The 56,328-nt window shown below is 61.9% G+C and carries 57 protein-coding genes (2 of these 57 cut by a window edge); 44 read left to right on the forward strand and 13 right to left on the reverse strand.

The features are described from left to right. The 3 genes from BLU35_RS05665 to BLU35_RS05675 all read left to right on the forward strand — a co-directional run. Positions 1–395: the 3' portion of a DUF1697 domain-containing protein gene (locus BLU35_RS05665; protein WP_057255625.1), read on the forward strand. The gene continues 145 nt to the left of window position 1, outside the view; the window shows 395 of its 540 coding nt (coding positions 146–540); its start codon lies off the left edge, out of view; the stop codon is at positions 393–395. A gap of 223 nt (positions 396–618) precedes the next feature. Further along, positions 619–2,601 carry a threonine--tRNA ligase gene (gene thrS / locus BLU35_RS05670; RefSeq protein WP_057255626.1) on the forward strand — a complete coding sequence of 661 codons (1,983 nt, stop codon included), beginning with the start codon at positions 619–621 and terminating at the stop codon, positions 2,599–2,601. 79 nt (positions 2,602–2,680) lie between these two features. Further along, positions 2,681–3,520, forward strand: coding sequence for a lysophospholipid acyltransferase family protein (locus BLU35_RS05675; protein ID WP_058328570.1), 840 nt, complete (start codon positions 2,681–2,683; stop codon positions 3,518–3,520). 34 nt (positions 3,521–3,554) lie between these two features. Here the strand turns inward: BLU35_RS05675 and BLU35_RS05680 are convergent, their stop codons facing one another. Beyond that, the gene (locus BLU35_RS05680) at positions 3,555–4,565 is read right to left on the reverse strand and encodes an RgsD C-terminal domain-containing protein (protein WP_093232361.1); all 1,011 of its coding nucleotides are present in this window, start codon (positions 4,563–4,565) and stop codon (positions 3,555–3,557) included. Between the two features lie 100 nt (positions 4,566–4,665). On the opposite strand from BLU35_RS05680, the gene BLU35_RS05685 reads away from it, so the two are divergent. Together BLU35_RS05685 and BLU35_RS05690 are read left to right on the forward strand one after the other, a co-directional pair. Next, positions 4,666–5,250: a nitroreductase family protein gene (locus BLU35_RS05685; RefSeq protein ID WP_093232362.1), complete on the forward strand. Its 585-nt coding sequence runs from the start codon at positions 4,666–4,668 to the stop codon at positions 5,248–5,250. Beyond that, positions 5,250–5,852, forward strand: a complete 603-nt coding sequence (locus tag BLU35_RS05690) for a flavin reductase family protein (protein WP_093232363.1) — start codon at positions 5,250–5,252, stop codon at positions 5,850–5,852. Before BLU35_RS05685 ends, BLU35_RS05690 begins: the two co-directional genes overlap by 1 nt. A gap of 27 nt (positions 5,853–5,879) precedes the next feature. On the opposite strand, the gene BLU35_RS05695 is transcribed toward BLU35_RS05690, so the two are convergent. Further along, positions 5,880–6,581: an aldolase/citrate lyase/malate synthase family protein gene (locus tag BLU35_RS05695; protein ID WP_093232364.1), complete on the reverse strand. Its 702-nt coding sequence runs from the start codon at positions 6,579–6,581 to the stop codon at positions 5,880–5,882. Between the two features lie 74 nt (positions 6,582–6,655). Here BLU35_RS05695 and BLU35_RS05700 point away from each other — a divergent pair, with 74 nt between their 5' ends. Continuing rightward, positions 6,656–7,789: a DUF2336 domain-containing protein gene (locus tag BLU35_RS05700; RefSeq protein ID WP_093232365.1), complete on the forward strand. Its 1,134-nt coding sequence runs from the start codon at positions 6,656–6,658 to the stop codon at positions 7,787–7,789. Between the two features lie 93 nt (positions 7,790–7,882). Further along, complete coding sequence (locus BLU35_RS05705) at positions 7,883–8,218, forward strand: NAD-dependent epimerase/dehydratase family protein (RefSeq protein ID WP_093232366.1); 336 nt, start codon at positions 7,883–7,885, stop codon at positions 8,216–8,218. A 28-nt stretch (positions 8,219–8,246) separates the two neighbouring features. Here BLU35_RS05705 and BLU35_RS05710 read toward each other — a convergent pair whose 3' ends face one another. Beyond that, positions 8,247–8,660 carry a hypothetical protein gene (locus BLU35_RS05710; RefSeq protein ID WP_093232367.1) on the reverse strand — a complete coding sequence of 138 codons (414 nt, stop codon included), beginning with the start codon at positions 8,658–8,660 and terminating at the stop codon, positions 8,247–8,249. Between the two features lie 222 nt (positions 8,661–8,882). Here BLU35_RS05710 and BLU35_RS05715 point away from each other — a divergent pair, with 222 nt between their 5' ends. Next, positions 8,883–9,353 carry a GNAT family N-acetyltransferase gene (locus BLU35_RS05715; RefSeq protein ID WP_093232368.1) on the forward strand — a complete coding sequence of 157 codons (471 nt, stop codon included), beginning with the start codon at positions 8,883–8,885 and terminating at the stop codon, positions 9,351–9,353. Positions 9,354–9,482: 129 nt separating this feature from the next. On the opposite strand, the gene parE is transcribed toward BLU35_RS05715, so the two are convergent. Beyond that, complete coding sequence (parE, locus tag BLU35_RS05720; protein WP_093232369.1) at positions 9,483–11,543, reverse strand: DNA topoisomerase IV subunit B; 2,061 nt, start codon at positions 11,541–11,543, stop codon at positions 9,483–9,485. Between the two features lie 241 nt (positions 11,544–11,784). Between parE and BLU35_RS05725 the strand changes: the two genes are divergently transcribed. The 6 genes from BLU35_RS05725 to BLU35_RS05750 all read left to right on the forward strand — a co-directional run bounded on the left by BLU35_RS05725 (position 11,785) and on the right by BLU35_RS05750 (position 18,562). After that, on the forward strand, positions 11,785–12,669 hold the full coding sequence (locus BLU35_RS05725) for an alpha/beta hydrolase (protein ID WP_093232370.1): 885 nt from the start codon (positions 11,785–11,787) through the stop codon (positions 12,667–12,669). A 127-nt stretch (positions 12,670–12,796) separates the two neighbouring features. Continuing rightward, positions 12,797–14,239 (forward strand): UbiA family prenyltransferase, encoded by a 1,443-nt coding sequence (locus BLU35_RS05730; protein ID WP_093232478.1) that lies wholly within the window; start codon positions 12,797–12,799, stop codon positions 14,237–14,239. Further along, positions 14,236–15,558: an FAD-binding oxidoreductase gene (locus BLU35_RS05735; RefSeq protein ID WP_176907135.1), complete on the forward strand. Its 1,323-nt coding sequence runs from the start codon at positions 14,236–14,238 to the stop codon at positions 15,556–15,558. Before BLU35_RS05730 ends, BLU35_RS05735 begins: the two co-directional genes overlap by 4 nt. 93 nt (positions 15,559–15,651) lie before the next feature. After that, complete coding sequence (locus BLU35_RS05740; RefSeq protein WP_058320563.1) at positions 15,652–16,092, forward strand: EamA family transporter; 441 nt, start codon at positions 15,652–15,654, stop codon at positions 16,090–16,092. Then, positions 16,089–17,099 (forward strand): NAD-dependent epimerase/dehydratase family protein, encoded by a 1,011-nt coding sequence (locus BLU35_RS05745; RefSeq protein WP_093232371.1) that lies wholly within the window; start codon positions 16,089–16,091, stop codon positions 17,097–17,099. The genes BLU35_RS05740 and BLU35_RS05745 overlap by 4 nt, the downstream gene beginning before the upstream one ends. 11 nt (positions 17,100–17,110) lie before the next feature. After that, on the forward strand, positions 17,111–18,562 hold the full coding sequence (locus BLU35_RS05750; protein WP_176907137.1) for an aspartate aminotransferase family protein: 1,452 nt from the start codon (positions 17,111–17,113) through the stop codon (positions 18,560–18,562). Positions 18,563–18,597: 35 nt separating this feature from the next. On the opposite strand, the gene BLU35_RS05755 is transcribed toward BLU35_RS05750, so the two are convergent. Beyond that, positions 18,598–19,197 (reverse strand): YceI family protein, encoded by a 600-nt coding sequence (locus BLU35_RS05755; RefSeq protein ID WP_058328562.1) that lies wholly within the window; start codon positions 19,195–19,197, stop codon positions 18,598–18,600. After that, positions 19,194–19,814, reverse strand: a complete 621-nt coding sequence (locus tag BLU35_RS05760; protein ID WP_093232373.1) for a cytochrome b — start codon at positions 19,812–19,814, stop codon at positions 19,194–19,196. Before BLU35_RS05760 ends, BLU35_RS05755 begins: the two co-directional genes overlap by 4 nt. A gap of 234 nt (positions 19,815–20,048) precedes the next feature. Here BLU35_RS05760 and BLU35_RS05765 point away from each other — a divergent pair, with 234 nt between their 5' ends. The 7 genes from BLU35_RS05765 (at position 20,049) to pyrG (ending at position 25,869) form a co-directional block, all read left to right on the forward strand. Beyond that, complete coding sequence (locus BLU35_RS05765; protein WP_058328564.1) at positions 20,049–20,504, forward strand: hypothetical protein; 456 nt, start codon at positions 20,049–20,051, stop codon at positions 20,502–20,504. A 207-nt stretch (positions 20,505–20,711) separates the two neighbouring features. Further along, entirely contained in the window at positions 20,712–21,182 is a 471-nt protein-coding gene (locus BLU35_RS05770; RefSeq protein WP_058328565.1) for a GNAT family N-acetyltransferase, read from the forward strand. A gap of 59 nt (positions 21,183–21,241) precedes the next feature. Continuing rightward, on the forward strand, positions 21,242–21,760 hold the full coding sequence (locus tag BLU35_RS35900; RefSeq protein WP_210185115.1) for a class I SAM-dependent methyltransferase: 519 nt from the start codon (positions 21,242–21,244) through the stop codon (positions 21,758–21,760). 99 nt (positions 21,761–21,859) lie between these two features. Next, positions 21,860–22,576, forward strand: coding sequence for a GNAT family N-acetyltransferase (locus tag BLU35_RS36610; protein ID WP_353615017.1), 717 nt, complete (start codon positions 21,860–21,862; stop codon positions 22,574–22,576). Between the two features lie 121 nt (positions 22,577–22,697). After that, complete coding sequence (gene tpiA / locus BLU35_RS05780) at positions 22,698–23,468, forward strand: triose-phosphate isomerase (protein ID WP_093232374.1); 771 nt, start codon at positions 22,698–22,700, stop codon at positions 23,466–23,468. 130 nt (positions 23,469–23,598) lie between these two features. After that, the gene (gene secG / locus BLU35_RS05785) at positions 23,599–24,093 is read left to right on the forward strand and encodes a preprotein translocase subunit SecG (RefSeq protein ID WP_093232375.1); all 495 of its coding nucleotides are present in this window, start codon (positions 23,599–23,601) and stop codon (positions 24,091–24,093) included. 138 nt (positions 24,094–24,231) lie between these two features. Further along, entirely contained in the window at positions 24,232–25,869 is a 1,638-nt protein-coding gene (pyrG, locus tag BLU35_RS05790) for a CTP synthase (protein ID WP_082616291.1), read from the forward strand. Between the two features lie 99 nt (positions 25,870–25,968). Here the strand turns inward: pyrG and BLU35_RS05795 are convergent, their stop codons facing one another. The 5 genes from BLU35_RS05795 to BLU35_RS05815 form a co-directional block, all read right to left on the reverse strand. Then, on the reverse strand, positions 25,969–27,156 hold the full coding sequence (locus BLU35_RS05795; RefSeq protein WP_093232376.1) for a DUF418 domain-containing protein: 1,188 nt from the start codon (positions 27,154–27,156) through the stop codon (positions 25,969–25,971). Between the two features lie 236 nt (positions 27,157–27,392). Then, complete coding sequence (locus tag BLU35_RS05800) at positions 27,393–28,043, reverse strand: CDP-alcohol phosphatidyltransferase family protein (protein ID WP_058320571.1); 651 nt, start codon at positions 28,041–28,043, stop codon at positions 27,393–27,395. Beyond that, positions 28,033–28,431 carry a hypothetical protein gene (locus BLU35_RS05805; RefSeq protein WP_057255650.1) on the reverse strand — a complete coding sequence of 133 codons (399 nt, stop codon included), beginning with the start codon at positions 28,429–28,431 and terminating at the stop codon, positions 28,033–28,035. Before BLU35_RS05805 ends, BLU35_RS05800 begins: the two co-directional genes overlap by 11 nt. Next, complete coding sequence (locus tag BLU35_RS05810; RefSeq protein ID WP_093232377.1) at positions 28,428–29,378, reverse strand: phosphatidate cytidylyltransferase; 951 nt, start codon at positions 29,376–29,378, stop codon at positions 28,428–28,430. Before BLU35_RS05810 ends, BLU35_RS05805 begins: the two co-directional genes overlap by 4 nt. Beyond that, positions 29,375–30,022 carry a lysophospholipid acyltransferase family protein gene (locus tag BLU35_RS05815; protein ID WP_502688135.1) on the reverse strand — a complete coding sequence of 216 codons (648 nt, stop codon included), beginning with the start codon at positions 30,020–30,022 and terminating at the stop codon, positions 29,375–29,377. The genes BLU35_RS05810 and BLU35_RS05815 overlap by 4 nt, the downstream gene beginning before the upstream one ends. A gap of 543 nt (positions 30,023–30,565) precedes the next feature. Here BLU35_RS05815 and BLU35_RS35905 point away from each other — a divergent pair. From BLU35_RS35905 to BLU35_RS05890, 16 genes are all read left to right on the forward strand, one after another. Beyond that, positions 30,566–30,742, forward strand: a complete 177-nt coding sequence (locus BLU35_RS35905; RefSeq protein ID WP_199536396.1) for a hypothetical protein — start codon at positions 30,566–30,568, stop codon at positions 30,740–30,742. Beyond that, positions 30,694–31,371: a class I SAM-dependent methyltransferase gene (locus tag BLU35_RS05820; protein ID WP_210185116.1), complete on the forward strand. Its 678-nt coding sequence runs from the start codon at positions 30,694–30,696 to the stop codon at positions 31,369–31,371. Before BLU35_RS35905 ends, BLU35_RS05820 begins: the two co-directional genes overlap by 49 nt. 546 nt (positions 31,372–31,917) lie before the next feature. Continuing rightward, entirely contained in the window at positions 31,918–32,808 is an 891-nt protein-coding gene (locus tag BLU35_RS05825) for a VOC family protein (protein WP_093232378.1), read from the forward strand. Next, the gene (kdsA, locus tag BLU35_RS05830) at positions 32,808–33,650 is read left to right on the forward strand and encodes a 3-deoxy-8-phosphooctulonate synthase (RefSeq protein ID WP_176907138.1); all 843 of its coding nucleotides are present in this window, start codon (positions 32,808–32,810) and stop codon (positions 33,648–33,650) included. Before BLU35_RS05825 ends, kdsA begins: the two co-directional genes overlap by 1 nt. 139 nt (positions 33,651–33,789) lie before the next feature. Continuing rightward, positions 33,790–35,064 (forward strand): phosphopyruvate hydratase, encoded by a 1,275-nt coding sequence (eno, locus tag BLU35_RS05835; protein ID WP_093232380.1) that lies wholly within the window; start codon positions 33,790–33,792, stop codon positions 35,062–35,064. Between the two features lie 173 nt (positions 35,065–35,237). Beyond that, positions 35,238–35,558 carry an FtsB family cell division protein gene (locus BLU35_RS05840; protein ID WP_057255656.1) on the forward strand — a complete coding sequence of 107 codons (321 nt, stop codon included), beginning with the start codon at positions 35,238–35,240 and terminating at the stop codon, positions 35,556–35,558. A 136-nt stretch (positions 35,559–35,694) separates the two neighbouring features. Next, the gene (gene pdhA / locus BLU35_RS05845) at positions 35,695–36,741 is read left to right on the forward strand and encodes a pyruvate dehydrogenase (acetyl-transferring) E1 component subunit alpha (protein ID WP_057255657.1); all 1,047 of its coding nucleotides are present in this window, start codon (positions 35,695–35,697) and stop codon (positions 36,739–36,741) included. A gap of 17 nt (positions 36,742–36,758) precedes the next feature. Continuing rightward, positions 36,759–38,129 carry a pyruvate dehydrogenase complex E1 component subunit beta gene (locus BLU35_RS05850; RefSeq protein ID WP_093232381.1) on the forward strand — a complete coding sequence of 457 codons (1,371 nt, stop codon included), beginning with the start codon at positions 36,759–36,761 and terminating at the stop codon, positions 38,127–38,129. Positions 38,130–38,144: 15 nt separating this feature from the next. Then, the gene (locus tag BLU35_RS05855) at positions 38,145–39,485 is read left to right on the forward strand and encodes a pyruvate dehydrogenase complex dihydrolipoamide acetyltransferase (protein ID WP_093232382.1); all 1,341 of its coding nucleotides are present in this window, start codon (positions 38,145–38,147) and stop codon (positions 39,483–39,485) included. Positions 39,486–39,551: 66 nt separating this feature from the next. Then, positions 39,552–40,193, forward strand: coding sequence for an SGNH/GDSL hydrolase family protein (locus BLU35_RS05860; protein WP_058320577.1), 642 nt, complete (start codon positions 39,552–39,554; stop codon positions 40,191–40,193). A gap of 2 nt (positions 40,194–40,195) precedes the next feature. Further along, positions 40,196–40,777, forward strand: coding sequence for a GNAT family N-acetyltransferase (locus BLU35_RS05865; RefSeq protein ID WP_093232383.1), 582 nt, complete (start codon positions 40,196–40,198; stop codon positions 40,775–40,777). A gap of 18 nt (positions 40,778–40,795) precedes the next feature. After that, a complete protein-coding gene (lpdA, locus tag BLU35_RS05870; protein WP_093232384.1) occupies positions 40,796–42,241 on the forward strand; it encodes a dihydrolipoyl dehydrogenase in 1,446 nt (481 codons plus the stop codon). Between the two features lie 174 nt (positions 42,242–42,415). Beyond that, positions 42,416–42,667 carry a GlsB/YeaQ/YmgE family stress response membrane protein gene (locus BLU35_RS05875; RefSeq protein WP_058320579.1) on the forward strand — a complete coding sequence of 84 codons (252 nt, stop codon included), beginning with the start codon at positions 42,416–42,418 and terminating at the stop codon, positions 42,665–42,667. 122 nt (positions 42,668–42,789) lie between these two features. After that, on the forward strand, positions 42,790–43,758 hold the full coding sequence (gene lipA, locus BLU35_RS05880; protein WP_057256065.1) for a lipoyl synthase: 969 nt from the start codon (positions 42,790–42,792) through the stop codon (positions 43,756–43,758). Between the two features lie 161 nt (positions 43,759–43,919). Next, on the forward strand, positions 43,920–44,381 hold the full coding sequence (locus BLU35_RS05885; protein WP_353615018.1) for a hypothetical protein: 462 nt from the start codon (positions 43,920–43,922) through the stop codon (positions 44,379–44,381). A 99-nt stretch (positions 44,382–44,480) separates the two neighbouring features. Beyond that, positions 44,481–44,930 (forward strand): type II toxin-antitoxin system RatA family toxin, encoded by a 450-nt coding sequence (locus tag BLU35_RS05890; protein ID WP_093232385.1) that lies wholly within the window; start codon positions 44,481–44,483, stop codon positions 44,928–44,930. On the opposite strand, the gene BLU35_RS05895 is transcribed toward BLU35_RS05890, so the two are convergent. Together BLU35_RS05895 and BLU35_RS05900 are read right to left on the reverse strand one after the other, a co-directional pair. Beyond that, positions 44,918–45,415, reverse strand: coding sequence for a CinA family protein (locus BLU35_RS05895; protein ID WP_093232386.1), 498 nt, complete (start codon positions 45,413–45,415; stop codon positions 44,918–44,920). The genes BLU35_RS05890 and BLU35_RS05895 overlap by 13 nt on opposite strands. Further along, the gene (locus BLU35_RS05900; RefSeq protein ID WP_353615019.1) at positions 45,415–46,620 is read right to left on the reverse strand and encodes a bifunctional 2-C-methyl-D-erythritol 4-phosphate cytidylyltransferase/2-C-methyl-D-erythritol 2,4-cyclodiphosphate synthase; all 1,206 of its coding nucleotides are present in this window, start codon (positions 46,618–46,620) and stop codon (positions 45,415–45,417) included. Before BLU35_RS05900 ends, BLU35_RS05895 begins: the two co-directional genes overlap by 1 nt. A gap of 201 nt (positions 46,621–46,821) precedes the next feature. On the opposite strand from BLU35_RS05900, the gene dusB reads away from it, so the two are divergent. From dusB to BLU35_RS05935, 7 genes are all read left to right on the forward strand, one after another. After that, positions 46,822–47,865, forward strand: a complete 1,044-nt coding sequence (dusB, locus tag BLU35_RS05905; protein WP_093232388.1) for a tRNA dihydrouridine synthase DusB — start codon at positions 46,822–46,824, stop codon at positions 47,863–47,865. Further along, positions 47,862–49,013 carry a two-component system sensor histidine kinase NtrB gene (locus BLU35_RS05910; RefSeq protein WP_093232389.1) on the forward strand — a complete coding sequence of 384 codons (1,152 nt, stop codon included), beginning with the start codon at positions 47,862–47,864 and terminating at the stop codon, positions 49,011–49,013. Before dusB ends, BLU35_RS05910 begins: the two co-directional genes overlap by 4 nt. Next, positions 49,010–50,464, forward strand: a complete 1,455-nt coding sequence (ntrC, locus tag BLU35_RS05915; protein ID WP_057255678.1) for a nitrogen regulation protein NR(I) — start codon at positions 49,010–49,012, stop codon at positions 50,462–50,464. The genes BLU35_RS05910 and ntrC overlap by 4 nt, the downstream gene beginning before the upstream one ends. Before the next feature lie 221 nt (positions 50,465–50,685). Then, positions 50,686–52,956 (forward strand): sensor histidine kinase NtrY-like, encoded by a 2,271-nt coding sequence (locus tag BLU35_RS05920; RefSeq protein ID WP_058320586.1) that lies wholly within the window; start codon positions 50,686–50,688, stop codon positions 52,954–52,956. Continuing rightward, positions 52,946–54,310 (forward strand): two-component system response regulator NtrX, encoded by a 1,365-nt coding sequence (gene ntrX / locus BLU35_RS05925; RefSeq protein WP_057255682.1) that lies wholly within the window; start codon positions 52,946–52,948, stop codon positions 54,308–54,310. Before BLU35_RS05920 ends, ntrX begins: the two co-directional genes overlap by 11 nt. A 47-nt stretch (positions 54,311–54,357) precedes the next feature. Further along, complete coding sequence (gene trkA, locus BLU35_RS05930) at positions 54,358–55,734, forward strand: Trk system potassium transporter TrkA (protein ID WP_093232390.1); 1,377 nt, start codon at positions 54,358–54,360, stop codon at positions 55,732–55,734. Between the two features lie 11 nt (positions 55,735–55,745). Next, on the forward strand, positions 55,746–56,328 hold the 5' portion of the coding sequence (locus tag BLU35_RS05935; protein ID WP_093232391.1) for a D-amino-acid transaminase. It continues 281 nt past the right edge of the window; 583 of the gene's 864 nt are visible here — the first part of the coding sequence; its start codon is at positions 55,746–55,748; its stop codon lies off the right edge, out of view.

Here is a 56,328-nt window from a genome sequence, read left to right on the forward strand (position 1 = left end):
CCGGACAAACGTCCATCGGCGACTTAGAATCGCCGCTTGAGAAGGCCTTCTCCGAGACATTCGGTCGGCATGTCGACATCATTGTTCGTTCCGGTGCCGGTTGGCTGAAGCTCGCGGCATCCAATCCATTTCACGACGAAGGCGAAGAGGATGCCACGCGCGTGCATGTCCGCGTGATGCGCGACCCGCTCACCGAACCCGCGCTCGAAGGACTTCAGCGTTACTGCGTCGCTGGGGAACGTCTGGCAATCGTTGACGGCGATCTCTGGGTGCATTTTCCCGGCAAGGCCAGCAAATCGAAACTGCTGGGTGCAATGACGACCAAGCGTTTGGGCATCGGGACGTTTCGCAACTGGAACACCGTCAAGGGGCTCGCCGAGATGCTGCGCGGCTAGGCTCTGTCGCAGCCTTCGCCTTTACTCACTTTCGAAAACCCTTTATCAGGCTACGGCGTGTTTTCCTGGGTCGTCTCGGCCTAGGGCAAAACATGCGGCAATCCAAAGCACTACAGCGACCTTTGCGCGTCTGACGGATGCGACGCTGTATCGTCAATTCACCGGTCGTTTCCGGTCAACCATACCACCCGCATTCGTTGGCGGGACTGGATAGGAGATCATCATGTCGAATCCTGTTTCCCTTACATTTCCAGATGGCTCGGTGCGCGAATATCCTTTCGGCACGACCGGCCGCGACGTGGCAGAATCGATTTCGAAATCGCTCGCCAAGAAGGCGGTCGCGATTGCGCTCGACGACGAGCTGCGCGACCTGTCCGATCCGGTGACCAATGGCCGGCTCGAGATCGTCGTGCGCGACGACAAGCGTTCGCTTGAGCTTATCCGTCACGATGCCGCACACGTGATGGCCGAGGCCGTGCAGGAACTGTGGCCGGGAACGCAGGTGACTATCGGTCCGGTCATCGACAATGGCTTCTACTACGACTTCGCCCGCAACGAGCCCTTCACGCCGGATGATCTGCCGCTCATCGAAAAGCGGATGAAGGAGATCATCGCCCGCAACAAGCCTTTCACCAAGGAAGTCTGGTCGCGCGAAAAGGCACGGCAGGTCTTTGCCGACAAGGGCGAGGCCTACAAGGTCGAGCTCGTCGATGCGATCCCCGAGGGACAGGATCTCAAGATCTATTACCAGGGCGACTGGTTCGATCTTTGCCGCGGTCCGCACATGGCCTCGACCGGTCAAATCGGCACCGCCTTCAAGCTGATGAAGGTGGCCGGCGCCTATTGGCGTGGCGACAGCAACAACGCGATGCTGACCCGCATCTACGGCACCGCCTGGCACACCCAGGAAGAGCTGGACCAGTATCTCCACGTGCTCGCCGAGGCCGAGAAGCGCGATCACCGCCGCCTTGGCCGCGAAATGGACCTGTTCCATTTCCAGGAAGAGGGTCCGGGCGTCGTCTTCTGGCACGGCAAGGGCTGGCGCATGTTCCAGACGCTGACGGCCTATATGCGCCGTCGGCTTGCGAACACCTACCAGGAAGTCAATGCGCCGCAGGTGCTCGACAAGTCGCTGTGGGAAACCTCGGGTCACTGGGGTTGGTACCGCGACAACATGTTCAAGGTGACGGTTGCCGGCGATGAAACCGACGACGATCGCGTCTTCGCGCTGAAGCCGATGAACTGCCCGGGCCATATCCAGATCTTCAAGCATGGCCTGAAGTCCTACCGCGAGCTTCCGGTTCGCCTGGCCGAATTCGGCAACGTTCACCGCTACGAGCCCTCCGGTGCTCTACACGGCCTGATGCGCGTGCGCGGCTTTACCCAGGACGATGCCCACGTCTTCTGCACCGACGAGCAGATGGCGGCTGAATGCCTGCGCATCAACGACCTCATCCTCTCGGTCTACGAGGACTTCGGCTTCAAGGAAGTGGTGGTCAAACTCTCCACCCGTCCGGACAAGCGCGTCGGCTCCGACGAGCTGTGGGATCGCGCCGAAAGCGTGATGATGGACGTGTTGAAGACGATCGAGGCGCAGTCGGAAGGCCGCATCAAGACTGGCATCCTGCCGGGCGAGGGCGCTTTCTACGGTCCGAAGTTCGAATACACGCTGAAGGACGCGATCGGCCGCGAATGGCAGTGCGGCACGACCCAGGTCGACTTCAACCTGCCAGAGCGGTTCGGTGCCTTCTATATCGACAAGGAATCGGAAAAGCGCCAGCCGGTGATGATCCACCGCGCTATCTGCGGTTCGATGGAGCGCTTCCTCGGGATCTTGATCGAGAACTTCGCCGGCCACATGCCGCTTTGGGTTTCGCCGCTGCAAGTGGTGGTCGCAACGATCACCTCGGAAGCCGACGACTATGGTCGCGAGGTTGCCGAGCTCCTGCGTGACGCCGGCCTCACCGTCGAGACCGACTTCCGCAACGAGAAGATCAACTACAAGGTCCGCGAACATTCGGTGACCAAGGTTCCGGTCATCGTCGTTTGCGGCAAGCGCGAAGCCGAAGAGCGTTCGGTCAACATCCGCCGTCTCGGCTCCCAGGCCCAGACCGCGATGTCGCTCGACGAGGCAATTTCCTCGCTCGCCTTCGAGGCGATGGCGCCGGATCTCAAGCGCAAGGCGGAAAAGAAAGCCCGGGGTTGAACCCCCGGGCACTTGCTTTGTCAGCAAACTGTCATATTAGCGGAATATCCGGATAAGATTATATCCATCGGAGATGTCCGTGCAGTTCAAAGAGCTGTCCTACGCCAATGAAAACGACCGGCGCCTGAAGCGCTGGTTCATTCGCTCCATCGAAGGTCTGTCGGGTCGCAATCGCTACGCAAAGCTTTACACGCGCTGGCGGTCCGACATCGTCGGCAAGAGCGATCGGGTCTTCGGCGAGATGCTGCAGCTCATCGATGTGAAGCTGCGAACCCAGGGTGAGTGGCCGCCGCGGCACTTGCCCGACACGCCGATCGTCATCATCGCCAATCATCCCTTCGGCATCGGCGACGGCATCGCTGTGCTGGCGCTTGCCGAACAGCTCGGCCGCCCGTTCCGTGTGCTCATCAACAACGAACTGCTGAAGGTGCCAGAAATGGCGCCCTATTCCTTGCCGGTGTCGTTCGAGGAGACGAAGGAGGCGCTCGCGGTCAACATGGCGACACGCCATGAGGCGCTGCGCCTGCTGAAGGAAGGTGTGACGATCGTGATCTTTCCCGCCGGCGGTGTGGCGACCGCGCCGAAGGGTTTCGGCCGCGCCGAGGACCTGCCCTGGAAGATCTTTCCGGCGAAGCTGATCCAGGCTGCGCGGGCGAGCGTCATCCCGATCTACTTCGAGGGACAGAACGGTCCCTTTTTCCACCTGGCGAGCAAGATTTCACTGACGTTGAGGCTGTCGCTGCTGATCCGCGAGTTCCGCCGTCTGTCCGGCACGACGATCGCAGCGCGCATCGGCCGTGTGCTGACGCCGGAGGACCTCGGTGCCTGTGGCGATCGCAAGGATTTGCTGGCCCGCATCTATGAAGCGGTCTTCTCCATGGCGCCGCCGCGCCGGCGGTTCATGAGACGGGTAGGCTGACGTAGCGTCAGTTGGTTGATGCTGGAAGAAGATCCTAGTCGGCCGCGTCGGAGATTGCGCCCGGATTGGTACTCGCGTCGTTGCCGCCGCTGCTGAGCAGCACTTCCACATCCGTGTTGACGCCGGCCTTCACGGTGAAGTCGCGTTCGTAGATCTTGTCCTTGTAGCGTGCGACGGCGGAGTAGCTGCCTTCGAGCAGAACCAGCGTCGGGAAGGCGCCGTTTTCTTCGTCCACCGTGTCGCCCGCGGACGTCAGGATCGTCCATGCGGTGTTGGCAATCGCTTCGCCGCCGGGCTCAGAGACGAGCTTGAGCGTCAGCTTGGCGGCGCGATGCTGGATGGTCGCTTCCGTCAGCTTGCCGGCTTCAACCTGGATGTCGGCGGCCGTCGAGGCGTTGGTGGCACCGTAACTCGAGGTCACATGATAGGTTCCGGCACCGAGTCGGATCACCGTATTCGGCTTCACATCCGACATGATGAGCGCCCGTTCGCCGTCGCTCTTGGTATCGGCAGAATAGACGGAGAAGCTGAGTTCGGCCGGTGGTATGCGCACATCGCTGCCGGAGACGGCGTTCAGCTTGATGCCGCCCGCATCCAGGACCAGAACCTGCTTTTCGAGCGTGCCTTCCTGGGGAACGCGGATCTTGCGTGTCGCGGACGCACGTCCGAAGGAAACGTTGACGAAATAATCGCCCGGCACGACGTTGAACGCCGTCGATCCACCTTCCGACGTTGCAAGAAGCGGCAGCTTGCCGTCGCTTCCGGGGATCGGGCTGAACACGCGCCAGGTCAGGCCGGCCTCGACGGGGGCGCCTTTCTCAGTGAGCAGCGCTTCGAGCTTGACATCCCTCAAGGTACCGTCGGCGATCGGATCCGTCGTCATTGGGCTGAAGCCCGTAAGCTTCGGCATCTTGCGCGGGCCGGCGATCGAAGGAAAGCTCTCGAAGGCCTGCGTTGCATCCTCAGCAAGCACGCTTCCTGCAGCAGCGCCGGCGACAAGGATCGCGAGTCCGGTTCTGAGGAAAATACGAGAGCATGCACGCATGAGAGCAGTTGACTTCCTGACTGAGTGACTCCACTTGGGACGCCGATATGGCATTTTCGTGGCTGCCGATGCTGCGGCAAATTAGTGGAATTCATCCGACATGAAAACCGAAATTAAGCTTGTTGATTATCTCGCGTCCCGTCGCTCGATCCCCGCATTCCAGATGGGCGAACCCGGCCCCAGCAAGACCGAGGTCGAGGAGATGTTGAAGCTCGCCTCCCGCGTCCCGGACCACGGCAAGCTCGCACCCTGGCGCTTTATCGTCTACCGCGGTGAGGAGCGGGCGCGCATCAGCGCCGAGCTGAAGGCGATGGCGCTCGCAGTGAAGCCCGATCTCTCGGAAGAAATGATCAAGGTCGAGGAAACGCGGCTGACGCGGGCGCCGGTCGTGGTCGCCGTAGTCAGCACGGCTGCGCCGCACTTCAAGATTCCGGAATGGGAGCAACAGATGTCTGCCGGTGCCGTGTGCCTCAACCTGCTGATGGCCGCAAACGCACTTGGCTACGCCTCCAACTGGCTGACCGAATGGTTTGCCTTCGACGAGCGCGCCTATCCCTTGCTGGGCGTCAAGCCGGGTGAGAAGCCAGCCGGCTTCATTCACATCGGCACTGCGATGGTGCCGCCGACGGAGCGGCCGAGGCCCGAGCTTGAAGAGATCGTCACCTGGGTTGGCGAGGGCGCCTGATGTTCTACGATACGGCCTCGAATCGTCACGGCTTGCCGCATGACCCCTTCAAGGCCATCGTCTCGCCGCGGCCGATCGGTTGGATCGGCACGCGTGGGCGCGACGGTTCGCATAACCTCGCGCCCTATTCTTTCTTCAATGCCATCAGTGATCGGCCGAAGCTCGTGATGTTCTCATCGAGCGGCTACAAGGATTCGGTCCGCAACATCGAAGCAACCAGTGAGTTCACGGCGAGCTTCGCCAGCCGCAGTCTTGCCGAGGCTGTGAACAAGACGTCAATTCCCGCGCCGCACGGTGAGAGTGAATTCGAGATCGCCGGGCTCACGCCAGTCAACGGCACTCTGGTGAAGGCGCCGTTCGTCGGTGAGGCCTTTGCTGCGCTCGAGTGCCGGATGACGGAGATGTTTCAACCGAAGGGCTTGGATGGCGAAGTGTCCGACAACTATGTCGTCATCGGCCAGGTCGTCGGCATTCATATCCGCGAGGAAGCAATCCGCGATGGCCGCTTCGACATGGCGACGGTCAGGCCGCTCGCCCGTCTCGGCTACATGGACTATTGCGACGGCGGCGACGTCTTCCAGATGACACGCCCGACCCTCTGAGATCAGCGACTTTGCGCGCCTGATAGGTCACGTGTTGCTTACGATCGTTGCCTGTTCGATCGAGTTGCAAACGACCGAGGCAAAGCCGTTGTCCCGGCTCAGTGAATGCGCCCACCGTGTCGCGGCTTCGTCGGGGGTGGCAGCAGGTAGCACCTCATAGGCGGGCACACCAGCTTCGCACGCCCTCAGGACCACATATGCTCGTCCGGCAAGGATCGGCGCTTCGACGCGCTGATGGGGAGCGCTGGTCGGCTCCAGACAGCCAAGGGACTTGGCCAACGCTGCACCGTTGAAGATCAGCGCTTCCAGGCGGGACGACGAACCTGTCAGCGGATTGGGCGATAACAGGCCTCCCGGCGAGCCGCCGTATTCCGCATAGATCCGAATACGGTTGGGCGCGGTACCGTTGGCGGCTTCCGCAACCCGCAACATCACGTCGAGCCGTTGTATGTCGGCGCGCCCGCGGCATCCGGAAAGCACGATACCGTCGACACCGCTGTCGAGTAGCCGGTTCAATGCCTCTTCGTCCAGCCGCTCCAGCGGTTCGACGCGCGCAAGAAGGGCGAAGCTGCGGCCTGCCAAACGCGCCATGCTGCGCACTATTTCTGTGTCGCAACCGATATCCATGATGACACCGGCGAGCGCATTGAGCACAGCGACTTCCATCGCCGGAGCCGTACCCTTAACGATCAGCAGCGGCTTCATGGTTTGGGAGCGGTTAACAGACATGGTGAACCAATCTTAAACCTTTGCCGGCTAGGGTTTGAACATCGGTGGCATTGGCGTGGTCTAGTGGGGCGTAGGTGATCATACAAGCATTTCTTCGCTGGGTGGAAACGGCGAGAACGGGTGAACGCACCCGCGCCGCCAGTGCGCTCGGTCGCGCCTATGTCGACGCGCAGATGAATGGCCTCGATCGCCGCGCCGCTGAGATGGCGATGACCTTCCTGCTCGACGATCCGTCGCCGAAGGTTCGGCGTGCACTCGCTGATGCGCTTTGTGGCTGCTCGTCCGTTCCGCGCGGCATCATTCTCGGCCTTGCCGAAGACCAGCCGGAAATTGCCTATGTCGTCATATCCCGCTCGCCTGTCCTGACCGACGAGGACTTGGTCGACCTTGCTGCCAGGGGAACGCTCGAAACGCGCGCTCTGATCGCGGCGCGCAGCTTCGTCTCCCGTGCCGTATCGGCCGCAATCGCCGAAATCGGCGGTGAGGAAGAAATTCTGATCCTCCTGGAAAACGCCGGCGCCAACCTGTCGCGCCGATCGTTGAAACGCATTGCCGAGCGTCTCGGCTGCTTCGCGGCCGTGCGCGACCTGCTGCTTGCCCGGCCGGACCTGCCAAGCGATGCCCGCCACGCGCTGGTGGAAGAGGTGGGAGCGGCGCTGGCAGCCTTCGGTCTCGTGCAGATGGCGATCGGCGAAGCCCGGGTCCAGCGGATCATGCGGGAAGCTTGCGATATTGCTGCCGTCGGCATGGCCGGGACGCTGGCTGTGGACGAGTTGCCTGGCCTCGTGGTGCATCTGCGTGAGACCGGCCGCCTGACCCCAGCCTTCCTGCTGCACGCGCTGGTGACCGGCCGTGCGGAGTTTTTCTCGGCCGCGATCGTCGATCTCTCCGGCGTTTGCGAGAAGCGCGTGCGCTCCATCCTGTCCGGCGGCCGCGTTCATTCGATCCGTGCTCTGTTCGAGAGCGCCGGCCTCGGCCACGATGTCAGCGAAACCTTTGCTGCGGCCGTGCTTTTCTGGCGCCAGGACACTTCAGCTGGAAACGACAGCACGGCTTCCGTCTCCACGGCGCTGCTCGCGCGGCTGCGGAATGAGCGCCCGTCATCGGTCAACACCGCGATGATCGATCTGCTCGAACGCCTGGCATTTGCCGAGGAACGGCAGTCGGCTCGCAATTATGCGGAACTTGCGGCGCGGCAGGCCGCCTGACTTCTATTGCGGCGGATTGTATCCGCGACGTCTCCACCCAATTCTGCTGGCGGTCCGATGATTGCGGGTTCGCGATCAATGAGGAACTGAGGCATGAACGCGAGGGCCGACGCACCCGTTGCTGTAACCGGCATAGGCGGCTTTGTCGGGCGTCACGTCGCGCTCCTCCTGTTGCGGCGGGGCTACAACGTACGCGGCACCGTTCGGGACCTGGCGCGCGTAGAGGAGATCGAACGATCAATCCGCGCCGCCGGCGGCACGGAGGCGGCCAAACTGAGTTTTGCCGAAGCGGACCCGCTGGGCGAAAAAGGCTGGGCCGATGCCTTCGCTGGCGTTTCCTATGTCATGCACACCGCATCGCCGTTTCCGGCGCATCTGCCTGCCGACGAACCAAAGAAGAGGCGGTCATGGCCAGCGCCGAAAGCCTGATCGGCACTGTCTGGTGTGAGCGTGCCCGCTAGTTGGTGAAGCGGCGAGCGACCCAGGAATAGCCGTCTTCGATGTAGTGCACCGGTTTTGTGACGATGGTCTTGAGCTTCTCCCGGTCCGGCATGGCGCCGGACAGGAAAGCCAGCGTCCGTTTCGGCAGGTTTTGTTCCGGCTCCGGTTCCGTCACCTGCGAGGGCGGAATCTGGCTCTGTTGCGAGCCGGCCGGTGGTGGGGTGAGGTCGGCAAGGGCGGGGCCGGAGGTTTCGCAAACCGCGACGACGACCGGATAGTTGGCGTTCGAGAACTTCGGTAGTTGCGCCTGCGAGTCCGTGTCGCATTGGGCGATCGACGGCCATGTGCCGTTGACCGTCGAGATGTACTGGCATTGGCTGACATCGTGGTCGCAGCCGAGAATGGTCATGACAATCAGCGCCGCTTGCATGGTGATCCTGTCGGTCCCTGGAGGTTGTGATGCGATCAACCTATGCCTGTGCGATTCTCCCCGAAATAGGGCGGCGTTGCAGGTGATAGGGAACAAATTGTTTCAGCCCGTTAGCCGGATTGATAGGGTAGCGCGCGCCTGCGTCATTTGACGTATTGGCTGGCGGTACGGGTGGCACTAACGTCCGGCCGCAAACAGTTAAAATCGACAAGGACGAAACAATTGCCTGCCGTAGCCATAGCCCTGGAGCAGCCACGCCAAGCGCAGGTCGTGCGTCTGCTGGAACTCTCCGACGCCTATGCCGCTTCGCTCTATCCCGCCGAAAGCAACCACATGGTCGACCTTTCGAGCCTGGAGCAGCCGGGGGTTTCCTTCTTTGTGGCGCGGCGTGACGACAACATCGTCGGTTGCTGCGCCCTGGTAGAGGCCGGCGACGGTACGGCTGAGATCAAGCGTATGTTCGTCGATCCGGAGGCGAGGGGGCTGAGGCTCGGCAAGCTGCTGTTGCAGGCACTGGAAGCGCGCGCAGGTGAACTCGGCTACACGGCAATTCGCCTCGAAACCGGCATCTATCAGCCCGAAGCGATCGGACTTTACAAGGCGGCCGGCTATATCGAGCGTCCGCCCTTTGGTTACTATCAGCCGGATCCGCTCAGCCTGTTCATGGAAAAGCCTGTTCGCCAGGCGGCATGATCTCGCCACGCCGAGTGGTCCCGTGAGCTGAAAATCAAAACGGCGGCGCGAGGGCCGCCGTTCTCAAAATTGATTGCTCAGGGAGTGCGGCGCGCAAGAACGTCATGCGCCTTCGCATCCATCGCCCAATCAGATATCCAGGTTTTCGGCGAACACGGCGCGCTCCTGGATGAAGCGGAAGCGGGCGTCGGCCTTCGTCCCCATCAGATTGTCCACCGCCTCGCGCGTGCCCTCGAAATCAATCTCGTCGATCTCCACCTTGAGCAACGTGCGGAACTTCGGGTCCATCGTCGTTTCCTTGAGCTGCGCGGGCAGCATCTCGCCGAGACCTTTGAACCTGCCGATCTCGACCTTGCCGCGACCGGCGAATTCAGTCCGCATCAGTTCTTCGCGGTGCGCATCGTCGCGGGCGTAGAGCGTCTTCGAGCCTTGGCTGATGCGATAGAGCGGCGGTACGGCGAGATAGAGGTGACCGCCGCGAATGAGCTCTGGCATCTCCTGATAGAAGAAGGTGATGAGCAGCGAGGCGATATGCGCGCCGTCGACGTCGGCGTCGGTCATGACGACGATGCGTTCGTAGCGCAAATCCTCTTCGCGGTACTTGCTACGCGTGCCGCAGCCGAGTGCCTGAATGAGGTCGGTGATCTGCTGGTTGGCGCTGAGCTTTTCGCGGCCTGCGCTCGCGACGTTGAGGATCTTGCCGCGAAGCGGCAGGATCGCCTGGTTGGCGCGGTTGCGCGCCTGCTTTGCCGATCCGCCAGCCGAGTCCCCTTCGACGATGAAGAGTTCAGCGCCTTCGGCCGTGTTCTGCGAGCAGTCCGCAAGCTTGCCCGGCAAGCGCAGCTTGCGCACTGCCGTCTTGCGGTTGACTTCCTTTTCCTTGCGCCGGCGGACGCGCTCTTCGGCGCGCTCGACCACCCAGTCGAGCAGCTTGGCGGCTTCTCCGGGATTGTCGGCAAGGTAGTGATCGAAGGGGTCGCGGAGCGCGTTTTCGACGATGCGCTGTGCCTCGACCGTCGCGAGCTTGTCCTTCGTCTGGCCGACGAATTCCGGTTCGCGGATGAAGACCGACAGCATGCCCGCCGCCGAGATCATCACGTCGTCGGTGGTGACGATCGACGCGCGCTTGTTCTGCGTCAGTTCGGCATAGTTTTTCAGGCCTTTGGTCAGCGCGATGCGGAAGCCCGCTTCGTGCGTGCCGCCCTCGGGCGTCGGGATGGTGTTGCAGTAGGAATGGACCTGCTGGTCGCCGCCGTACCAGGTGACGGCCCATTCGAGCGAGCCGTGGCCGTTGGCCTTCTCCGACTTGCCGGCGAAGATCTCGCGGGTGACGGTGAATTCCTTGCCGAGTGTGGCGGCAAGATAATCCTTCAGGCCGCCCGGGAAGTGGAAGACGGCCCTGTCCGGGATCTCCGAGCCTTCCTGCAGCAGCGACGGATCGCAGGACCAGCGGATTTCGACGCCGCCGAAGAGATAGGCCTTCGAGCGCGCCATGCGGAAAAGCCGTCCGGGCTCGAAATGCGCGTGCGGACCGAAAATATCCGGGTCCGGATGGAAACGAACGCGCGTGCCGCGGCGGTTGTGCACGTCGCCGAGTTCCTCGAGCCCACCCTGTGGAATACCGCGGGAGAAGCGCTGCCGGTAGAGCTTGCGGTTGCGTGCGACCTCGACCTCGAGCGCATTGGAGAGCGCATTGACGACGGAAACGCCCACACCGTGAAGACCGCCCGACGTCTCATAGGCCTTGCCGTCGAACTTGCCGCCGGCATGGAGGATGGTCATGACGACTTCGAGCGTCGACTTGCCCGGGAATTTCGGATGGTTCTCGACCGGGATACCACGGCCGTTGTCCGTGACCGTCAGGAAGCCGTCGGCATCGAGGTGGACTTCGATGAAATTTGCATGACCGGCGACCGCTTCGTCCATCGAGTTGTCGATGACTTCGGCGAAGAGGTGGTGCAGCGCCTTCTCGTCGGTGCCGCCGATATACATGCCCGGACGACGACGAACTGGCTCCAGCCCTTCGAGCACCTCGATCGCCGAAGCATCGTAGTCGCTGCCGTCGCTACCCTTCGGGGCAGGGCGCGGCTCTTCGCGCGCGACTGGTGCCACTGGCACAGCCGGTTTGGCGCTCGGCTGTACGGGCTTCGGTTGCTCGGGCATTGAGAAGAGGTCGCTGTTGTCGTCCATGGGGCCGTTCGGATCGTTCCTGTCACTTGGGGAGAGGCCATAGCAAGACCTCGACTTTGCCGCCATCCCCCGGCGGTCGAATCACCTGAATTCTGCCAGACTCCCGCCGAAAGAGCGAACAAAAGGAGAATGCTGGCATCGCTTGCAGGTGAAATGCCGCCTTTGCGGCCCTGTTACGGAGCAAGTGTTGCTTTGGCGTCCGTGCGATGGCAAGGCTTCCGGCCAAAGAGGGAGCCCGTCATTGGCCGTGTCCACAACTGTTTTTTCGTTTCGCCGGCTTTTTCTGGCTGCGGCCTTCGCCGCAGGCGCTTCCGCGGCTCAAGCGCAGACATTGAAACCCTTCAAGGACGAGCTTTTCTCCTATGCCAAGGTGCTGCAACAAAATGATGGCGGCGACGACCTGACGGTGGAATATCAGGAACTGCGCGACATCAACGAACGGGACGAAATTCCGGAACGCCGGGTGAAGCGCGCCTATGTTTCGCTGGGCGTGAAAAGCGAGCAAGTCAATGAGAAGCTCGACATTGGCGGTCGCTTGCTTGACGTGACCCGTGTCGGTCCGGATCGCGGCGCTGCCTTCACGGTGATCTTCATCCACGGCCGCGGCGGTGATCGCCGGCTCGGCACCAACGATTTTTCCTTCGGCGGTAACTTCAATCGGCTGAAGAACCTCGCCGTCGCCAATGGCGGAGTCTACTACGCGCCGAGCGTCCGCTCCTTCGACACGGCAGGCGCTGCGGATATCGCCGGCCTGGTCAAACAGGTTTCCGAGCACTCAGGCGGTCGCCCCGTGGTGCTGGCCTGCGCCTCGATGGGAAGCTTCATCTGCTGGGGCGTTTCGCGCGATGCCTCCGCGGTCGCGGCTCTCAGCGGCATGATGGTCATGGGTGGCGTAAGCGACCCCGATTTCACCAAGAGCGCTACTTACAAGGCGAAGCTGCCCATGTTCTTCAGCCATGGCAGCCGCGACAGCGTCTATCCGGCCGAGAGCCAGAAAGCGCTCTATCGCACGCTGAAGGGCCAAGGCTACCCGACACGCTTCGTCCTCTTCGAAACCGGCTCGCACGGCACCCCGGTGCGCATGACCGACTGGCGCGATGCATTGAACTGGATCGGTCGCCGCTGACCTTTGTCCGCGCCGCTGACATTTGTTAACCAGCCCGACAGTTTCCGGGCGAGATTGTGGCCCGCGTTTCCACTCTGGAAAGTTGAAGACGTCATCATGCCCGGCAATTATGGCTGGGATGGAATTCATGGACGCGCGCACCGAGACACGGCACATTCCGCTGTGTGTGGATCTGGACGGTACTTTGTTGGCCGCCGATACGCTGTGGGAAGGTGCGGCGATCATTCTCTTGCGCAATCCGCTGATGCTCTTTCCCATGCTGTTCTGGTTGGCGAAGGGCAAGGCGCGGCTGAAGCATGAGGTGGCCTTGCGTTCCGGCCGCAAGGCTCAGGACTGGCCCTACCGGCAGGCCGTCATCGATCGGCTCGCCGAGGAGAGAAAGGCGGGCCGCGAACTGGTGCTCGTCACCGGCGCTGCACCGTCGGTCGCCAGAGACGTTGCCGATCATGTCGGACTTTTTTCCTCGGTCATGCATTCGACCGATGCGCTCAATCTGACGAGCAGCCGCAAGCGCCAGGCGTTGGTCGATCGTTTCGGCGACGGTGCCTTCGACTATATGGGCAACAGCCGTGACGATATCGCCGTTTTCGAGGTAGCGCGGCGTGCGATCGTGGTCGCCCCGGATGCTGCGGCGGAGAAGTGGCGCCGCAATCATGACGCGGAACGGCTGGAGACCGGCAAGGTGAGCGCGCTTGCGCCGTTGAAGTCCATCCGCGTGCATCAATGGGCGAAAAACGTACTCATCGGCGTGCCGATGATCCTCAATCATGAGGTGCTGCATTTCGACGCGATCATGAGCGTCATCGTCGCCTTCTTCGCCTTCAGCTTCCTCGCCTCGGCGGTCTATGTCATCAACGATCTTTCGGACCTCGCCAATGATCGCCGCCATGCAAAGAAGCGTCACAGGCCGCTCGCCAGCGGCCAGATGTCGGTGCCGACAGCGCTCATACTTGCCGGCTGCCTCGTCCTGGCATCGCTGTCGCTGACGCTGTTGCTGCCATGGAAATTTGCCGGTGTGCTGGCGTTCTATGCCTGCGCGACGACTGCCTATACCTTCGTGCTGAAGCGCAAGCTGTTGGTCGACGTCTTCACGCTCGCCGGCCTCTACACCACGCGCATTGTTGCCGGTGCCGCGGCCACGGGCACGGAACTCTCCTTCTGGCTGGTCTCCTTCGCCATCTTCTTCTTCCTCAGCCTGGCGCTGGTGAAGCGCTATGTCGAGTTGCACGAATTCGACGACAAGGATGGCGGCAACGTTCCGGGGCGCGGCTATCTCGCTGTCGATTTCGAGATGGTGGGGCAGGCTGGCGTTGCTTCCGCTTTCACCTCGGCTCTGGTCCTTGCGCTCTACGTGCACAGCAAGGAACTCCAGGAAATGTACACCACGCCGTGGGCGCTGTGGCCGCTTTGCCCGCTGGTGCTCTATATGTTGTTGCGCATCTGGATGCTCGCGCGTCGCGGTATGCTGCATGAGGACCCTGTTGTCTTCATCATGCGTGACTGGCGCAGCCAATTGACCATGCTGATCGGCGCGCTGTTGATACTGTTTGGAGCCATCGGGCCGCAATGAGTTTGCAAGACCATGAAAGCTGGGGCCGCCTCGACAATCGCGCGCGGCCGGCCATTTCGCCTGACGACTATGAGGATCGCCTCGGCAGCCTGGAGGCGGAAGGCTACTTGCCCTTCGGCAATGGCCGCAGCTACGGCGACAGTTGCCACAATGACCGAGGCACGCTGATCGAAAGCCGCCGGCATGGCCGGATCATCGCCTTCGATCCCGGCACCGGCATGATGACCTGCGAGGCCGGCGTGACGTTGCGCGAGGTGCTCGAACGCGCGATCGAACATCGCTTCTTCCTGCCGGTCACCCCCGGCACGGCTTTCGTGACCGTCGGCGGCGCACTTGCCAACGACGTGCACGGCAAGAACCACCATGCGCGCGGCACCTTCGGCAATCACGTGACAGGTTTCACGCTTCTGCGCTCGAACGGGGATCGATTGACCTGTTCGCCCGGAGAGAACGCTGAACTCTACGCTGCCACGATCGGCGGCATGGGCCTGACGGGGTTGATCCTGACCGCGGATCTGCGGCTGATGAAGGTGCCGTCGCCGCACGTGCAACAGCATGCGATCCGCTTCGATAATCTCGACCAATACTTCGCCCTCGTCGATCGGGTCGACGACGAGCACGAATATTCCGTTGCCTGGATCGACCAACTCGCTATAGGAGCCCGCGCGGGCAGGGGCGTACTGCTGGCCGGCGACCATGCCGACGGCTCCTGTGAACTGCCCGATATCCCGAAGGGATTGAAGCTTTCGGTGCCCTTCGCGCCGCCCTTCAATCTTCTGAACCGGACAACGCTCAAGGCCTTCAACGAATATTACTTCCGCAAGGAAAAGCCTGGCGAAACCGTGACGACGGTTCCCTGGACCTCCTATTTCTATCCGCTGGATGCCATCGGCGCCTGGAACAGGCTTTACGGCCCACGCGGTCTCTATCAGCACCAGAGCGTCTACCCGGCAGAGCGGGCACCGGCGATCACCGCGCAACTCATGGAAACGGCTCGCAAGGCCGGCCATGCGTCGTTCCTGACGGTTCTCAAGCGTTTTGGCGATATCGGCTCGCGCGGAGTTCTGTCCTTCCCGCGACCCGGTTTTACTTTGACATTGGACTTCGCCAATCAAGGTGAACGAACAGTAAAGCTGCTGGATGCGCTCGATCGCATCGTGGTGGAGGCAGGCGGTGCGGTCAATCCGTACAAGGATGCTCGCATGAGCCCGCAAGTCTTTGAAATGTCTTTCCCTTCCTGGAGGAAGATCGAGGCATTGCGCGATCCTGCGCTCGTTTCCAACTTCTGGAAGCGCACGGCTCTGGCTTTGCCAGAATGAGAATGCAGACAATTTTATTCAAATAAACTTTCAAACTTCACGGAAAATCCGTCTCTTGCCCGTAAGTACATTTGCGGGACTGGGAGTAAAACAATGAAATATATTCCATTCATTCTCTTTACGGTGCTTACCAACGCTGCCGCTCAGCTCATGCTGAAACAGGGCATGCTGACGCTCGGGCCGATTTCGATGACCGCTGAAACGGCGATCGTCCGGCTGTTCCAGATCGTCTTCAACCCCTGGGTCTTTGCCGGCCTCGCGACCTTCGTCATTTCGATGGCGTCGCATCTCTATGTGCTGTCGAAGGTCGAGCTTTCCTTTGCTTATCCGTTCCTGAGCCTCGCCTACGTCGCAGTCGCGGTCTTCGCCTATTTCGTTTTCCGCGAGGACCTCAATGCCTGGCGCATCGCCGGCATCGCGCTGATCTGCGCAGGAACCCTTCTTATCGCCCAGTCGGGCATCTCATCCCACGCCGATGACAAGTCGGCGGATGCAGCCGGGGTGAGCACTGCAGAATTCGGGAGCAAGTCATGAAACACATCATCTTTGGTGGCGACGGCTTTGTTGGCCGTCACCTGGCGGAACGTCTAGTCAAGGACGGCGAGGACGTGGTGATCGCCGATATCGTCAAGTCCGACCTGCCGCATTACGGCCGCGCCCGCTTCGTCCATTGCGACGTCACTGACCTGAAGGCTGTACAGAAGGTCGGCATCGGTCCCGATGACATGGTCTACAATATGGCGGCCAAGATGCTGTCGCCGCTGCAGATCCGCTCGAAGCGCTGGGAATTCTTCTGGCCCGTCAACTATTACGGCGCCGAAAACATCATGAAGGCCATGGACGCCGCCGGCGCATCGCGCCTGGTGCAGTTCACCACCGACATGATCTACGGCCACACGGTGCAATCGCCGCAGACCGAAACCCATCCGGCAAAGCCGCTCGGCGAATACGGCAAGTCGAAATGGGCGACCGAGCAGCTTGCGGTGCAATGGCGCAAGCAGGGCATGAACATTTCGATCTTCCGCCCGCGCCTGATCATCGGCCCCGGTCGTCTCGGCATTCTCGAGAAGCTGTTCAAGCTGATCGACATGAACCTGCCGGTGCCGATGATCGGCTCGGGCAAGGTGCCCTATCAGTTCATCTCGGTCTTCGATTGCGCCGAAGCTGCACGCCTTGCCTGGAAGGGTGGCGTGCCGAATGAAGCTTACAATCTCGGCTCCGACAATCCGCCCTCGGTGCGCGACCTGCTCGGCAATCTCATCAAGCACGCCGGTTCCAAATCGTTCCTGCTGCCGACGCCCGCCTTCGCGGTCAAGCAGACGCTGGCCTTCTTCGATCTGATCAACAAGCCGATCATGGATCCGGAGCAGTATCTGATCGCCGACGAGATGTGCGTGCGTGAGACCGGCAAGCTGAAGCGCGAGCTCGGATGGCGTGCGGAATACAATGATGGCGACATGCTGGTCGCCGCCTATGACGAATATCGGGCAAAGAAAATGGGTGCCGCGGCCACCGCCGCCTTCGCCGTGCCGGCCGAATGAGGGGAGACACCATGTTGGACATACCGAACCGTATCGCCGTTGCCGCCCCTTCGCTCGATGGTGGTGTGACAAAGCCCGAACTGATCACCGTGGAACAGGCAAAGGCCATGTCGATCGGCGACATCACCACGGCTTTCAAGGAGCATCTGAATCCCGGACAGCTTCACTTTATGAAGCTTCTTGGCTTCCACAAGGTGAAGATCGAAAGCGCCGAGGGCATGTTCTATACCGACCAGAACGGCCGCAAGATCCTCGATTTCTTCGGTGGCTTCGGCTCGCTGGCCTTCGGCCATAACCATCCGCGCATCCTTGAAGCGCGGCAGAAGTTCCAGGACGAGAAGCGTCACGAGATCGCCATCGCCTTCATGTCGCAATATGCGGCGGCGCTGGCCAAGAACATCGCCGCCTGCTCGCCGGGTGACCTCGACATGGTCTTCCTCGGCTCGTCCGGCTCGGAAGCGATGGAGGCTGCCGTCAAGCTTGCCGAGCGTGCGGCCGGTCCGAAGCGGCCTAAGGTCGTCTATGCCGAGAATTCCTTCCACGGCAAGACCAAGGGTGTGCTCGCCATCACCGACGGCCAACTCTATCGCGCCGACTTCAAGCTCACCGACAATACGGTGCGCGTTCCCTTCGCCGATATCGACGCGGTGGAAAACGCCTTCAAGTCCGATCCGGAAATCGGTGTCATCGTGCTCGAAACCATCCAGGGAGGCGGCGGCATCATCCAGGCGCCGGCCGAGTATTGGCAGAAGCTTCGTGCGCTCTGCGACAAGTACGGCGTGCTCTGGGTCGCCGACGAGGTACAGTGCGGTTATGGTCGCTCCGGCCGCTTCTATGCGTTCGAGCACTATGGTGTCGTGCCTGACGTGACAGCGCTCGCCAAGTCGCTCGGCGCCGGCAAGGCAGCCGTCGGCGCGATGATCGCCCGTCGCGAAGTCTACATGAAGGCCTACGGCACGGCGAAGACCGCAATGATCCATGCCATGGCGACCTTTGGCGGCATGGGCGAGGCCTGCGTCACGGCGATCGAAGGCATCAACGTGCTCTATGACGAGCACCTGATCGACCGGGCCGCCGACAGCGGCAACTATCTGCTCGATCGCCTGCAGGCGCTGAAGGAGAAATACCCGAAGATCATCAAGGACGTTCGCGGCCAGGGGCTGATGGTCGGCCTGGAGTTCCAGGACTTCAGCCAGACGCTGCCGATGGTGCTGCGCCCAGTCGTCTCCATGCTTGACGACAAACTCAAGGGTTCGTTGTCCGGCTTCATCGGCGCGCTGCTCCTACGCGACTACGATGTGCTGGTGGCCTTTACCGAATACAATCGCAACGTCATCCGGCTCGAGCCGCCGCTGATCTGCGAGCGCGCTCATGTCGACCAGTTCATCGCGGCGCTCGACGACCTGCTCGGCCGCGGTATCGTGCGCATCGTCAAGGATTTCGTCGGCAGCCAGATCGGCTGAGCCGAGGACTTGCGTTCATAAAGGGGCAGGGGCGTTCACCGCCTCTGCCCTTTGATGTTCATGTCGAACTCGACGACGTTGGAATAGATCGGCGTGCCGACATCCATGCCATAGGGCGAACGGTGGATGTTGCCGCGGATGTTGAAGGCGATCGAGCCGCGGTTCCAGTCAAGCAGCGTCACCGAGAAGCGTTCCTTTCGCGAGGTGCCGCGGGCGGTCAACGTTCCTTCGACCGCCGCCGTAGCGGGGCCGGTCTGCTTCACATTCGTCGAACGGAAGGTGACGGTGCTGTAGTTCGCGGTGTCGAAAACGGCGCTGGACTTCAGGAAATCCTCGGTCCGCTTCTCTCCCGTTTTCACACTTTCCGGGTAGAGCGTGAACTCGACGGTCGAGTGGTCGACATCATTTCGGTCGATGCGGAAGCTGCCGGAAAATTTGCCGAAGTCGCCGACGATTCCTCCGCCGCCTGCTTGTGCTACCGTGAAATGGATACGGGAAGCGGGCGTGATGCCGTAGTTTCCGGCCGCATCGGCAAGGTCTGGCGCGGCGCCGACAGCGAGCGAGGGACTAACGGACATGGCCGCCAGCAAGGCGAGTGCAATTGCCTTGGGTGATGGTTGCAAGCGCAGTGTCATGGTTTCTTCCTTCCAGCGATGACCGGATTCGCGCCCGCCGTTTGGGAGCGTTTATGGCGGCGCGATCCGGTTGGCAGCATGCGGACGAGGACGTCGTCCCGCCGCGCAAAGTGGTGGTAGAGGGCGGCCAATACGTGAAGCGTCACAAAGACGAGGAGCAGATAGGCGAGCGTCATATGGACGAGCGTCCAGAGGTTCTCAGCCGGTGCCGATTTCGCCATCGGCAGATGCGGTATGACGACCCAGTTGAAGTAAAAGCTTGGGATGTTCAGCGTCGAGGTGGATGCGACGGCCCAACCGGCAAGCGGGACAGCGAGCGCAAGCCCCATGAGCACGATATGAGTGACGCTGCCTGCGCGCTGCTCAAGGGGGCTGAGGCCTTCCGGCGGCTTCGGATGAAGCTCGACCACGTGCCAGAGGGCGCGCACCACCGCCAGGCCAAGCGCGGTGAAACCCAGCGACTTGTGCCACTGGTACAGCGAAAACTGCAGCACTGGGTCGATCGGAACCCGGCGCATGATGAAGCCGAGGGCGAGCAAGGCAAGGATGATCGCCGCAATCGTCCAGTGAAGGATGATGGTGACCCAGCCGAACCCGGCCTTGTCGTTGCGCAACATGTTCGTCTCCGTGGTCGCCAGCCCGGCCGCTACAACTCGGTTACGGCGGTGAGACCCATGAGCTCATGCTTTTATTCGCCGATAATACCGTAAAATTGCACTGCGATCTTGTTGACGTCAGCAAGCTGTGGTCCACTTGCGGTGGAAGGGGACACGGAGGGGTTGTTCCTGGAAGCAGTTGGGCTGGCGTAGATGACGAAGAAAAAAACGACACCGAAGAAAAAAACGACACCAATGAGTCCGCATGAGCGGGAGGCTTATGATCTGGCTCGCACGGGCATCCGCCTTGGAACCGAAGGCAAATATGGCGAGGCGATCGATGCCTGGCGTCTGGCATCCGACATAGCCGATGCCCACCTCGCTTTCACGGACATGTATTACTGGATCAAGAGTGGTTACGGCGCGGCACTTTGCGATGCCGGGCGGTACCGCGAGAGCATCGCCGTCTCGCTGCTGTCCCGCGAGTGGACCTTGGAGCGGCGCCAGCCGCTTTCGTCGCTTTCGATCGCACGCTCCTACCTCGCTCTTGGCGAAGGCGAGGCGGCTGCCCCTTACCTGCGCGAGGTTCACGGCTTGATCGGCGATGCGATCTTCGAGCAGTTCGACGAAGACGTGGAGGCGGACGTTCACGCGGCGATTGCCGGCCTGGAGAACGGCGGTACACATCCGTCAGCAGGCCGACCAAAGTGACTTTGGGTTTCTAGGGTAGGGCCAGGACCATCTGCGAACCGGAGTCTAGCGCCGTTCGCTATCGCGAACGGTCAGGCGTTTTCTCGCCATGATTTCATCATACGTGCCGTTTGCCCCTTTAGCGGGTGATCCGAAGTCGACCGTTCTGGTTCCGGCTCTTTTTTAACATTTTGATTTTTCTTAGGAGTTTCCAATGGTGGGACCGTATTGCCGTCTGATGCCGAAATTACCCTCCGGCGCATTTCAGCCCTGACCGTCTGCGACGTCTGCGAGCTCAGCGAAACGCTAAGCGACGAACAGCGCAGCATGGTGGCGGACAACGGCACCTCGATTGCCGAGGCGCATTTTTCCGAGAATGCCTGGTTCCGCGCTGTTTATGCCGAAGAGACGCTGGTCGGCTTCATCATGCTGCATGAAGGATCCGACTGGGACGACGGTATCGATTGCCCCGGCGTCTATCTCTGGCGCTTCATGATTGCCCGTCCGTTCCAGGGCAGGGGCTTTGGCAAGCAGGCGATTGCCCTTGTCGTTCGTGATCTGAAGGCGCGCGGTCTTCGCGAACTCTACACGAGTTACGGACAGGGTCCCGGCAGTCCCGAAGGATTTTATCGAGAGCTCGGCTTTGAGCCGACGGGCGAGCACTATGACGACGAGCTCGAGGCCGTGCTGAAATTCTAAAAACAGCGCAGCATGGGGCCCTGGCTCCGTGTCTGCCGCACGATTTTCATGAGTAGACTATGAGTAACGATCTACACGAGGCCAATCGCCTCTCCTGGAATGCGGCGACAGTCGCGCACAACAGCCATAAGGGCGACCAGGCGGCCTTTTTCCGTGCCGGGGGCTCCACGCTCTATCCGGAGGAAATCGAACTGCTCGGTGATATCGCCGGGCTGGACCTCCTCCATCTCCAATGCAACTCCGGCCAGGACAGCCTGAGCCTTGCGCGCCTCGGCGCGAATGTGACCGGCGTCGACATCTCGGATGAGGCGATCGCCTTCGCCACGCGCCTTTCCGAAGAATGCGGGATCGCGGCCAGCTTCGAACGGTCCGACCTGTTCGAATGGTTCGAGCGTGCCCGCGCAGACGATCGGCGGTTCGATCGCGTCTTTGCGTCCTACGGCACCATCTGCTGGCTGTCGGACCTCGGCGTCTGGGCGCGCGGTATCGCCGATGTACTCAAGCCCAGCGGGCGCTTCGCCTTCATCGAGTTCCATCCCTTCGCGATGGTCTTCGACCCAAGCTGGAAGCCGCACTAGGATTACGCGCCGAAGGAACCGGTCGCCGAAGCGGGCGTCGGCGACTATGTTGCGGATTCCGGTGCCGGTCTTGCGGCCGGAGGCTACCAGGAGGGTGTGGTGGGCTTTAGCAATCCCCACCCATCTTTCGAGTTCAACTGGGGCATCGCGGATGTGATCCAGGCGCTCATCGATGCCGGGCTCCGGATCGAGCGTCTGACGGAATATCCCTATTCCAACGGCTGGATCGGTTTCGAAGGCATGCGCGACCTTGGTGGCCGGCGTATGGCGCCGCCTGCAACCATGCCAAGCCTGCCGCTTATGTATGCGATTGCGGCATTGCAGCCGCAAGGGAAGCAGGGAGCGGGGGGCAGGGGCCGGGCGGTCGCTGGCGCCAAGCCCATCACCATCCGGCCCTGGCGCACGGAAGAGAGCGAAAGGCTACTCACAATCTGGCTTGCCGCCTCGCGCATCGGTCACCCGTTCCTTGGCGAAGACCGCCTGCTCTCCCAAAAGCAGCTTGTGCGGGACACCTATCTGCCGATGGCCGACAACTGGGTCGCCGAAATCGACGGGAAGGTCGTGGGCTTCATCGGGCTGATCGGGAATTTCATCGGCGGGCTGTTCGTGGATCCGCACATTCGCGGCGCCGGTATCGGTCGCGCGCTTGTCGAGGATGCTACCGCCCGGCTCGGGCGACTGGATGTAAGCGTGTATGCCGACAACCAGGCGGCGGTCGCGTTCTATCTCCGCCTCGGTTTCGTCGAAACCGCACGCAAGGCGACCGACGACGAAGGGCTGCCGTTTGCCGTGGTCGAGATGACGCGCGCCGCATGAGGTGTCTTTGCGGCGGGGCAGGCAACCAGCCCCGCCGTCGGGAATAATCGCCGTCAGCGCTTTTATTTGCCGGCCGCATTTGCTAGGCCGCTTCGGGAGAAAAGCATCCGGAGGAAACTGCATGACGCCCGATATCCGCCCGCTCGTCGCCGGCAACTGGAAGATGAACGGAACCCGCGCCTCGCTCGATCAGATCAAGGCGATGGCCGAAGGGGTCAAGGGCGAACTCTCCGCTAAGGTCGAAACGCTGATCTGCCCGCCTGCGACCCTGCTCTACGTGGCGACGGCGCTTTGCGACGATAGTCCGTTGCTGATCGGCGCGCAGGATTGCCATCAGAAGCAGTCGGGCGCCCACACCGGCGACGTTTCCGCCGAAATGATCGCCGATTGTTTCGGCACCCACGTCATTGTCGGTCATTCCGAGCGCCGCACCGATCATGCCGAAAGCGATGCGCTGGTGCGCGCGAAGACGGAAGCCGCACACGCCGCCGAACTCGTGGCGATCGTCTGCATCGGCGAAACCGGTGACGAACGCAAGTCCGGCAAGACCCTTGATGTCCTGAGGCGCCAGCTCGCCGAGAGCTTGCCGGATGCGGCGACCGCCGAAAACACCGTCATCGCCTACGAACCCGTCTGGGCGATCGGCACGGGCCTGACGCCGACGGCGGCTGACGTCGAGGAAGCGCACGCCTTCATGCGCAAGGAACTCGTGTCGCGCTTCGCCGACGCGGGAGCCAAGATGCGTATCCTCTATGGTGGCTCGGTCAAGCCTTCCAATGCGATGGAGTTGATGGGCGTCGCCAATGTCGACGGCGCACTGATCGGCGGCGCGAGCTTGAAAGCCGAAGACTTCCTCGCCATCTACCGGGCTTATGAAGAATTGACAGCCTGATCGCCCGGGTTGCCGGGCAGGGGCTTGGAATGGCGTACGGCTTGGTATAAAGAGGCGAAAAATTGCGCCCGGCCAGGCCGAGTTTGCGCATGGTTTGATTCGTGTGCCCCAAGGGCAGGACTGGAAGCTGATGCAGACCGTACTACTCGTCATCTATCTCATGGTGGTCGTCGCCCTGATCGGCGTCGTTCTCATTCAGCGTTCCGAAGGCGGTGGTCTCGGCATCGGCGGCGGCTCGGGCTTCATGTCCGCCCGCGGCACGGCCAATGCGCTGACCCGCACGACGGCGATCCTCGCCGCGCTCTTCTTTGTCCTGGCGCTTGCCATGGGCATCCTTGCTCGCTATCAGCCGCAGGCGACCGACATCCTCGACCGTATCCCGGGCACCAGCTCGAACGGCGGCGGCGTTCTCGATTCGCTCGGCGGCGGCAACACCCAGACTCCAGCCGGTGGCGCCACCCAGCAGCAGCCGGCAACGGCCCCGGCAACCGGTAACGGCGCTGCGACTGGCAACGGTGTCCCCTCGACGGCGCCGGCAACATCGGGCGAAGCTCCGGCAGGCGGCACAACGACTGAGACGCCCGCCAACAACAATTCGGGATCGCAAGTTCCCAGCGGCCAATAAGGCCGCAATTCAGAAGAACCCGCCGGCGGATGTTTCATCCGCCGGTTTTGTTTTGTGTGAAGTCTGCCTCCATCCCAAGGCGAAAAGTTCTGGAACATGAATTTTTCGGTGGCGGAATCATTTGTTAAAAGGTATCCGGTGACTCCCATGGCGCGATATGTATTCATCACTGGCGGCGTGGTTTCCTCCCTCGGAAAAGGCATCGCTGCAGCGGCTCTCGGAGCACTGCTGCAGGCGCGTGGCTACCGGGTGAGACTGCGCAAGCTCGACCCCTACCTCAACGTTGATCCGGGCACCATGAGCCCGACCCAGCACGGTGAGGTTTTCGTAACCGACGATGGCGCGGAGACCGATCTCGATCTCGGCCACTATGAACGCTTCACGGGGCGTTCGGCGACGAAGACCGACAACATCACCACGGGCCGGATCTACAAGAACATCATCGACAAGGAACGGCGCGGCGACTATCTCGGCGCGACGGTCCAGGTGATCCCGCACGTTACCAACGAAATCAAGAATTTCGTCACCGAAGGCAACGACGACTACGACTTCGTGCTCTGCGAAATCGGCGGCACGGTCGGCGATATCGAAGCGATGCCGTTCATGGAGGCAATCCGCCAGCTCGGCAACGATCTGCCGCGCGGCACGGCGGTCTACGTCCACCTGACGCTGATGCCGTATATTCCGGCGGCCGGCGAGCTGAAGACCAAGCCCACGCAGCATTCGGTCAAGGAACTGCAGGCGCTCGGCATTCATCCCGATATCCTGCTCGTTCGTGCCGACCGTGAAATTCCGGAAGCCGAGCGTCGCAAGCTCTCGCTGTTCTGCAATGTCCGCCAGTCGGCGGTTATCCAGGCGCTCGACGTTGCCTCGATCTACGACGTTCCGATCGCTTACCACAAGGAAGGCCTCGACAACGAAGTGCTGGCCGCCTTCGGTATCGAGCCGGCGCCGAAGCCGCGCATGGAAGCCTGGGAGCGCGTTGCCGATCGTATCCGCACGCCGGAAGGCGAAGTCACGATCGCGATCGTCGGCAAGTACACCGGCCTCAAGGACGCCTACAAGTCGCTGATCGAAGCGCTCTATCACGGTGGCATCGCCAACCGGGTGAAGGTCAAGCTCGAGTGGATCGAATCGGAAGTCTTCGAGAAGGAAGACCCGGCGCCCTATCTCGAGAAGGTGCATGGCATCCTCGTTCCCGGTGGTTTCGGTGAGCGCGGCTCCGAGGGCAAGATCAATGCGGCGCGCTTTGCCCGCGAACGCAAGGTCCCCTATTTCGGCATCTGTTTCGGCATGCAGATGGCGGTCGTGGAAGCGGCCCGCAATCTCGCCGGCATCGAGAAGGCGTCGTCCACGGAATTCGGCCCGACCAAGGAGCCGGTTGTCGGCCTGATGACCGAGTGGGTGAAGGGCAACGAGCTCGAGAAGCGTTCGGCCTCCGGCAATCTCGGCGGCACCATGCGCCTCGGCGCCTACCGCGCGTCGCTCAAGGGCAGCACCAAGATCGCCGAGATCTATGGTTCGACCGATATTTCCGAGCGCCACCGCCACCGCTACGAAGTCAATGTCGACTACAAGGATCGCCTTGAGGCTTGCGGCCTTGTCTTCTCCGGCATGTCGCCGGACGGCGTGCTGCCGGAAACGGTCGAATATCCGGATCATCCGTGGTTCATCGGCGTTCAGTACCATCCGGAACTGAAGTCGCGCCCGCTTGATCCGCATCCGCTGTTTGCGAGCTTCGTCGAAGCGGCGCTGGAACAGTCCCGCCTCGTCTAAGCCGGGATTGCATCGATCAGGAAAGGCCGGTCTCGCGACCGGCCTTTTTCATGTGCGCTGGTGGTTTGGGACTGCTCCCGCGGTCAGTCGGAGGTGTTGTCAGCGCGCGCCGACCGGTTTGCGCCATTGCGGCGCCCGCCAGATGGTGATGAAGCGCAGGACCCATTCGAGCGGGCCGTAGGCGAAATAGGTCATCCACCAGCGGCTGGTGAAAAGCTGCGCCGTGAAGATGCCAAGCGCGATCAGCACGGTTGTCAGTGGTGTGACCTGGCCGATGAGGCCAAGGCCGTAGCCATGGAAGATCAGGGCGGCGATCAATGATTGCGTGAGGTAGTTGGAGAGCGCCATGCGGCCGGCAGGCGCGAGCACTTTGCGCAGCCGTTGGCCAGCTTTCGTTCCGAAGAACAGCATCACGCCGCCAACATAGGCACCCGTCAGGAACGGACCGGTGATCAGCCCGATCGAGAGCCCGATGATGGCGACAGGCGAATCGATCATCTCGACACTGGCATAGGCATAGACGATGGCGCCGGGCAGGCCGATCCACAGGCCGGCGCGCAGCAGGCGTTGGAACAGCGCCTTGTTTTCCTCCGGCCGCGCCAGCGTCTTGTGACGCCCGGCGATGAGCCCGAGTACGAACATCGCGAGTGCCGAGGGCGCCTGCAGCAAACCCAGGATCACCCAGACGGACGAAAGCTCCGTCAAGTGTTGGCTGATGATTGCCTGCCAGTCGCCTCGGAAGGCAAGTTCGGTTGCCTTGGCGGCGGCAAGGATGCCAGGCCGATCAAGCGGCGTTGGTTCCAGGGTGGCAACAATCCCGAGTGCGCCCCATGCGACGGCGACGAGAATCACCAGCCATTTCGCCAGGCGGAAGAGGGCACCGTCGCTGCGGTTTCGCAGCATCAGGAGGACAATGCCGAGCACGGCATAGGTGGTGAGAATATCGCCATGGAAGAGCAGAACCGCATGGGCGACACCGATTAGCCAGAGGCCGGCCTGCCGACGCAAGAGCCGCGGCACGAAGGCCTCGCCGGATTTTTCCGCCGAGCGCATCTGCAGGGTGAAGCTGTAGCCGAATAGAAATGAGAACAGCAGGTAGAACTTCATCTCGAAGAACAGCGCGATCACAAGATGCACGGTGCGATCGGCAATGCCGGTGAAGGCGGGGTCCGCGAGTTCCAGTCCGTAGAAGGCGGAGGCGAAGGCCATGGTGTTGACGAGAAGGATTCCGAGCAGTGCAAAGCCGCGAAGTGCGTCGACATCGTCGATGCGGTCGGGGTTGGTCATTCGTGTTCTCCGTAGCGGAAGGCGTGGAGGATCGCGCCGTAGCCGATTGAAACAGAAGTCTTTTGCGACAAATGAACCTCTCGATCGCCAGTGGGTGCAGGCAACGCCGCTCCGCCCCGTCGAGTGTTCAAGTTTAATAAATCGACTAATCAATCTAGTAATTGATGCAACGAAACGTCAAGGGGCGCCTGCGGGTTATCGCGCAGGCGTCGTTCAGTTGTAGCGGTAAGGAACGATCAGCCTTTCGGGGTGGCGTTGTGCCGGAGCCAGGCGATCTGGCGGCGGGCACGCACGAGGGCGGTTAAGGCCGCGCCGATCGAGATCAACAGCAGCGCCGCCCAGAGGATTTCACCGTCGCCGAGCCAAAGACCTTCAAAGGCCGAGAGGACCGCAGCCAGCGTGATTGTCGCCATGCGGTGCTGTTTGGCCATGGGGCCGGAGAAGTCGCTCGGGGCGCCATTGGCGCGGCCGAGTTCGCGTACATAGGCGGTCAGCACGGCGAAGGCGGCTGCGGCAAAACCGAGGGCGGGGGCGCCAATCCCGTATCCGGCGCCGACGAAGATGAAGACATCCGCGACCCGATCCGGAAACTCATTCCAGAACGGACCGTCGGCTTCGCCCTTGCCGCCCTCGACGGCGACCATGCCGTCGAAGAGATTGCAGAGCAGGCGCAACTGGCAGAAGAGGGCGGCAGCGATGAACAGCGTAACCCTCACGCCATCCTGGGTTTCGCCCGTCAGCCAGAAGGCCAGCCCGGCAAAGGCGGCGGCCAGCATGCTTGCCTGCGAGATCCGGTTGGGTGTGACATTCATCGATGCCAGGCGGCGGGCGATCGCCTGGGCCCAGCGGGTGTTGCGGCTTGCGAGCGGCCTGCGGTCACCGGTCATGCCCGGGCTCTCCTCGGTTGATGGAATAGTTGTAGATGGCGGCGTAGGTGGTCGACACCGCGAGCGGCAACGCGATCGTCCTCAGGACCTCCGGCGTGCCGCTCATCGTGTGGATTGCCACGAGCGCCGCCGACGAGCCGAGACAGGCGAGGAGCGGCGGCAGGAACAATCGCTTGGTTCCACGGAACCGCCGGGAAAGCGCGTCGACCGCTGTCTTGAGGTAAAGGGTCAGAAGCGCCGAGAGCGTACCCTGGATGACGGCGGCAAGAAGCGGCTTGGGCATCGGGTGATGGCGGTTGGCGAAAAGCGCCCAGCCGCCCATGGCGAAAAAAGCGAATGCCACGTGCACGACGCCGCTGCCCGCCAGTCCCTTCAGCTTCGCGGTCATGTCAGCGACCACCAATAGCGCATCAGATGGAAGAAGATCGGCGCCGAGAAGACGACGGAATCCAGCCGGTCGATCAACCCGCCATGGCCCTCGATCAGATGGCCCCAGTCCTTGACGCCGCGGTCCCGCTTGATCGCCGACATGACGAGCCCTCCGAAGAAGCCCATCAGGGTGATGATGAAGGACATCAACGCCGCCTGGGCGGGCGTGAACGGTGTGATCCACCAGAGCGAGGCGCCGATCAGGGTGGCGCTTGCGACCCCGCCGACAAAACCCTCGACCGTCTTCGAGGGCGAAAGCGTTGGGGCGATCTTGGTCCTGCCGAATAGCTTGCCCCAGACATATTGCAGCACGTCGCTCGATTGGACGACGATGACCAGGAAGGCGATCAAGAGAACGTTGCGTCCCTCATAGCCCGGGATCTGCAGGGTCAGCAGCGCCGGCACATGCGAGGCGCAGAAGACACAGATCATCAGCGCCCATTGCACCTCCGAGATCCTGAGCAGGAAGTCGCGCGTGTCGCCGTGCAGAACCGCGATGATCGGCATCAGCAGAAAGGCATAGACCGGCACGAAGATCGAATAGATGCCGTATTGCTCGGCCCAGAGCAGGAAATAATTGATCGGCAGCACGACGAAGAAGGCCGCGGCGATCGCCCAGTGGTCACCGCGGCGGGTGTTGATGAGCGTGATGAATTCACGCAGCGCCGCGAAAGAACAAAATGCAAAGAGCAGCAGTACGCCGACCCGACCGGCAACGAAGGCGATGGCAATCAACACCACCATCGCCCACCAGGCCCTGATGCGGGCGTTGAGGTTCTCGATCGCTCCGTTCGATCCGTCCGGTGAAAGCTTCTGCTTGAGCACGTAGCCGATGCACGATGCCAGGGCGAGAATGCCGCCGACGCCGAGAAGCAGTTTGAGCATATCCAGGCTCGCCGCGCTCATGCATTGTCTTCCGTCGAAGAGGGGGCGAGCGAGCGCAGGGCGGCCTCGGCACGAGCGATGAACTCGTCCTTGGTCTCCTGTGCCTTGAGGCGCATCGGTTCGCCGAAACTTACGGTACAGATCAGCGGGATCGGCACGAACTCCCCCTTTGGCATCACGCGGTTGAGATTGTTGATCCAGACGGGCACGAGCGCCACGTCCGGCCGCTTGCAGGCGAGGTGGTAGAGGCCGCTCTTGAAAGGCAGGAGCCGCGCCTCGGTCTGGTTGCGTGTTCCTTCGGGAAAGAGAATCAGCGACGAGCCGTCATTGAGGACGGCCGTCATCTGCTCGACCGGGTCCTGGGTGCGGGCCGCCGCGTCGCGCTCGATCAATACGGCGTCGAAGACGTCGCGACCGATGAAGGCCGAGAGCTTCGATTTCAGCCAGTATTCCGCTCCGGCAACCGGCCGCGCGTGTTCCCGAAGCCATGGTGGCAACACCGCCCAGACCAGCACGAAATCGCCATGGCTGGAATGATTGGCGAAATAGATACTCTGCTTTGGTGGGAGGCCAGTCTCATGCCAGATGGCGCGCGCCGCAGTCAGCGCGCGCGCAAACATCATGATGGCGATGGAAGCCAGCTTGGCCGTCAGATCACGGATCATGTGGGCTCATGTCCAGATGATATACAGGCCGTCGTGCCGACGCGCTTTGCAGAGCGTACCGGTCGGGCCCAGATGTGTTCCATGCCTTGCAACAATAAGATCAAGCGCTGCCCCTCAGCCTGCGCCCGGCGTAACCCCAGGCTGCAATCGACCAACTTTACGCGATTGCGCCCGCTTCTCAAGCGGTTGAAATCACACGCAACGTGATAACGGACCAGGCGCTCTGGATATTCGCTCCGGCTGAGACGCGATCGAACGCAATCCGATGCGACGCCACGCCACAGTCATCGACCTGAAAGTCGTCGTTGCCGACATTGACCACCTGCAACCCGGCCGCTAGCTTGCGGCTGCAACAAGAGGAGCGTCGTCCAATGCGCCAGTAATGCCCGGTGAAAACCGAACTCGCCTCAACTTCGCTTGCGAAGGGGATGGACAATGGCATTGCTCGACCCGCATTGACGGACAGACGCCGAGGCATTCCTCGCCTGCGATCTCTTCTCCATCGTGAGCGGTCACATTTGGACAAGTTTCCAGGGACCGAACATGCAAGATAAATCCAGTCTCGATATCATCGATCACAACCGCCAGGCCTGGGACAGGCAGGCAAGTCAGCACTGCGAGTGGTCGCGGCCGGTAACGCGGGAAATGATCGCCGCGGCCCGTGAGGGGCATTGGCAGGCGCGGCTGACACCCGGCGATCTACCGAAGGGTGGCTGCTGAACGTTCGCGGCAAGAAGATCCTGTGCCTGGCTTCGGCCGGCGGCCAGCAGGCACCCATTCTTGCCGCGGCCGGTGCCGAGGTCACCGTCTTCGATATCTCTGAGGGCCAGCTCGACCAGGACCGGATCGTTGCCGAACGCGAGGGGCCGTCCCTGACGGTCGTGCAGGGCGACATGCGCGACCTATCGGTGTTCGCTGATGATACCTTCGATTTCGTCTTTCATCCGATCTCCAATCTCTACGTTCCGGACATCCAGTCGGTTTGGCGGGAATGCCACCGGGTGCTCAAGACGGGAGGTCGGCTGCTTGCCAGCTTTTTCAATCCGGTGGTTTTCGTTGGTGACCGGGATCCGAGCTATGCGGAAAACGGCCTCATTCGACCGGCCTACGCGCTGCCCTTTGCCGAGGCTGAGCATCTCGCTGCCGATGTGGTAAAATCCAAGATCGAACGCGGCGAGGCGCTGGTGTTCGGGCATAGCCTGGCCGGACAGATCGACGGTCAATTGCGGGCCGGCTTCGTGCTGGCGGGTTTCCACGAAGACTGGCAGCCCGCGCCACGCTTCCTGATCGACAGGTTCGTGCCGACCTTCATCGCCACCTGCGCCATCAAGAGCGATCTGCATCTTTGATGGGATTGGCCCGAGCGTGTTGTTCAGGCCGAAAACATAGGCGGAACGAGAATAACCGCAGCAACCGACGCGACGCTGCGGTTGCGGATACCGGCCCCTTTGCCGCCTTGTTACGTCGCGTTACTGTTACGTACTCGCCAAATCACCGGTTTCATTCTTTTCTGTTCGTCAGCGAAACTGGAAAGGGTCAATAGATATGCGCTTCATCGCTTCGTTGTTCGTACCGTTGGCGGTCGTGCTGGGGCTTGCGGGCTGTGCCACTACTTCCTCGACCAATACGACCTACGCGCAGCCCCAAATCTTCGCCCCCGGTCTCGGGGCGGGAAATACGGCCAACTCCACGGCGGCTCCGGGCTACTACTGAGGCCCTGGCAGCCCGGCACCATCAGGCAAGCATGACTCTGCGGCGGGCGCGGCCCGGCGCGGAGGGTTCCTGTTTGCGGCCTTTGTTTGGGCTCAAGCGGCCAATCGGCTCTGTGGCCGCCAGCCCGCTTGCATTCGCCGGCCAAAAGTTGCAAACAGCGGCGAACCATCAGGGAAAACGCCATGAGCCTCTCCAAGCGAACCACCCGCCCGCTCGATCACCTCGTGCTGCCGGTGGATACGCTTACGCAGGCACGGCGCCGCCTGTCTAATCTCGGCTTCACGGTCGCTGAGGATGCCCGCCACCCCTTCGGTACCGAAAACGCCTGCGTGTTCTTTTCCGATGGCACTTATCTCGAGCCGCTCGCCGTTGCTTCCCGCGAGGAATGCGAAGCCGCTGCACTTGAGGGCAATGCCTTTGTCGCTCGCGACCAGGCTTTCCGCTTCCGCCAGGGCCCGGAAGGTCTCTCGGCGCTGGTCTTCGGCACCGAGGATGCGGCGAGCGATCACATCCGCTTTCGGGCGCGCGGCATTTCCGGTGGCGACATGCTGGAGTTCTCGCGGCCGATGAAACTGCCGGATGGCCGTGAGGGATTGGGTTCCTTCCGCCTTGCCTTCGCGGCAGACCTGCGCTCGCCGGATCTCTTTCTCTTCAACTGTCAGCGTGTCCGGGCGCTGCCCACCGATCGGGCTGCGCTGGAGCAGCATGAAAACGGCGTGATCGGCATCTCCGAGGTGGTTCTGTCGGAAACCAACCCGACCGATTTCCAGTATCTACTTCAGGAAGCGGTCGATGAACGCGAGGTCGCAGCCCATTCCTTCGGCATGGATGTGTCGGCCACCAACGCCAAGATTTCGGTGCTGAACGCGGCCGGCATGGAAGCCTTCTTCGGCCGTTCGGTACGGGGTGCCGAGCGCGGCCTGCGTTGTCGCGCCATCGTCTTCCGCGTCGCCGACCTCGAGGCGACGCGTGCACTGTTTGCTGAGAACGATATCGAATTTGCAGAAATGGGCGGGCGCCTCATTGTTCCCGAAATGCCGGGGCAAGGGGTGATCTTTGCTTTTGGAGCTTGATGATGAAAACCAATGCCAGAGTAGTAGTCGGCAACGGCGGCCATGAGGTCGCCTTCGCGCAAACCGAGAAGCTGTCGCTGATCGCCGGCCCCTGCCAGATGGAGAGCCGCGAGCACGCCTTCATGATGGCGGGCGCGCTCTCCGAACTCTGCAAGAAGCTCGATCTCGGCCTCGTCTACAAGTCCTCCTTCGACAAGGCGAACCGCACATCGCTCTCCGGCAAGCGCGGCATCGGCCTGGATAAGGCGATGGAAATCTTTGCCGACCTCAAGAAGGAGTTCGGCTTTCCGGTCCTGACCGACGTGCACACCGAAGAGCAGTGCGCTCTCGTCGCCGAGACGGTCGACATCCTGCAGATCCCCGCATTCCTGTCGCGCCAGACGGACCTCTTGGTCGCGGCGGCCAAGACCGGCCGGGCAATCAACGTCAAGAAGGGCCAGTTCCTCGCCCCCTGGGACATGAAGAACGTACTGGCGAAATTCACCGAGAGCGGCAACCCGAATGTCATGCTCTGCGAGCGCGGCGCCTCCTTCGGCTACAACACGCTCGTGTCCGACATGCGCTCGCTGCCGATCATGGCTTCCCTCGGCGCACCCATCGTTTTCGATGCAACCCATTCCGTGCAGCAGCCGGGCGGGCAGGGCGGCTCTTCGGGCGGCCAGCGTGAATTCGTCGAGACCTTGGCGCGCGCCGCCGTCGCGGTCGGTGTCGCCGGTGTGTTCGTCGAGACGCACGAAGATCCGGACAACGCGCCGTCGGACGGTCCGAACATGGTGCACCTGAAAGACATGCCGCGGCTGCTCGAAAAGCTGCTCGCCTTCGACGCGATCGCCAAGGGCTGAGCCATCAGCGGCGCTTCGTGAAATTTTCATGAACCGCAATGGCGCGAACGGTTTTGCATCTTGCGCGCCATTGAAATTTCGAGGCCTTGGCGTATGACAGGCCCCGACCATTCCACCGTCCTCAAGCAGGGAAGAGATCATGACTGCAATCATCGACATCATCGGCCGAGAAATTCTGGACAGCCGCGGCAACCCGACCGTCGAGGTCGACGTGTACCTGGAAGACGGAAGCTTCGGCCGTGCGGCGGTCCCGTCGGGCGCCTCGACCGGTGCGCATGAGGCTGTCGAGCTGCGCGATGGTGGTACGCGCTACCTCGGCAAGGGCGTCGAGCGCGCCGTAGAAGCCGTCAATGGCGAGATCTTCGAAGCGATCGGCGGTCTCGATGCCGAGAACCAGATCCAGATCGACAAGACCATGATCGAACTCGACGGCACGTCGAATAAGTCGCGCCTCGGCGCCAACGCCATCCTCGGCGTGTCGCTTGCGGTCGCCAAGGCTGCGGCCGAAGCGGCCGGCCTGCCGCTCTACCGTTACGTCGGCGGCCCGAACGCCCACGTGCTTCCGGTTCCGATGATGAACATCATCAACGGCGGCGCCCATGCCGACAATCCGATCGACTTCCAGGAATTCATGATCGTTCCGGTTGGTGCCGATACGATGCGCGATGCGGTCCGCATGGGCTCGGAAGTGTTCCACACGCTGAAGAAGCAGCTTGCAGCCGACGGCCACAACACCAATGTCGGTGACGAAGGCGGTTTCGCTCCGGGCCTCGCTTCCGCTCCGGCAGCGATCGACTTCATCATGAAGTCGATCGAGAAGGCCGGCTACAAGCCGGGCGAAGACATGTTCGTCGCGCTTGATTGCGCCGCGACCGAATTCTTCAAGGACGGCAAGTACGTGCTCGAAGGCGAAGGCCGCACGCTGGAGCCGGGCGCAATGGCTGAATACCTGGCGGAACTCGCTGCCAAGTACCCGATCTTCTCGATCGAAGACGGCATGGCGGAAGACGACTGGGACGGCTGGAAGGCCGTGACCGACCTCATCGGCAACAAGTGCCAGCTCGTCGGCGACGACCTGTTCGTCACCAACTCGGCGCGCCTGCGCGACGGCATCAAGATGGGTGTCGCCAACTCGATCCTCGTCAAGGTCAACCAGATCGGCTCGCTCTCCGAGACGCTCGACGCCGTCGAGACCGCACACAAGGCGCGCTACACCGCCGTCATGTCGCACCGCTCGGGCGAAACCGAAGACGCCACGATCGCTGATCTCGCGGTTGCCACCAACTGCGGCCAGATCAAGACCGGTTCGCTCGCCCGTTCGGACCGGCTCGCCAAGTACAACCAGCTGATCCGCATCGAAGAGCAACTCGGCCTGCAGGCCACCTACGCCGGCCGTTCGATCCTGCGCGGCTGATCCTGTAGCGCCGCGCGTCTTTTCAGACGCGCAAAGGTCGCTGTAGCTGACAAACGAAGCCCGCCCACGTTCCCACGTGGGCGGGTTTCTGTTTTCCTGCCATTCATGGTCAACGGTCGGTTAATCAATCGACGCTAGTCTCATTTCCGTAATGCGTATCAGGGCGTGAATGGATGTGGACACGGCATCATAAGAAACGGAAACTGGGCCGGCTGGTTATGCCGTTGATCGCGGTCGCCTTTCTCTCTTACTTCGGCTATCATTCCATCCACGGCGGCTATGGCTTGAAGGCGACGGAGCAATTCGATCGCCAGATCGTCGAGCGGCAGGCGCGGCTGGATAAGCTCACGAAGCAGCGGATGATCCTTGAAAAAGAGGTCCAACTGATGAGTGATGGGTCGCTGGAACGGGACATGCTGGATGAAAAAGCTCGCCTCGCGCTGAACATGTCGCGAAGTGACGAGATCGTTATTTTTCACCGCCCCGAAAATTAACTTGAATTCAGTTAATTAAAATTTGTGAAGCAAATTCAATTGTTTGCGTGGAATGCGAGCCATGCAAATATGGCATTGCTGTGGCGCTTTTCTTTCCCTATGGTAACCGCCAAAGGCTAACCATTGGGAGGAATGAATGGCTCCGCGAAAAACCGCGTCCGTCTCCAGCCGTAAGGCCGCCGCAAAGCCGGCCAAGAAGGACTTCAACGGCGGCACCATCGCCGATTTCACCAAAGAAGATGACCTGAAGGCTTACCGCGAAATGCTGCTCATCCGGCGTTTCGAGGAAAAGGCCGGCCAGCTCTATGGCATGGGTTTCATCGGCGGCTTCTGTCACCTCTACATCGGCCAGGAGGCTGTTGTCGTCGGCATGCAGATGGCACTGAAAGACGGTGATCAGGTTATCACCGCCTATCGTGACCATGGCCACATGCTGGCCTGCGGCATGAGCGCTCGTGGCGTCATGGCCGAACTTACCGGTCGTCGCAGCGGTCTTTCCAAGGGGAAGGGCGGCTCGATGCACATGTTCTCCAAGGAAAAGCACTTCTACGGCGGTCACGGCATCGTCGGCGCCCAGGTTTCGCTTGGTACCGGCCTTGCATTCGCAAACCGCTATCGCGGCAACGACAATGTCAGCGTCGCCTATTTCGGTGACGGCGCTGCCAACCAGGGTCAGGTCTACGAAAGCTTCAACATGGCGCAGCTGTGGAAGCTGCCGGTGATCTACGTGATCGAGAACAACCGCTACGCCATGGGTACGGCAGTATCGCGCGCCTCGGCCCAGACCGACTTTTCGCAGCGCGGCGTTTCCTTCAACATTCCGGGCTTCCAGGTCGACGGCATGGACGTTCGCGCCGTCAAGGCGGCCGCCGACGAGGCCGTCGAGTATTGCCGTTCCGGCAAGGGCCCGATCATCCTCGAAATGCAGACCTACCGTTATCGTGGTCACTCCATGTCCGACCCGGCGAAATACCGCTCGAAGGACGAAGTGCAGAAGATGCGGTCGGAACACGACCCGATTGAGCAGGTGAAAGCCCGTCTGACCGAAAAGGGCTGGGCGAGCGAAGACGAGCTGAAGCAGATCGACAAGGATGTCCGCGATATCGTTGCTGACAGCGCCGATTTCGCCCAGGCCGATCCGGAGCCGGATGCATCCGAGCTCTACACCGACATCCTGCTTTGATCCGGGGAGGGACAAACATGCCAGTAGAAATTCTTATGCCCGCCCTTTCCCCGACGATGGAGGAAGGCACGCTCTCGAAATGGCTGAAGAACGAGGGGGACAAGGTGTCCTCCGGCGACGTCATCGCCGAAATCGAGACGGACAAGGCGACGATGGAAGTCGAAGCCGTCGACGAAGGCACGATCGGCAAGCTGTTGATTGCCGCCGGCACCGAGGGCGTCAAGGTCAACACGCCGATCGCCGTGTTGCTGCAGGACGGCGAAGCGGCAGGCGATATCGCCGCTCCGAAGGCCGAAGCGCCGAAGGCGGCAGCCACTGGGGCTCCGGCTGCGTCCGCGCCGGCTCCGGTTGCAGCCCAGCCGAAGGTTGAAGTTGCCGCCGATCCGGCAATCCCGGCCGGCACCGAAATGGTGACGATGACCGTTCGCGAAGCGCTTCGCGACGCCATGGCCGAAGAAATGCGCTTGAGCGACGACGTTTTCGTCATGGGCGAAGAAGTCGCCGAGTACCAGGGCGCCTACAAGATCACCCAAGGCCTGTTGCAGGAATTCGGTTCGCGTCGCGTCATCGACACCCCGATCACCGAGCACGGCTTTGCCGGTGTCGGCGTCGGCGCTGCCATGACCGGCCTTCGCCCGATCGTCGAGTTCATGACCTTCAACTTCGCCATGCAGGCGATCGACCAGATCATCAACTCCGCTGCCAAGACGCTCTACATGTCCGGCGGCCAGATGGGCGCGCCGATCGTCTTCCGCGGCCCGAGCGGTGCCGCTGCCCGCGTGGCTGCCCAGCACTCGCAGTGCTATGCCGCCTGGTACAGCCATATCCCCGGCCTCAAGGTCGTCATGCCCTATACGGCAGCCGACGCCAAGGGGCTGCTGAAGGCCGCGATCCGCGACCCGAACCCGGTCATCTTCCTCGAAAACGAAATCCTCTACGGTCACTCCTTTGAAGTGCCGAAGCTTGACGATTTCGTGCTGCCGATCGGCAAAGCCCGCATCCACAAGGTCGGCAAGGACGCAACTATCGTCTCCTTCGGCATCGGTATGACCTATGCGGTCAAGGCGGTTGCTGAACTCGAAGCCCAGGGCATCGACGTCGAGCTTATCGACCTGCGTACCATCCGTCCGATGGACCTGCCGACGGTCATCGAATCGGTCAAGAAGACCGGTCGCCTCGTCACCGTCGAAGAAGGCTACCCGCAGTCGTCCGTCGGTACCGAGATCGCGACCCGCGTCATGCAGCAGGCATTCGATTACCTTGACGCTCCGATCCTGACGATCGCCGGCAAGGATGTGCCGATGCCTTACGCCGCGAACCTCGAGAAGCTCGCGCTTCCGAACGTTGCTGAAGTCGTCGATGCGGTGAAAGCCGTTTGCTACAAATAAGGGGAGGGTTCTTCGATGCCTATCAACATCACAATGCCGGCCCTCTCTCCGACGATGGAAGAAGGCAATCTGGCCAAGTGGCTGGTCAAGGAAGGCGACAAGGTCAAGTCCGGTGACGTGATTGCCGAGATCGAGACCGACAAGGCGACGATGGAAGTCGAAGCCGTCGACGAAGGCACCGTCGCCAAGATCGTCGTTCCCGCCGGCACCGATGGCGTCAAGGTCAATGCGCTGATCGCCGTTCTCGCCGCAGATGGCGAGGATGTTGCTGCCGCTGCAAAGGGTGGCAACGGCGCAGCCGCACCGGCTCCCGCGGCCAAGGCGGAAGCGCCGGCACCGGTAGCGCCGAGCGCTCCGGCTGCGGCTCCTGCCGCTGCTCCGGCTCCGGTTGCAGCCCAGCCGGCGAAGTCCGAAGGCGCTCGCGTCTTCTCCTCGCCGCTCGCCCGTCGTCTGGCCAAGGACGCCGGCATCGACCTGTCGGCAATCGCCGGCACAGGCCCGCATGGTCGCGTCGTCAAGAAGGACGTTGAGACTGCCGTTGCCGGTGGCACCGCGAAGCCTGCAACCGCACCGGTTACCGGCACTGCCGCTCCCGCGGCCGCACCGCTTGCCAAGGGCCCGTCGGACGATGCCGTTCTCAAGCTCTTCGAGCCGGGCTCTTACGAGCTCATACCGCATGACGGCATGCGCAAGACGATCGCCAAGCGCCTGGTCGAATCCAAGCAGACGATCCCGCACTTCTACGTGTCGCTCGACTGCGAGCTCGACGCGCTTCTTGCACTGCGCGCCCAGCTCAATGCCGCTGCTCCGGAGCAGGGCGGCAAGCCGGTCTACAAGCTCTCCGTAAACGACATGGTCATCAAGGCCCTGGCGCTTGCGCTGCGCGACGTTCCGAATGCGAACGTCTCCTGGACCGAGAGCAACATGGTCAAGCACAAGCACGCTGACGTCGGCGTTGCCGTGTCGATCCCGGGCGGCCTGATCACCCCGATCGTGCGCCAGGCGGAGCTGAAGAGCCTGTCTGCCATCTCCAACGAGATGAAGGACCTCGGCCAGCGCGCCAAGGACCGCAAGCTGAAGCCCGAGGAGTACCAGGGCGGCACCACGGCGGTCTCCAACATGGGCATGATGGGCGTCAAGAACTTCGCCGCCGTCGTCAATCCGCCGCATGCCACGATCCTCGCGGTCGGTGCGGGCGAGGAGCGCGTCGTCGTCAAGAACAAGCAGATGGTCATCGCCAATGTCATGACCGTTACGCTCTCGACCGACCATCGCTGCGTCGACGGAGCGCTCGGCGCCGAACTGCTCGGAGCCTTCAAGCGCTACATCGAAAACCCGATGGGCATGCTGGTCTGAGTTGGATAGGGACCGGCCTTCGGGCCGGTCCGTTCCTTTTCGCGCAGTCGAAGGCGGGCCCGGACGATGAAAACAGTTCTCTGCTATGGCGACAGTCTGACCTGGGGCTACGATGCCGCGGATGGCGGCCGTCACGCGTTTGCCGATCGCTGGCCGAGCGTGTTGCAGAAGGCGCTGGGCTCGGGCGTTCAGGTCATCGCCGAGGGACTGAACGGTCGCACGACCGCCTATGACGACCATCTCGCCGATTGCGACCGCAACGGCGCAAAAGTGCTGCCGACGGTGCTGCACAGTCATGCGCCGCTCGATCTGATCATTCTTCTTCTCGGCGCCAACGATATGAAGCCGGTGATCCACGGAACCGCTTTCGGCGCCGTGAAGGGCATCCAGCGTCTCATCACGCTCGTGCGCCGGCATGACTGGCCGGTCGAAGACGAGGGTGGGCCAGAAATCCTGATCGTCTCGCCGCCGATGCTCTGCGAAACGGCCAATGCCGCCTTCGGCGCGATGTACGCCGGCGGTGTCGAGCAGTCGGCGATGCTGGCACCGCTCTATCGCGATCTCGCCGACGAACTCGATTGCGGCTTCTTCGATGCCGGATCGGTCGCTCAGACCACGCCGCTCGATGGTGTGCATCTCGATGCCGAGAATACGCGTGCGATCGGCCGGGGTCTCGAACCGGTCGTGCGGATGATGCTTGGGGTCTAGGGATGGTGGGGGGCGTCACCATTCGTCCGGCGGAAAAGCGCGAGGCGGCCGACCTCGCCATCCTCGTCGATATCGCCGCGCATGGCTTTGCCTCCTGGCTCTGGTACGGCGCCGTTCTTCATGGGGTGACGGATACGGCCTTCGAGCGTGGCCGCAACAAGCTGCGCGAAGAGCCCGGGCCTGGAAACTGGCGCGACGCTCTCGTTGCTGACGTTGATGATGAGGTTGCCGGCCTGACGGTCGGTTATTCGATCGGTCCGGAAGTGCTGGAGATCGTTCCCAAGCATCCGGTTCTGGAACCCTTGCTGGCACTGCAGAGGCAGATCGTCGGTCACTGGTTCATCGAGAGCCTCGGCGTCTATCGCCATCAGCGCCGCCGCGGAATCGGCAGCGCGCTCCTGGCAAAGGAATTCGAACGCGCCGGATCGGCGCCGGTGAGCCTGATCACCGAAAGCCACAACGACAGGGCCCAGGCATTATACAGAGCAAACGGTTTCGGCGAGGCAGCGCGCGCCGGGGCGGTTCCGCTCTTTGAGGAAAGCAAGAAACACGACTGGGTGCTGTTCACCCGCAAGGTCGCTTGAGACAAAGGCAGGAAACATATGGCTGAGAATTACGACGTCATCGTCATCGGTTCGGGTCCAGGGGGCTATATCGCCGCCATCCGTGCGGCGCAGTTGGGTCTCAAGACCGCGGTCGTCGAGCGCGAGCATCTGGCCGGCATCTGCTCCAACTGGGGCTGCATCCCGACCAAGGCGCTGCTGCGCTCCGCCGAAGTGCTGCACTACGCCCAGCATCCGGGTGCCTATGGCGTCAAGATCGAAGGCACGGTAACGCCGGACCTGAAGGCGATCGTCGCACGCTCGCGCGGCATTGCCGAACGCATGAACGGCGGCGTCGGCTTCCTGATGAAGAAAAACAAGGTCGATGTGATCTGGGGCGAAGCAAAGCTGACAAAGCCCGGCGAGATCGTCGTCGGTAAATCGACGAAGCCGGTCGTCCAGCCGCAGGCGCCGCTGCCGAAGAACACCAAGGGCGAGGGCACCTACACCGCCAAGCACATCATCATCGCGACCGGCGCCCGGCCGCGCGCGCTTCCGGGCATCGAGCCCGATGGCAAGCTGATCTGGACCTATTTCGAGGCCATGAAGCCTGAGGAAATGCCGAAGTCGCTGCTGGTCATGGGCTCGGGCGCGATCGGCATCGAGTTCGCCTCGTTCTACCGCACCATGGGCGTTGACGTAACGGTTGTCGAAGTCATGTCGACCGTGATGCCGGTCGAGGACGCCGAAATATCCGGCGTTGCCAAGAAGCAGTTCGAAAAGCAGGGCATGAAGATCCATCTCGAAGCCAAGGTGACGAAGGTCGAGAAGGGCGCGAACTCGATCACAGCCCATGTCGAAATGAAGGACGGCAAGGTCGAAAAGATCACCGCGGACCGGATGATCTCCGCCGTTGGCGTGCAGGCCAATGTCGAGAATATCGGTCTTGAGGCGCTCGGCGTGAAGACCGATCGCGGCTTCATCGCCATCGATGGTTACGGCAAGACCAATGTGCCGGGCATCTACGCCATCGGTGACGTCGCCGGCCCGCCGATGCTCGCCCACAAGGCCGAGCACGAGGCCGTGATCTGCGTCGAAAAGATCGCCGGCCTGCCGAATGTGCACCCGATGGACAAGCTGAAGATCCCGGGCTGCACCTATTGCCATCCGCAGGTCGCCTCCGTCGGCCTCACCGAAGCCAAGGCCAAGGAGCTCGGCCGCGATATCCGCGTCGGCCGCTTCCCGTTCGTTGCCAACGGCAAGGCAATCGCGCTCGGCGAGGACCAGGGTCTCGTCAAGACCATCTTCGACAAGAAGACCGGTGAGCTGCTCGGCGCCCATATGGTCGGGGCCGAAGTCACCGAGCTCATCCAGGGCTTCGTCGTCGCGATGAACCTCGAGACGACAGAAGAAGACCTGATGCACACGATCTTCCCGCATCCGACGATTTCGGAGACGATCAAGGAAAGCGTGCTCGACGCCTACGGCCGCGCGCTCAACGCCTAAAGCCCCGTATAATTCCTTAAATCGACATCGATTTAAGGAAAAAATTGTAGGGCATTCAAAGGGTTACAGCGACCTTTGCGCGTCCTTCGAGACGCGCGGCGCTGTATCCTCGCCGGAACTTTTGATAGGCTTCGGCATTGAGAATGGCCTCGTTTTCAATGCACGGAGATCAAAATGAGCGTTAACGGCGTCGGCATTCTGGCTGCGATCATCATTGGCGGTTTGGCCGGGTGGCTCGCGGAGAGGTTCATGAACAGCGAAATGGGTCTGTTCATGAACATACTGCTCGGCATCATCGGCGCGGTGGTGCTGAATTTTATCCTGGCGGCCTTCGGCATGGCTTTTGCCGGCTGGGTCGCCTATCTGGTCATCGGCTTTATCGGCGCCTGCCTGCTGATTGCCGTTGGTCGCGCCGTCAAACGATAGCCTGCCGGGCCATTTGCGCTTCCGTCGGGCGAGACGGCCTGACATTTCCCGTCGGGCCGTCTATATAGAGCGAAAATGGGTCATCCGGCCTGATGCCGGCCCGCCGCGACGAGGAAGACAGTATGGTAACGGTATTCGATGCCGTCTCTGACCGGGCGCAACGCGTCCGCCACCCGGAAAAGGCCCACAAGCCCGACACCGAAGTCATGCGCAAGCCGGAGTGGATCCGCGTCAAGGCGCCGATGTCTAAGGGATATCAGGAGACGCGTTCGATCGTGAAGAGCAACAAGCTCGTCACTGTTTGCGAAGAAGCGGGCTGCCCGAACATCGGCGAATGCTGGGACAAGAAGCACGCCACCTTCATGATCATGGGCGAGATCTGTACCCGGGCATGCGCCTTCTGCAATGTCGCGACCGGCAAGCCAAATGCGCTCGATCTCGAAGAGCCGGCGAACATCGCCAAGGCCGTCAAGCAGATGGGCCTCAGCCACGTCGTCATCACCTCGGTCGACCGCGACGACCTGGAAGATGGCGGCGCCGAGCACTTCGAGAAGGTGATCTGGGCGATCCGCGAAGCGTCCCCGGCAACGACCATCGAAATCCTGACGCCGGACTTCCTGAAGAAGCCGGGTGCACTGGAGCGCGTCGTCGCTGCCAAGCCTGACGTCTTCAACCACAATATGGAAACCGTACCGGGCAACTATCTGACGGTCCGTCCGGGTGCGCGCTACTTCCACTCCGTCCGTCTGTTGCAGCGCGTGAAGGAACTGGACCCGACGATGTTCACCAAGTCGGGCATCATGGTCGGCCTCGGCGAAGAGCGCAACGAAGTGCTGCAGCTGATGGACGACCTGCGCACCGCGGATGTCGACTTCCTGACGATCGGCCAGTACCTGCAGCCGACGCGCAAGCACCACAAGGTCGAGAAGTTCGTGACCCCCGAGGAGTTCAAGTCCTACGAGACCGTCGCCTACACCAAGGGCTTCCTCATGGTCTCCTCGAGCCCGCTGACGCGCTCGTCGCACCATGCCGGCGACGACTTCGCCCGCCTCAGGGCAGCGCGTGAGAAGAAGCTGCAGGCTGCCGAGTAAGACGGAAACAGGTTCTCAAAAAACGATCGGCTCCGGCGCTTGCGCCGGAGTTTTTGTTTTGGGGAGGGCGTCGGAGCGACAACTGGCCGCTCGCGCCAGGCTTGCATCCTCCGATCCAATCACCTAACGGCTGTCACTGGAGGAGGCGAGCCGATGCCGCGATGCATGAGCAACTGGGACGAGGCGGCGACGCATCTCAAGAATGCGCAGCGTATTCTGGTGATCGGCTGTTCCGGCAGCGGCAAGAGCACGCTTTCCCGGCAACTGTCCGAACAGTTCGGTTTGCCGCATCTGGCGATGGATCGGGAATTCTTCTGGTTGCCGGGGTGGAGGCTGCGGCCGAGGCAGGAAATGCTTGCCCTGATCTCGAAGGCTGCTGCTGGCGAACGCTGGATCATGGATGGTACCAGTCCGAAGACGCTGCCGCTCCGCTTGCCACGCACACACGTGGTGATCTGGATGCGGCCGCCGCGCTGGTGCGCGGTGTGCTCTGGCGCTGGTTCGCCCATTGGAAAAAGACCCGCCCGGATATGGCCGACGATTGTCCGGAGAAGGGCGATCTCGATTTCCTTCGCTACATCTGGAACTTCGAGCGCAGGGATGCGGTTGAGATCGAGGCATAGCTTGCCGGTCATGCCAACCTGCCGGTTCTCGTGTTGAAATCGCACGCGGTAACGGCGTTACTACTTGCGAAGATAAGGCGGGGCGACTAGCTCTCGATCATGCCGCATTTCGAAACCAACCACGTCGTCAAGCATACCGCCGATCAGATGTTCGATCTCGTTGCCGATGTCGAGCACTATCCCGCATTCCTGCCGCTCTGCGAGGCACTGACAGTGCGCACGCGCAAGGAGCGCGACGGCAAGGTGTTGCTGTTGGCCGACATGACCGTCGGCTACAAGGCGATCCGCGAGACCTTCACGACGCAGGTGCTGTTGAACAAGGACGAGCGCGTGATCGAGGTCAAGTACATCGACGGGCCGTTCAAATATCTCGACAACCGCTGGCGCTTCGAACCCGCGGGCGAGGGGCAGTCGATCGTGCATTTCTACATCGACTACGAGTTCAAGAGCCGCATTCTCGGCGCGTTGATGGGATCGATGTTCGACCGGGCCTTCCGCATGTTCTCCGACGCCTTCGAAAAGCGCGCCGACAGCATCTATACGGTCTGAGCGATTTCCGTGAGCATGTCGAGCGCGGTGCGGACGGTCGCAAGCCGGATGCCGCTGCGGCCGATATCGCCGTAGCGCATCTCCCGATGCAGCATCGCGCCGTTTCGCCCTGATGCCGCAAGGTGCACGAGCCCGACCGGCTTTTCGGCCGAACCGCCGCTGGGACCCGCAATGCCCGTGACGGCAACGGCGAAATCCGCTGCCGAATGGGAGATGGCGCCACGCGCCATTTCGATTGCTGTCTCCCGCGAAACGGCGCCATGGGCCGCAAGGGTGGCGGTCTCGACGTCGAGCATCGCGACCTTCGCATCGTTGGAATAGGTGACGAAGCCGCGATCGACGACCGCGGACGAACCGGAAATTTCGGTCAGCGCCCCGGCGATCAGGCCGCCGGTGCAGGATTCGGCGGTGGCGACTTTGAGGTCCCGCGCCGTGAACTTGGCGATGATCTCATCGGCTTTGACTTCGATATCGGCGGGCCACATTACGAAAGGCTCCCATAGACGACGGTGGCCGTGGCGATGGCGGCGATGCCCTCGTCGCGGCCGACAAAGCCGAGACGTTCGTTCGTCGTTGCCTTGACCGAGCAGCGGTCGAGCGAGATGCCCAGCATCTCCGCAAGCTTTTCGCGCATCGTCAGGCGATGCGGGCCGACCTTCGGTGCCTCCGCGATCAGAGAAACGTCCGCATTGGTGATGATGCCGCCGCGCTCGCGCACGATCCGTGCGGCATGTTCAAGGAAGATGCGCGACGGCGCGCCCTTCCATTGCGGGTCGGACGGCGGAAAATGGTCGCCGATGTCGCCGGCGCCACAGGTGGCAAGCAGCGCGTCGGTGAGCGCATGCAGCGCCACATCGGCATCGGAATGGCCGGAGAGTTTTTTCGTGTGCGGAATGAAGACACCGCAGAGCGTGACGCCGTCGCCCTCGATGAGCTGGTGTACATCGTAACCGTTGCCGGTGCGCACATCAGGCAGGGCGGTGCGCTTGAGTTTCTCGTCGGCCATGGCGATATCCCTTCTCAGCGTAAGCTTGACGTTGTCGACCGTGCCCTCCACTAGGACGACCTTGAGGCCGGCCCATTCGGCGATCGAGGCATCGTCCGTAAAATCGGTACGGCCGCTCTTGGCTGCATCCCGGTGGGCGGCAAGAATGGCCGGAAGATCAAAGGTCTGCGGTGTTTGCGCGCCATAGAGACCGTCGCGCGGCACCGTCTCCAGTACGACGCCATCCTTGCCCCCGCGCTTTAGCGTGTCGGCAACGGCAACCGCCGGCAACACGGCTTTGACCTTGCCACCGAGCGCCGCTGCGCAGCGCGAAAGCAACGGGTGATCGGCAAAGGGACGGACCGCATCGTGGATCATCACATGACCGACGCCAGTTTCAGTGAGGGCTTCGAGACCCGCGAGCACGGAGATCTGCCGGGTCGCGCCACCATGGACGATGATCACATCGCCGACGACTGAGCGTTTGCATGCGGCATCGAACAGGGCCTCGTCGTCCGGATGGATGACGACGACGATCGGGCCAGCGCCCGGCCATGTCGCGAAAGTGTCAAGCGTATGGGCGATAACGGGGCGGCCGCCGATGGTTCGGTACTGCTTTGGGCCTTCGGCGGATTGCCCGGCACGTTCGCCGCGTCCGGCTGCAACGATCACCACGCCGCACTTAAGCTGTTCTTGAGGCTGCATCTTCTGTATGAGGTCCCGCATTCGCCGATCTTCGCGGTGATGTACCGCGAAGGGTCGCGCTTTGCCAGCAGTTCTCGTTTCTTACGGCCACCTTGGCGCGTTTTGAAAGACGCGCGGCGCTGTAATCCGGGAAATTTGCGCAAGGCGCCGAAATCGCTTGGCAAGCCCGAGAACAATGTCTAAAAATAGTGCAGGAACAACATGTGCCTGAAAGATATGCATTTGCCAATTCCGGCTCTTTCGTCTCCGCTCCGGATCGGGACTATCGAACTCCGCAATCGCGTTGCGCTCGCCCCTATGTCCGGCGTTACCGATCTGCCATTCCGGCGGCTTGCATGGCGTTATGGTGCCGGCTTCGTCGTGACCGAGATGGTTGCGAGCCGCGAGTTGGTCGGCAACGCGTCTGAATCGTGGGCGCGGCTCAAGAACTCCGGCATCAAACCGCATATCGTTCAGCTTGCCGGCCGTGAGGCCCATTGGATGGCGGAAGCCGCCAAGATAGCTGCAGACAATGGTGCCGATATCATCGACATCAACATGGGATGCCCGGCCAAGAAGGTGACGGGTGGCTACTCCGGCTCGGCACTCATGCGCGATCCCGATCACGCGCTGTCGTTGGTTGAGGCGACAGTCGATGCCGTCGAAGTGCCGGTGACGTTGAAGATGCGGCTCGGCTGGGACGAAAACTCGATCAACGCGCCGCTGATTGCCAAACGCGCCGAAGACGCCGGGGTGAAGGCGATTACCGTGCACGGCCGTACACGCATGCAGTTCTACAACGGCAAGGCGGATTGGGATGCCATTCGCCCGGTTCGCGAGGTCATTACCGTCCCCCTGGTCGCCAATGGCGACGTGGAGACGATCGCCGACGCGGAAGAGATTCTCCGCCGGTCGGGCGCCGACGCCGTGATGGCCGGGCGTTCGTCGCAGGGACGTCCGTGGCACATCGGCTTTCTTGCCGGTGCCGTTGAGCACCCGTCGCAGGCGGAGATCGCCGATATCTTTGCGGAGCACTACGAAATGATGCTCGAATTCTATGGTGTCGAGGTCGCCGTGCGGCACGCGCGAAAGCATGTCGCCTGGTACCTTGACCGCTTTGCCCCTGATATCGCAGGCACGGAAAAGGCAGCGATCCTGACATCGACTGATGCCCGTTTCGTCTGCGACAGGGCACGCGCCGTGATACTCGACGCGGCTCCGGCCAAGCTGGAAGGCGAGGCGGTCGCAGAAGGAATGGCCGCATGACCGAGAAACCGAGCATTCCCGATACGGCCGCCAACGGTCTGTCGATGGCGGTTCTGAACGCCATTCAGAACCCGGTGATTCTGGTCGATGCCAATGGTTTGGTCGCGTTTGCCAACTGGGAAGCCGAATCGTTTTTCGGCGCGAGCGCCAATCATCTGGCGCGCCACAACATCAGCGCCTTCATCCCCTTTGGCAGCCCGCTCTTGACCCTGATCGAGCAGGTGCGGGAACGCAAGGCGCCGGTCAACGAGTATCGCGTCGACCTGAGTTCGCCGCGTCTCGGCGCCGACAAGCTCGTCGATCTCTATGTCGCCCCGGTCCTTTCCGAGCCGGGCTCGGTCGTCGTCGTCTTCCAGGAGCGCTCGATGGCCGACAAGATCGACCGGCAGCTGACCCATCGTGGTGCTGCCCGTTCGGTGACCGGGCTTGCCTCGATGCTGGCGCACGAAATCAAGAACCCGCTTTCGGGCATCCGCGGTGCCGCCCAACTGCTGGAAACCTCCGCCAATGACGAAGACAGGGCGCTGACGCGTCTGATCTGCGATGAGACCGACCGCATCGTCTCGCTGGTCGATCGCATGGAGGTGTTTTCCGACGAGCGCCCCGTGGATCGCGTGCCGCTGAACATCCATTCGGTGCTCGACCATGTGAAGGCGATCGCCAAGGCAGGCTTTGCCCGACACATCAAGTTTGCGGAGAACTACGATCCGTCTCTGCCGCCCGTCTATGCCAACCGCGACCAACTGGTTCAGGTGTTCCTTAACCTGATCAAGAATGCGGCCGAAGCGATCGGCGACCGCAGCGATGGCGAGATCGTGCTGACGACGGCCTACAGGCCGGGTATCCGCCTGTCGGTCGCCGGGACTCGCGAGAAGATCTCGCTGCCGCTGGAATTCTGCGTGCACGACAATGGACCGGGCGTGCCGTCCGACCTGCTGCCGCTGCTCTTCGATCCTTTCATTACCACCAAGACCAACGGTTCCGGCCTGGGGCTGGCGCTGGTCGCCAAGATCATCGGTGCCCATGGCGGCATCGTCGAATGCGACAGCCAGCAGAACCGCACCACTTTCCGTGTCCTGATGCCGGCCTCCAAAGGCCAGGCAGCGGATGAAGACGACATGCCGATGACAAAAGGAAGCCTTGCATGACGGGTGCCACGATCCTCGTTGCGGATGATGATGCCGCCATTCGCACCGTGCTGAACCAGGCGCTGAGCCGCGCCGGCTACGATGTCCGCATCACCTCCAATGCGGCGACGCTCTGGCGCTGGATCGCAGCGGGCGACGGCGATCTCGTCGTGACCGACGTTGTCATGCCCGACGAGAATGCCTTCGATCTCCTGCCGCGCATCAAGAAGGCGCGCCCCGATCTGCCGGTGCTGGTCATGAGTGCCCAGAACACCTTCATGACGGCGATCAAGGCTTCGGAGAAGGGTGCCTACGACTATCTGCCCAAGCCCTTCGACCTGACCGAATTGATCGGCATCATCGGCCGGGCGCTGTCGGAGCCCAAGCGCCGGCCGGCCAAGCTCGACGACGACACCCAGGACGGTATGCCGCTGGTTGGTCGTTCGGCGGCGATGCAGGAAATCTACCGGGTGCTGGCGCGCCTGATGCAGACGGACCTCACCCTGATGATCACCGGCGAGTCCGGCACCGGCAAGGAACTCGTCGCCCGCGCGCTGCACGATTATGGCAAGCGACGCAACGGTCCGTTCGTTGCGATCAACATGGCGGCGATCCCGCGCGATCTTATCGAATCGGAGCTTTTCGGCCACGAGAAGGGCGCCTTCACCGGTGCCCAGGTGCGCTCGACTGGTCGTTTCGAACAGGCCGAGGGCGGCACGCTTTTCCTCGATGAAATCGGCGACATGCCGATGGACGCACAGACCCGCCTGCTGCGCGTGCTGCAGCAGGGCGAATACACGACCGTTGGCGGCCGCACGCCGATCCGTTCGGACGTGCGCATCGTGGCGGCGACCAACAAGGACCTGAAGCAATCGATCAATCAGGGCCTGTTCCGCGAAGACCTCTATTATCGCCTCAACGTCGTGCCGCTGCGTCTGCCCCCGCTGCGTGACCGCGCGGAGGATATTCCGGATCTCGTTCGTCACTTCGTCCAGCAGGCCGAAAAGGAAGGGCTCGACGTCAAGCGCTTCGATCATGAAGCGCTGGAACTGATGAAGGCGCATGCATGGCCGGGCAACGTGCGCGAGTTGGAAAACCTGGTGCGGCGGCTGACGGCACTTTATCCACAGGACGTGATCACCCGCGAGATCATCGAAAACGAGTTGCGTTCCGAGATACCGGACAGCCCGATCGAAAAGACCGCGGCGCGGCCCGGATCGCTCACCATTTCGCAGGCCGTCGAAGAAAACATGCGCCAGTATTTCGCAAGCTTCGGCGAAGCTTTGCCTCCGGCCGGCCTTTACGATCGCGTGCTTGCCGAAATGGAGTATCCGCTGATCCTTGCGGCGCTCACCGCAACCCGTGGTAACCAGATCAAGGCGGCCGATTTGCTCGGCCTCAACCGTAACACGCTGCGCAAGAAAATCCGCGAACTCGGTGTTTCGGTCTATCGCAGCTCACGCAGCGCTTGACTTGGACACGGCCACCGTTGCATTTTCGCCACAATGCGTTGCTTGAACGTGTGACGATCGCCGAATCGCGTGTCGTTGCCGTCTCGTTCAATCGATTTGACCCAATTGATTGACTGGGGGTGCAACGCGGCAGCCCTTTGGGCGGCGAGGTCAACCTTTGACCAGAGAATGCTAGCAAGTGATGCCGTCGCCGGCTGGCGCCGGTTGGGGGAACGCTTTTCATGGTGGACGCAATGGCCTTGCCGCTGGGCACAGATGAGGGACTCGCGGCGCAGGACCGGCGCGCGTCCTTTGCCCTGCCGGGGCTGATGCTGGCGACCGGCGCCTTGATCTGCGCCACTGTCTCGCTGCTCGTCCTTCTCGGATTGACGCCGATACGGCTCGAGCGAAATGTCGTCATCGCCTGCGCTGCCATCAACAGCCTGTTCGTCGTTGGCCTGATCTATCTGATCGCCCGCGAAATCCTGCGGCTGCTACGCGCCCGACGCAAAGGCCGCGCCGCCGCGCGCCTTCACGTGCGCATCGTTGCGCTGTTTTCGATCGTGGCGATCACGCCTGCGGTTCTTGTCGCGATTTTTGCCAGCATCACGCTCGACGTCGGCCTCGATCGCTGGTTTTCGCTGCGGACGCAGGCGATCGTCCGCTCGTCGATCAACGTCGCCCAGGCCTATGTGCTCGAGAATGCCAGCTATCTGCAGGGTCAGACGGTGTCGATGGCCAACGACCTCGAACGCAACCGGCAGCTCTACAGCCTCGACCGCACAGGTTTCACGGAACTGATGACCCGCCAGGCGCGCGGCCGCGGCATGCTTGGGGCATTCCTGGTTCGTGCTGATGGCAGCGCTATAATTCAGGCCAACATCTCCACGGACCGTCCGCTGCCCTCCATTCCGCCGGACGCACTGAAAAGCTCGGTATCCGGTCAACCGACACTGATTCCGCCAGGGGTCACCAACCTTGTCGGGGCCGTTATTCCGCTCGACGACATTCCGGGCACCTATCTCTACACGGTTCGCAATGTCGATCCGGAAGTGATGCGCTCGCTGCGGCTGATGGAAGAGAACACGGCCGAGTACAAGATGCTTGAGGCCGGTCGAACCTTCACGCAGATCGCCTTCGGTGTTCTCTATATCGGGTTTGCGCTCATCGTTCTCCTGGCTGCGATCTGGACCGCGATCGCGGTTGCCGACCGGATCGTCCGGCCCATTCGCCAGTTGATCGGCGCTGCCGACAGTGTCGCCTCCGGCAATCTCGATGTTGTCGTGCCGGTCCGTGCCGTCGACGGCGACGTTGGTAACCTGTCGCGCACCTTCAACAAGATGGTCTCGGAAATCCGCAGCCAGCAGGAACAGATCCTGGAGGCCAAGGACGAAGTCGATCATCGCCGTCGTTTCATCGAGGCTGTTCTTTCAGGCGTGACTGCGGCGGTGATCGGTGTCGGGCGCGATCGACAGATCACCATCGTCAACTCGTTTTCCGAAGAGTTCCTGAAGAAGGCGGCGCCTGAACTCCTCGGCGCGGACCTGCGCACGGTAGCGCCGGAGGTCGAAGAGGTTCTGGTGGAGGCCGAAAGCCGCCATCGCAACGACTACCGCAAGCAGATCAATATCATGCGCAGCGGAACCGAGCGGACGCTGAACGTTCAGGTGACGCGCGAAGAGGGTGGCGAAGCGAACGAATCCTACGTCATCACCATCGATGACATCACCGACCTCGTCATCGCTCAGCGCTCGACCGCCTGGGCCGATGTCGCGCGCCGCATCGCGCACGAGATCAAGAACCCGCTGACGCCGATCCAGCTCTCCGCCGAACGTCTGAAGCGCCGTTATGGCAAGCAGATCAACCAGGAAGACAAGGCTATCTTCGACCAGTGCACCGATACGATCGTGCGCCAGGTAGAAGACATCGGACGCATGGTCGACGAGTTCTCGGCTTTCGCGCGCATGCCGAAGCCGACCAAGGAAAAGGCGGATCTCCGCACGATCCTGAAGGATGCGATGTTCCTGCGCGAGATGGGCAACAATCACATCGATTTTGTGCGGGACCTCGGCGAAGAGCCGCTCGAGGGCCTGTTCGACGGGCGCATGCTCGGTCAGGCCTTCGGCAACATCGTCAAGAACGCGGTCGAATCGATCGAGGCGGTGCCGGCCGATGCGGCGCGCGGCCATCCGAGGATCGTCGCGCGAGCACGAACCGACGTGGCAACGGGCCGCTTCGTTGTCGATATCATCGACAACGGCAAGGGGCTGCCGACGGAGAACCGGCACAGGATTCTGGAGCCATACATGACGATGCGCGAGAAGGGCACGGGCCTGGGACTCGCCATCGTCAAGAAGATCATTGAGGACCATGGCGGACAATTAGAGTTGCACGACGCGCCAGCCGATTTTGACGGCGGTGTCGGGGCGATGATCCGCGTGGTCCTGCCGCCTGCCGGAGAAACCGGGGGCGAAGACAGTTTGAAGGATAAGGGTGCGAGCGATGGCCGCTGATATTCTGGTTGTGGACGATGAGGAAGATATCCGCGAGATCGTGTCGGGTATCCTCTCTGACGAAGGGCACGAAACCCGCACCGCCTTCGACAGCGACAGTGCGCTGGCGGCGATCAGCGATCGCGTGCCGCGCCTGGTCTTCCTCGATATCTGGATGCAGGGAAGCCGGCTCGACGGCCTGGCGCTGCTCGATGAGATCAAGGGGCGCTATCCGGACCTCCCCGTCGTCATGATTTCCGGTCACGGCAATATCGAGACCGCCGTCAACGCCATCAAGCGTGGCGCCTACGATTTCATCGAGAAGCCCTTCAAGGCCGACCGGCTGATCCTGATTGCCGAGCGGGCGCTGGAAAACTCGAAGCTCAAGCGTGAAGTCTCGGAGCTGAAGAAGAAGTCCGGCGATCCGGTCGAACTGATCGGGACGTCGGTTGCCGTGTCGCAGCTTCGTCAGACGATCGAGAAGGTCGCGCCGACCAACAGCCGCATCATGATCCAGGGGCCGTCCGGATCGGGCAAGGAACTGGTCGCGCGGATGATCCACCGCAAGTCGACGCGGTCGACCGGTCCCTTCGTGGCGCTGAACGCGGCGGCGATCACGCCGGACCGCATGGAAATTGCGCTGTTCGGAACCGAGGGAACGCCGGGACAGCCACGCCGCACTGGTGCGCTCGAGGAAGCCCATGGCGGCATCCTCTATCTCGACGAAATCGGCGAGATGCCGCGCGAGACGCAGAACAAGATTCTGCGGGTGCTCGTCGACCAGCAGTTCGAGCGTGTCGGCGGTACCAAGCGCGTCAAGGTCGATGTCCGGATCATCTCCTCGACCGCCTACAATCTCGAAAACATGATCTCCGAGGGCCTGTTCCGCGAAGACCTGTTCCACCGGCTTGCCGTCATTCCGGTGCGCGTGCCGGCGCTCGCCGAGCGGCGCGAGGATATTCCGTTCCTCGTCGACATGTTCATGCGCCAGGTCAGCGAACAGGCCGGCATTCGTCCGCGCAAGATCGGCGACGATGCCCTGGCCGTGCTCCAGGCCCACGACTGGCCCGGCAACATCCGCCAGCTTCGCAACAACATCGAGCGCCTGATGATTCTTGCCCGCAGCGACGGTCCGGACACGCCGATTTCCGCAGACATGCTGCCGACGGAGGTGGGCGATACGCTGCCGAAGATCTCCGCGCAGGGTGACCAGCACATCATGACGTTGCCGTTGCGCGAGGCTCGCGAAATGTTCGAGCGTGATTATCTGATCGCGCAGATCAACCGATTCGGGGGTAATATTTCGCGCACGGCGGAATTTGTCGGAATGGAGCGGTCGGCGCTGCATCGCAAGCTCAAATCGCTGGGCGTCTGAGGCATTTTTCCGGCCATCGCGGCAGTGCTCCCAGCTGAAAGTACGACATGAAGGTAGTCATTTGTGGTGCGGGCCAGGTGGGGTACGGCATTGCCGAGCGGCTCGCGCAGGAAGATAACGACGTATCGGTGATCGATACCTCGGCGACGCTGATTGCCAACATCACCGAGAGCCTCGACGTGCGCGGCTATGTCGGCCACGGTGCGCATCCGGATGTGCTGGCCAGGGCCGGCGCCGACCAGGCCGACATGCTGATTGCCGTCACGCTCTCCGACGAGGTCAATATCGTCGCCTGTGAAGTGGCCCATGCGATCTTCAACGTGCCGACGAAGGTCGCGCGCATCCGGGCGCAAAGCTATCTCGCGCCCGAGTATTCGAACCTGTTTTCACGTGAGAACGTGCCGATCGACGTCACCATCTCGCCCGAAGTCGAGGTTGGGCGGCTGGTGCTGCGCCGTATTTCCTTTCCCGGCGCGATCGACGTCGTGCGTTTCGCCGAAGATCGTATCGCCATGGTCGCCTTCGAGTGCCTGGAAGATTGCCCGGTCGTCGGCACGCCACTGCAGCAGCTGAGCGAACTGTTCCCCGATCTGCTTGCAACAGTCACCGGCATCTTCCGCAACGGCAAGGTCATGGTGCCGCATTCGGATGACCAGCTGCAGGCCGGCGATATCGCCTATGTCGTTTGCGACCGGGACCACGCCCGCCGGACCTTGGCGCTCTTCGGCCATGAGGAGCAGGAAGCGCGGCGCATCATCATCTTCGGTGGCGGCAATGTCGGCTACTTCGTTGCCAAGGCCATCGAGGAGCATCAGCCGCGGACCCGGGTGAAACTGATCGAAAGCGATCGCGACCGGGCAGTGGTGATGGCGGATAAGCTGAGCAACACCGTTGTGCTCAACGGTTCGGCGATGGATCAGCGGATTTTGGCACAAGCTGACGTTCAGGATGCCGATCTCGTGGTGGCGCTGACCAACAACGACCAGATCAACATCCTCGGCAGCATGATGGCGAAGCGGCTGGGCGCCAAGTCGACGCTGGTGCTGATCAACGAGCCGTCCTATCAGGATTTTGCCGGCACGGCTGGCGTCGACGCCTATGTGAACCCACGTGCCGTGACCATCTCGCGCGTGCTGCAGCATGTCCGCAAGGGGCGCATTCGCTCCGTGTATGCGGTGCAGAAGGGCATGGCCGAGGTGATCGAGGCCGAAGCGTTGGAAACCTCGCCGCTCGTTGGCAGAGCCCTGCGTGACCTCGATCTTCCCGAAGGCATCCGCATCGGTGCACTTTATCGCGACAAGACGTTTATTCGCCCGGACGGCAATACAAAGATCAAGGCGAAGGACCGTGTTGTGCTCTTTGCCACCGCCGATGCCGTACGGCACGTCGAACAGCTTTTCCGCGTCAGCATCCAGTACTTCTAGGGCCGAGATCCATGCCGAGAATTGCCTATGTCAACGGTGCCTACGTGCCGCATGCCGACGCCGGCATCCATATCGAGGATCGCGGTTATCAATTTGCGGACGGCGTCTACGAAGTTTGTGAGATACGCCATGGTTACATCGTCGATCTCAGCCGGCATCTCGATCGCCTCGACCGTTCGCTTCGTGAACTGCGCATCGACCGGCCGATGAGCCGGGCGGCGCTCGTGCATGTGATCCGAGAGGTGGTTCGGCGCAACCGGGTCCGGAATGGTCTGTTCTATATCCAGGTCACGCGCGGCGTGGCGCGCCGTGACCATGTGTTTCCGGCCAAGGAGACGATGCCGACGATCGTGGTGACGGCGAAGCGCACCGATGCCGAGGCCATCGCCGAAAAGGCGACGCAAGGGATCGCGGCGATCACCGTACCGGAAAACCGCTGGGACCGGGTGGACATCAAGTCCGTCGGGCTCCTTCCCAACGTGCTCGCCCGCCAGAAGGCGAAGGAGGAGGGTGCCCAGGAGGCAATTTTCGTCGATGCCGATGGCACGGTGAAGGAGGGCGCCGCGACCAATGTCTGGATCGTCGATGGCGACG

It is taken from the genome of Sinorhizobium sp. NFACC03 (assembly GCF_900103435.1).
Lineage (GTDB): Bacteria > Pseudomonadota > Alphaproteobacteria > Rhizobiales > Rhizobiaceae > Ensifer.

Excerpts from the sequence above, each read along its gene's own strand:
- thrS (WP_057255626.1), top strand. The coding sequence starts at position 619 with ATGTCGAATCCTGTTTCCCTTACATTTCCAGATGGCTCGGTGCGCGAA.
- BLU35_RS05680 (WP_093232361.1), bottom strand. The coding sequence starts at position 4,565 with ATGCGTGCATGCTCTCGTATTTTCCTCAGAACCGGACTCGCGATCCTT.
- BLU35_RS05685 (WP_093232362.1), top strand. The coding sequence starts at position 4,666 with ATGAAAACCGAAATTAAGCTTGTTGATTATCTCGCGTCCCGTCGCTCG.
- BLU35_RS05690 (WP_093232363.1), top strand. The coding sequence starts at position 5,250 with ATGTTCTACGATACGGCCTCGAATCGTCACGGCTTGCCGCATGACCCC.
- BLU35_RS05695 (WP_093232364.1), bottom strand. The coding sequence starts at position 6,581 with ATGTCTGTTAACCGCTCCCAAACCATGAAGCCGCTGCTGATCGTTAAG.
- BLU35_RS05705 (WP_093232366.1), top strand. The coding sequence starts at position 7,883 with ATGAACGCGAGGGCCGACGCACCCGTTGCTGTAACCGGCATAGGCGGC.
- BLU35_RS05710 (WP_093232367.1), bottom strand. The coding sequence starts at position 8,660 with ATGCAAGCGGCGCTGATTGTCATGACCATTCTCGGCTGCGACCACGAT.
- parE (WP_093232369.1), bottom strand. The coding sequence starts at position 11,543 with ATGGACGACAACAGCGACCTCTTCTCAATGCCCGAGCAACCGAAGCCC.
- BLU35_RS05730 (WP_093232478.1), top strand. The coding sequence starts at position 12,797 with ATGGACGCGCGCACCGAGACACGGCACATTCCGCTGTGTGTGGATCTG.
- BLU35_RS05735 (WP_176907135.1), top strand. The coding sequence starts at position 14,236 with ATGAGTTTGCAAGACCATGAAAGCTGGGGCCGCCTCGACAATCGCGCG.
- BLU35_RS05740 (WP_058320563.1), top strand. The coding sequence starts at position 15,652 with ATGAAATATATTCCATTCATTCTCTTTACGGTGCTTACCAACGCTGCC.
- BLU35_RS05745 (WP_093232371.1), top strand. The coding sequence starts at position 16,089 with ATGAAACACATCATCTTTGGTGGCGACGGCTTTGTTGGCCGTCACCTG.
- BLU35_RS05750 (WP_176907137.1), top strand. The coding sequence starts at position 17,111 with ATGTTGGACATACCGAACCGTATCGCCGTTGCCGCCCCTTCGCTCGAT.
- BLU35_RS05755 (WP_058328562.1), bottom strand. The coding sequence starts at position 19,197 with ATGACACTGCGCTTGCAACCATCACCCAAGGCAATTGCACTCGCCTTG.
- BLU35_RS05760 (WP_093232373.1), bottom strand. The coding sequence starts at position 19,814 with ATGTTGCGCAACGACAAGGCCGGGTTCGGCTGGGTCACCATCATCCTT.
- BLU35_RS05765 (WP_058328564.1), top strand. The coding sequence starts at position 20,049 with ATGAGTCCGCATGAGCGGGAGGCTTATGATCTGGCTCGCACGGGCATC.
- BLU35_RS35900 (WP_210185115.1), top strand. The coding sequence starts at position 21,242 with ATGAGTAACGATCTACACGAGGCCAATCGCCTCTCCTGGAATGCGGCG.
- tpiA (WP_093232374.1), top strand. The coding sequence starts at position 22,698 with ATGACGCCCGATATCCGCCCGCTCGTCGCCGGCAACTGGAAGATGAAC.
- secG (WP_093232375.1), top strand. The coding sequence starts at position 23,599 with ATGCAGACCGTACTACTCGTCATCTATCTCATGGTGGTCGTCGCCCTG.
- BLU35_RS05795 (WP_093232376.1), bottom strand. The coding sequence starts at position 27,156 with ATGACCAACCCCGACCGCATCGACGATGTCGACGCACTTCGCGGCTTT.
- BLU35_RS05800 (WP_058320571.1), bottom strand. The coding sequence starts at position 28,043 with ATGACCGGTGACCGCAGGCCGCTCGCAAGCCGCAACACCCGCTGGGCC.
- BLU35_RS05805 (WP_057255650.1), bottom strand. The coding sequence starts at position 28,431 with ATGACCGCGAAGCTGAAGGGACTGGCGGGCAGCGGCGTCGTGCACGTG.
- BLU35_RS05810 (WP_093232377.1), bottom strand. The coding sequence starts at position 29,378 with ATGAGCGCGGCGAGCCTGGATATGCTCAAACTGCTTCTCGGCGTCGGC.
- BLU35_RS05815 (WP_502688135.1), bottom strand. The coding sequence starts at position 30,022 with ATGATCCGTGATCTGACGGCCAAGCTGGCTTCCATCGCCATCATGATG.
- BLU35_RS35905 (WP_199536396.1), top strand. The coding sequence starts at position 30,566 with ATGCAAGATAAATCCAGTCTCGATATCATCGATCACAACCGCCAGGCC.
- BLU35_RS05825 (WP_093232378.1), top strand. The coding sequence starts at position 31,918 with ATGAGCCTCTCCAAGCGAACCACCCGCCCGCTCGATCACCTCGTGCTG.
- kdsA (WP_176907138.1), top strand. The coding sequence starts at position 32,808 with ATGATGAAAACCAATGCCAGAGTAGTAGTCGGCAACGGCGGCCATGAG.
- eno (WP_093232380.1), top strand. The coding sequence starts at position 33,790 with ATGACTGCAATCATCGACATCATCGGCCGAGAAATTCTGGACAGCCGC.
- BLU35_RS05840 (WP_057255656.1), top strand. The coding sequence starts at position 35,238 with ATGTGGACACGGCATCATAAGAAACGGAAACTGGGCCGGCTGGTTATG.
- pdhA (WP_057255657.1), top strand. The coding sequence starts at position 35,695 with ATGGCTCCGCGAAAAACCGCGTCCGTCTCCAGCCGTAAGGCCGCCGCA.
- BLU35_RS05850 (WP_093232381.1), top strand. The coding sequence starts at position 36,759 with ATGCCAGTAGAAATTCTTATGCCCGCCCTTTCCCCGACGATGGAGGAA.
- BLU35_RS05855 (WP_093232382.1), top strand. The coding sequence starts at position 38,145 with ATGCCTATCAACATCACAATGCCGGCCCTCTCTCCGACGATGGAAGAA.
- BLU35_RS05860 (WP_058320577.1), top strand. The coding sequence starts at position 39,552 with ATGAAAACAGTTCTCTGCTATGGCGACAGTCTGACCTGGGGCTACGAT.
- BLU35_RS05865 (WP_093232383.1), top strand. The coding sequence starts at position 40,196 with ATGGTGGGGGGCGTCACCATTCGTCCGGCGGAAAAGCGCGAGGCGGCC.
- lpdA (WP_093232384.1), top strand. The coding sequence starts at position 40,796 with ATGGCTGAGAATTACGACGTCATCGTCATCGGTTCGGGTCCAGGGGGC.
- BLU35_RS05875 (WP_058320579.1), top strand. The coding sequence starts at position 42,416 with ATGAGCGTTAACGGCGTCGGCATTCTGGCTGCGATCATCATTGGCGGT.
- lipA (WP_057256065.1), top strand. The coding sequence starts at position 42,790 with ATGGTAACGGTATTCGATGCCGTCTCTGACCGGGCGCAACGCGTCCGC.
- BLU35_RS05885 (WP_353615018.1), top strand. The coding sequence starts at position 43,920 with ATGCATGAGCAACTGGGACGAGGCGGCGACGCATCTCAAGAATGCGCA.
- BLU35_RS05890 (WP_093232385.1), top strand. The coding sequence starts at position 44,481 with ATGCCGCATTTCGAAACCAACCACGTCGTCAAGCATACCGCCGATCAG.
- BLU35_RS05895 (WP_093232386.1), bottom strand. The coding sequence starts at position 45,415 with ATGTGGCCCGCCGATATCGAAGTCAAAGCCGATGAGATCATCGCCAAG.
- BLU35_RS05900 (WP_353615019.1), bottom strand. The coding sequence starts at position 46,620 with ATGCAGCCTCAAGAACAGCTTAAGTGCGGCGTGGTGATCGTTGCAGCC.
- dusB (WP_093232388.1), top strand. The coding sequence starts at position 46,822 with ATGTGCCTGAAAGATATGCATTTGCCAATTCCGGCTCTTTCGTCTCCG.
- BLU35_RS05910 (WP_093232389.1), top strand. The coding sequence starts at position 47,862 with ATGACCGAGAAACCGAGCATTCCCGATACGGCCGCCAACGGTCTGTCG.
- ntrC (WP_057255678.1), top strand. The coding sequence starts at position 49,010 with ATGACGGGTGCCACGATCCTCGTTGCGGATGATGATGCCGCCATTCGC.
- BLU35_RS05920 (WP_058320586.1), top strand. The coding sequence starts at position 50,686 with ATGGTGGACGCAATGGCCTTGCCGCTGGGCACAGATGAGGGACTCGCG.
- ntrX (WP_057255682.1), top strand. The coding sequence starts at position 52,946 with ATGGCCGCTGATATTCTGGTTGTGGACGATGAGGAAGATATCCGCGAG.
- trkA (WP_093232390.1), top strand. The coding sequence starts at position 54,358 with ATGAAGGTAGTCATTTGTGGTGCGGGCCAGGTGGGGTACGGCATTGCC.